We start from the raw sequence: 56,111 nt of genomic DNA on the forward strand, positions 1-56,111 counted from the left end.
GGGCGAATTCCTCCCCATACATAAATGACAGGGGTTTCCATTCGCCCCCCTTACCAACCCCTAATTTTCGATGAAAATGATTAGCGCCAGTCGTCGGAGTGATATTCCCGCATTCTACTCCAAGTGGTTCCTCAACCGGATTCACGCTGGGTTCTGTCACTGGCTTAACCCCTTCAGCAGCAAGGTGTACCGCGTCTCGCTGTTACCAGAGGACTGTTTGGCGATCGCTTTTTGGACTCGCAACCCGAAACCCCTACTCCCACACCTGGATTTCCTACACCAGCAGGGTTATTGCTTTTACTTTCACTTCACGATTATCGGTTATCCAAAAATCATAGAAAGCCACAATCCGCCCCTGGAGGTATCCATCCAAACGTTCCAAGAATTGTCCCGGCGTCTTTCTCCCGATCGCGTGCAGTGGCGCTACGACCCCATTGTACTTAGCGACGCGACCCCGCCCTCTTATCACTTAGAACGATTCGACCTCCTCACTCGCCAGCTAGAAGGCTATACCCGACGCTGCTATTTTTCATTTGTTGACTTTTACGGCAAAACAGAACGCAACCTCGGTAAAGTTGCCCAAACGCATGGCGTAAAGTTTCAGCGCCCTTCCCTAGACGAAAAACGCTCACTGGTTGAGCAACTACGCGAGATTGCCAAACCCCGAGGAATCAAGTTATATTCCTGCTGCGAAGATGCGTTAATTGTGGAAGGTTTGGAAAAAGCGCATTGTATCGATATCGATATTATTAGAATGCTCAGATCCGATTCCGACCTGCGCCTCAAATCTGCCCCCACGCGCCAAGACTGTGGCTGTGTAGAATCAGTGGATATTGCTGCCTATGACACCTGTATTTTTGGCTGTAGCTATTGCTATGCCACCAATAAGCGTGACACGGCTTTAAAGCGATATCGCAGCCACGATCCGGAAGATACCGTACTGTGGAGACCCCCCAAACTACGCGGTGTCGATCTGACGACAAAAGAGCCAAAACCGAAGCAGCAGAAGAAAGTGAGGTCTGTTTCTCCTGTAGGAATTCAAAAAAGCCTGTTTGATTAAACATGCCCCGCGATCTCCCTTTGCTTCTGTGCCACTTTTTGCCCGCCCTACAGCGCGATCGCCCTTTAAATCTCTGTTGCCAAACAAGGGGTTTATCTCAGAGAGCGGGCAAAGTCTTTGGCTTTATTACCACAAATCTCTTCATTTGTCTACTCCCAATAGATTGGGTTTGAAAATCGCTGAAATTGCGGCAGCTCACCCGAAAAGCAGAATCACCTCTCCCCTGCCTCTCAGAATTTCCAACTCGGGCAAGATGACGATTATTCCCTTACCGTGAAAAAATTTACCTAGTCTCTCCCCGTTTGCGTGCAATTTAGGGGAGGGTAACATGTGATTTTATTGTAGAGGTAAGAGATGAATAGAAGTCAAAGAAAATTTACCCGGCCAAAAAACATTTTAGCAGCAAGTGGAGTTGTCCTGCTATCTTTTTTGTTTCCCCTTTCGGCAAGGGCTGCCAGTTTTAGCGAGATGTATGTATTCGGCGACAGCCTCTCCGATACGGGTAATTTATTTGAACAGACTGAGGGGCAAATTCCACCCAGTCCGCCTTACTTTAACGGACGTTTTTCTAATGGCCCGGTTTGGGTAGAATATCTAGCAGAGGATCTGAATTTAAGCGTTAATCCGCAAACAAATTTTGCCTATGGTGGTGCGACAACAGGAGAAACGAACGTTACTGTATCTCAGGCACCGGGATTGCTAGCCCAGATCGATAGCTTTACGAATCCCCCTGCATCCCTCGATCCCAACGCTCTTTATATTGTATGGGCCGGACCCAATGATTATCTGAATGCGGGCGTTACCGACCCCAGTCAATCCGTGGCTAATTTATCCACCGCGATCGCTTCTCTTGCCAATGATAAAGCCAAAAATTTCTTAGTCCCTAACCTGCCGGATTTGGGCAGTCTACCGCGCACGAAAAATACAGAAGTTTCCGATTCCCTGAATGACTTGACTCGGCTTCATAATGCAGGTTTAGCGGGGACGCTTAACAGTTTGGAGAATACTCTCCCTACGGATGTCAAGCTGACAAGTTTTGACGTGAATGCAATCTTCGATCGCCTTTTGAACGATCCGGCAAGTTTAGGGTTCACAAACGTCACCGAACCTTGCTTGAACTCACAGACGGGGGTTGCGTGCGATAATCCGAGTGAGTATGCATTTTGGGATGACATCCATCCCACCACAGCCTCGCACGAGAACCTGGGAGAATTCGCCTTTATGGCCCTGGAGAAGGAAGAACCCGCATCGGTTCCGGAACCTTTTTCTGGTATGGCAATATTAGGCTTCGGCGTCTTCGGTGCGGGTGCGATGCGCGATCGCAAACGCAAGCAAGTTCGCGCAATCCCACAAGAGGTTTCCGCGAAGGAGTAGGGTTTAGAGGAACCGAAAAATCAACTGTTTTCATGTCGGATCCCTACTTTTTCGCAGGGGCACCGTCAGCCGGAAATTGTCAAAGGGGTTTGAGATTAGCCGAGGTTTCCTGCAGGGGGAAGAAATGACCCAGCGGGCCTTGTCCGCCGCCTATACTTAAGGCGGCGTGCAGTGCCGAAGTGACGTAAGCTTTCGCACGGTTCGCTGCAGACCAACGATCGCACCCCAAGGACAAATTCGCAGCGATCGCCGCCGACAAGGTGCATCCGGTACCGTGAGTATTCTTTGTATCGACTCGCGCGGTTTTCAAGGTTTCCAGGCGATCGCCGTCGAACCACACATCCACACCGCACAATTCCCCGGCCATCCCCCCGCCTTTCACCAACACTGCTGGCACCCCCAACTGATGGATCCGTTGCGCCGCCGAGCGCATATCATCCAAAGTGTGAATTGTCAAGCCGCTGAGAATTTGAGCCTCATAGCGGTTGGGGGTGGCGATCGCCGCCAATGGCAGCAGGGATTCGCGCAACATCGCGATCGCCCCATCGTCGATTAACTGCGCCCCCGCCCGGGACACCATCACCGGATCCACCACCAGATTCGGCAACTGTAGCGCCTCCACCTGTTGCGCCACCGTCTGAATAATCTCCCGGTTCAGGAGCATGCCCGTCTTCACCGCTTGCACGCCAATATCCTTGACAACAGAATCAATTTGTGCTATGACCGCTGTCGGTGGCAGAGCATCCACCCGCGCCACCCCCAAGGTATTTTGCGACGTCACACAAGTGAGGGCGCTGGTGCCGTGGACACAGTGAAAAGCAAAGGTTTTCAAATCCGCCTGGATCCCCGCGCCGCCACCGCTATCCGAACCAGCGATCGTCAGCGCCACGGGAGGAGTTGAGAAAGCATTGACAGTCATTTGCGGATTGCTCCTACAGGATGCCGCTGTTGGCCAGCAGCAAGTTGTCAAACAAAAAAACAGACGTCAGGGTTGGGATTAGCGGGGAGAAAGCGATCGTGAAAAAACAACGGGCGATCGCCGCATCGCCCGTATTGCCCAAATATCCATCCTGCCCCAAAACCCAAGCCAAAACACCAGCCACCCCATTCGCGATCGGCCCAAAGGGGCGAACAGCCACTCCCCTAACGCGGAGGACGCCGCCGTTGGAGAAAATCGGGAATATCCAAACCCGGACCTTTCGGACGAGGTTCCGGAGTCGGAGTCGGCGGTGGAGTTGCGGCAGGTCTGCTTGGCGTCGGACGTTGAGGTTGGGGAACCGGCGTAACTCTAGCCGCCGGAGAGACACTTTGCGGTTCGGTAGAAAATCCAGTCGCAATCACCGTAATGCGGATTTCGCCTTGCAATCGTTCGTCAATCACCGCCCCGAAAATAATATTCGCGTTCGGATCCACCACTTCATAAACCGTTTCCGCCGCCGCATTCACCTCATGCAACGTCAGATCCGTACCGCCGGTAATATTAAACACGACCCCTTTCGCCCCTTCAATAGAAGATTCCAGTAACGGCGAAGAAATCGCCGCCAAAGCCGCTTCCCGGGCGCGAGACTTACCCGACCCCACACCAATCCCCATCAGAGCGGATCCGGCATCCGCCATCACCGCCCGCACGTCAGCGAAATCCACATTCACCAGACCCGGAATCGTAATGATATCCGAGATGCCCTGAACCCCCTGACGGAGGATATCATCCGCCACGCGGAACGCCTCTTGCACCGGCGTTTGTTCCGAAATCACCGACAGCAGCTTATCGTTCGGGATCGTGATTAAAGTATCCACGCGACTTTGCAGCGCCGCGATCCCTTCATCAGCTTGAGTCGTGCGACGACGACCCTCAAAAGTAAACGGACGAGTGATGACCCCGACGGTTAGCGCGCCCACCTCCTTAGCCGCTTCGGCCACAATGGGAGCGGCTCCCGTACCCGTACCACCGCCCATACCGGCGGTAATAAACACCAAGTCAGATTGTTCTAAAGCTTGAGTAATCTCATCGCGAGATTCCTCCGCCGCCTTCTGACCGATCGCCGGATTGCCGCCCGCGCCCAAACCGCGTGTCAATTTTTGACCGATTTGCAGGCGTTTGGTCGCAGAAGACTGCGCTAACGCTTGGGCATCGGTATTGACGCCCCAGAATTCGACGCCCGAGACTTCGCTCGCAATCATGCGGTTGACGGCATTGCACCCACCGCCGCCGACGCCAATCACTTTAATTTTGGCTACACTACTCGGCACAATATCGTTACTCCTGGATTCTTCCCCGGGGAGCCGGTTATCGCGATTCTGACCCAATATTAACCCTGTGTTGTTAAACGGATTGGAGTTGTCCACTGCCAAGGGAAATCCTGATTGTTCTTCAGAATGAGGGCTTTCATTTCCAACCCCTAGTTTACTATTAAGTGTCATTGGTATTGGGAATATTGAAATACAACTTCTAAATTTAAGGCAGTTCAAGGTCAACTATAGGCTAAGTTGTCCGAGAACACCAACCATACCAGTAAGAAATGCTGACAATTTGTCAAGGGGGGTCTGACCTTCCCGCCTGCCCCTGCCGGATCCAGGTGGCTCCAGCACCCTTGGCATGGGGCTGCATCCGCGCGGGCGTCGCGGATGCGCCAAGGGACAATTATCGGCGTTGCAAAGAAGGAGAATCCGGATCGCTCAGGTCAATGTAGGCAATCTGCCCCGGATCGATCCGATCCGGCAGTTGCCGCATTTGCGCCAACACATTGAGTTGAGTGGCAAAGCGAGAGCCGTAAGGACCGAGATGCACCGGTCCGATTTCGGTTTTCAAAATTAAATTGCTCGGATCTTGCCAATCGATCTCGTGAATTTTCAGCGGCGTCTGACGAATCGCGCGATAAACCTCAGCCCAGTAAGGGCGGTACTCCGCTGGATTGCCGATCGCCTTGAGCGACGGCAGTTGCAGACTGGTTTCGATCGCCGTATAGCTCTCTAGGGGCATCCACACCCCATTTTCATCGAGCAACCCCACCCTCGACTCGGTAGAGAGCGATTCGGATGCCGAATTGCCGTAGGTGGCGATCGCCACCGGATAGCGCTCTTGCACCTCCACCCTCAGTTGAGGCGGAAATAACTGACGCGACACCCGAGCCATCGCGATCGGGCCGGATGACTCCAACGCCTCAGCTAACGCTTGCGGGCGGACTTCTAACAGAAATTGCGGATAAGATAACGGCACCAGGGACCGAATCGCCTGCGCCGAGAGCAATTGATTACCGACGATCGCCACCTGAGTCGGTTGGCGAATCACCCATCCCGGTAATGTGGTTGCCCAAATCAATCCTCCCGTCAGCGCGCTCACCGCCAACAATTGCCAACTGCGCTGAAACGCTTTTATCCGGGCGTTGCGCCGCAACTGACGACGGCGACGCGCTAATTCAGACTGAGAGACTGATTGGATGGTACCCATCTTTACCTCTCATTTATGCTAATTACAGCTCATCATACGGTGTTTAAACATTAATCCTGGTTTATCGTCATCTCCCTAACCAATGGGTTGGGAGTCGATCTCTATCTCCACCAACCAAACGCGATCGCACTGATCTAGGATGAACATTTTTGCTCAAAAATCACACAGGGCGATCGCCCCATCTTTCTTTCAAAACGCTAAAGCTCTATTTTACCGTTACCTGACGCCCCAAACCTCCACGGGAGCAATGCCCTTGCAACTCGCTTTGCAGACGCTTCGGCTTCGCCACCCCAGCTTGTTGGCGATCGATGCGCCATCCACTGGAAAATCCTTCTGGTATCATCCGGGCATCCGGGCGCGATCCCTGCTTAATGTATTTATGCCTGAGTTTGTCGAGAAACCTATCACCATCAGCAGGTTTCGAGATCTCAGAGCCACCTATACTTGACAAGGAAAACGCCATTTGGGAGTTTAGACGCCGATGAAATTAGATTTACCGCGATTTTTTAAAGCCTGTAACCCAAGCAAAACCCTCGACATGAGCAATCAGGAGGATCGGCAATACTATATCGATTTTTCCTCGGTCCGAGGAGGCAACATCATTCGCGAATTGGGACGCACCATCTCTTTGCTGTCTGGAGATGAGCCGACTTGCCAACTCTTTACCGGACATATCGGTTGCGGAAAGTCCACCGAGCTGTTCCGCCTCAAAAAAGAGTTAGAAGAACAAGGATTTCACGTGGTCTATTTCGAATCTTCCCATGATTTGGATATGGCTGATGTGGATATCACTGAAATCTTGCTCAGCATTGCTCGTCAGGTCTCCGAAAGCTTGGAAGAGTCTCAAATCACTCTGCAACCCAAACATGGCTTTAAGGATTTACTCCAAGGTGCCGCTGAGATGTTGCAAACTCCTATCGAACTGACCGGCGAAGCCTCGATTCCCGGTGTTGGCACGTTTAATGCCAGTTCCGAGGGAGAATTCGGCTTTTCCCTTCCCGGCGGGATTGGCTCGATTACCGCGAAAGCCAAACATAGCCCCAAACTGCGCCATCAACTGCGACAATATCTCGAACCCCGAACAAATAATATTTTAGAAGCAATTAATACTGAGTTACTCGAACCGGCCAATGAGTTGCTTAAGCAGCAAGGAAAAACCGGTCTGGTGGTTATTGTGGATAATCTCGACCGGGTTGACAGTTCTCGCAAACCCTCGGGTCGCACTCAACCAGAATATTTATTTGTCGATCGCGGCGAACAACTGCGGAAACTCAGTTGCCATATGGTTTACACTATTCCTCTGGCTCTGATTTTCTCGAACGATCTCGGCAGATTGAGTTCTCGCTTTGGCGTTAAACCAAAAGTGTTGCCAATGGTTCCAGTTCACTCTCGCGATGGCAATATGTTTGACAAGGGCATGAATCTGCTCAGACAAATGGTCCTCGCCCGCGCTTTTCCTTATGTGGCACCCACTGAACGTCTCAGTCTAATCGATTTCGTCTTCGATACCCCAGAAACTTTGGATCGTCTTTGTTGTGTCAGTGGCGGCCACGTGCGGAATTTACTCGGTTTGCTTTATAGCTGTTTGCAACAACAAGACCCGCCTTTCTCTCGTCAGTGTCTCGAAAATGTGATTAAGGAATACCGCGATGACCTGATTGCTGCTATTACTGATGATGAGTGGGAATTATTGTTCCAAGCGTTGCAACAGGGCAGTGTCCGGGGAGATGAAGATTATCAAATTTTGCTGCGAAGCATGTTTTTATTTGAATACCGCGATCGCGATGGCCGCTGGTATTGGATTAATCCGGCTTTGGCAGAAGCCGCTAAGTTTAAAACTTGGCAAACCCGTCAGGGTTGAGGGTTGAATATTAACCCCTCTTTTCGGCTTTGGCGTCTGAAAAAATCCTCAGAATACTTCTTCAATCCGCGCTTTGGCAAAACCGTTATTTTGCCCTCTCTCTCATATGGCGCGTCTTCTCTCCCCATCCCCATCCTCCCCCCCCAATTCTTTCCCCCGAAAAGTCTTTAACTGTGGGGATATTTTTGCTACCTCGTTCGGGCAGTTATTATCCCCTCGTGGCACGCTTTTTAACGCCACGAGGGGCTTGCCAATTCGACAATCCAGGCGTTACTAGCATCAGCAGCTGCTATTTCCGGTTGTTTTTACAACAAACAAACCCTTTATATCCACTTATTGAAACGTTTTTGGCAAATTTTATCACCTTTTTTCCCCTCCATTCATACAGTCTGGTAAATTTATTCACTCCATTGAAATATACACTAACAAAATCGGCGAAATAAGGAAATTTGTACCAGACAAAATCTCCCGGAACCCGCTTAGAAATTCGCCCCTGGTAAAATTTTCACCTTCCTAACGACGATCGCCGCCAGCCTCCACCAGATATCCGCTTGAAAACTTAGCTTAACAATCCGAGGGTTTTCCCTTGTAAGTTCCCCCTTGGGGAATCATAATGAACTCAGTAAACAAACGGGAAAAATTCGCGGATTTCCGATGATGTGGCGGAATTTGCTCCCGGTTGAGGGGGATAAGCCTATCCCCGGATAGAAGACAAAGCGGTTAAAGTGTAGTAAAAACAAAGCCCCGGGAGGGTTAATCCCCAGGGGGATTTTCAAATCATTGAGGTAGAACAACAACGAACTGATTCCCCACAGGGGCAGGGAATGACACCGCACAGTTAGCAAAAATATGCAAGTATCCCCCGCGATCGCCCCATAAAACTGGCACAGACTTACATCCCCCTGCTGCCCCTAAAGCCACCCCAGACGACGATCTGCCTCTCCCAAACTGGCGGCGGCGGTTCGCCCCCTATTCAGGGTTAAAATTTCCCCTCTTGATTGTCACGCTTCCCGCCCTAAATCCGCCCTTTCAATCTCCCCAGAATGCAAAGAGAGAAAGGCATTTTTAACGAAACGCGGTTTTTCCCAAATTGCGGCAACAATTTCTCCAAAATCGCGTCTGATTGTCCCGAATAAATGTCGAATAGCCATCCCTGAATAACCTGATTTTTGGGTCAAAATTTTATCTGACGAAAAAGTAATATTGCACAATTGTGACGGCTGAACAACTGGCTCTTTTATTCATCCAATGGCGAACTTTCTCGGTACCATCAAACCATAATCTCAACCAAGTATCCTGCGATCCAACTCGATCCGATGTTGACCAATGAAGTGTTGACGACCTGGAATTCATATTCCAATCAATCCGTGAAAAGCCGTAAATTGTATTGCAGAAAAGCCGAGGATAATTTTTTGTAAAATTAACGCTTCTATTATAATATGGATGACAAAAGGAAACTGAAAAAATGCAATGGAGAGACAAAATTCGCACCATAGCCAAGACGAGCAATATGAAAAGCAGGGTTCGGATTGAACCGTTGAACATTAGTAAGGGAGGCTGTTTGCCAACCAAGCTCGCTCGTGGAATGGCGCAACTGGGCCATCTTCAATCAGAGCCTATCTGGCTGTGTCAATAAGGATGAAACGACCGAAGCCAGGATAAAACTGCTCCAGAGGTTTGACGATTGGATCTAAAACGCGCTCGAGAATCCACCTCCATTTGAACTCGGGAGAGAAATTCAAGACAAGCGACGATCGCAGTCAAATCGGGAGCCAAGATCCGCCAGCACAGTAGTTAGCTGTCAAGCGGAATTTTACAATCTGCAACACTTTAGGTGTCCCACAGCACGGTTCGGGGATCGCAAAGCTTGGAACTCAGATGCTAAGAATGGCACGAAAGTGATGGCAACAGTAAAATACCATAACGAACAAGGGTGCTGGTTTGGTAATAATTTGGCTTTTGTGCAAAGCAGAACAACAGAAGAGATGACAGACCCGCACCGACCTAATGAGATAGCCATTTATAACGATCGCTCCTTGCAAACCACAATCAGAGCGATCGCCTTGTCCCAAGGGCACTTTTCTCTGATTTTGGTGCGGTGCAACTATACCGCTTTGCAAGCCCAAATGGTCGCTCGCCTCAAACAACTGTGTCGAGAGGATCCCAAATTGCGCCAGAATTCTCTGGTGTCTGTGGTTCTACCGCCCACCGCCACCAGCCTTTACACCCCCATTCGCGAAGCCCTCTCGGATAAAGCGCCCTCAGCCGTAATAATATTTGGCTTAGACTCGGCGATCGCCATCCCCCAGCTACTCGCTTCGAGCAATCAAGTCCGCGATGAGTTTCGCAAAAACTTTCCCTTCCCCCTCGTCTTGTGGGTCACCGAAGAAGTCTTAGCCTCCCTGATTCGCTTTGCACCGGACTTCAAAAGCTGGGCGGCGACCTCGATTAAATTTGAAATGCCCACGCAGCGCTTGCTCGAACTACTCGAGCGAGAAGCCCGGGACCTGTTAGAACGACTGTTATTGACCCTGAGCGCAGAAAGTGGATACCAGTGGTGTCACCCCTCCCCCACCGCCGCGCGCAAAGAAATCGAATCGGCACTCAAAGATTTGCACAGTCGTGGCGTCATCCTGGATCCCGACTTAGAAGCCAGCGTGCAGTTCGTCTTAGGGCGAGATGATTTTTGCCGCGATCGCCTCGATAGCGCCTTCACCCACTATCAACACAGCCTGAGAATTTGGCAGCCGAGAGCCGAACGCGAACTGGCTGAGCTCTCCCCCCAACCCCCGGAAGAGACGCAAAATCTGGCGTCTTACCCCTCGCGCTGGGGCATCTTACTATTTCACCTCGCCCTACTCCATTGTCGCAATGCACAATTACATCAAGCCCAAAGCCAACAACATTGGCAACAAGCGCGAAATTGCCTGCAACAGTGCATCGACATTTTTGTGCCGCAGCAACAGCCCTCTCCGGTGGCGAATTTTCTCCCCCTGCTGTGCGAAGTGCTGACCCATTTAGAACAGTGGGACGAACTGCAACAACAGGCGGAAAAAGGCTTGCACCTGCATCAACACCAGCCGGTGCAGTTAGCCCGCGACTATGGATTTTTGGCGCAAGTGGCACAGGCTCGCCATCAGTGGAATCCGAGCCAGGAATTCGCTCAATCCGCCATTGAAACCTTAGCGGCGGCACCTATCCCCCAGCGACAGGATCGGGGGTTGTATCTTTATTTGCTGGCGCGCGCAATGGTGAAAGATGCCGCTTCTCGGGATACCTCGATCCGTCGATCGCCCAAACGCCCGGGGGCGCGATCGCAACTCCTTCCCTCCCAAGACGTCATTTCTATCCTTCATCTGGCTCGGGTGGAGGCGGATCCGGCGCGGGATCCGCAACTTTACCTCTCCATTCTCAAGCTGCTGCGATCGCTTTACTTCGACGCACAAAACTATCTCGAAGCCTTTCACATTAAACTCGAACTGCGGGCGATCGAAACTCTCTACGGGTTCCGCGCTTTCATTGGCGCGGGTTTGCTGCAACCGCAAACTGCTTCCCCCAACGACCCCAAACCGTCTTTTCCCCCACCTCAATTTGCCTGGGACGATGCTCCCGCACCCCCACAAGTTCTCGCCGCCGCCGGTCGTCAGCAAGATGTGGAACGCTTGCTAGAACGGATGAATCGTGCGGATAAAAAGCTGACCATTCTTTATGGAGATTCCGGGGTCGGAAAGTCCTCTTTGGTTCATGCAGGTCTGGTTCCGGCCCTGCAAAGACGTTCCCTGGGCGATCGCATCGCTTTGCCGATTATCGTTCGCTCTTACACCGATTGGATGGGAACCCTCTCCCGCGACCTCCAGGAAGCGGTGCGCCTCTCTTTTCCCGCTTTGGCAGAGTCCCCCCCCCATGACGATAGCCCCTCCGAGTCTGAATCTACCGCCTCGGCGGCGATCGCTCAATTGCGTGGCCACATCGACCGCAATCTGATCGTGGTCCTCATTTTCGACCAATTTGAAGAATTCTTTTTTGTCAACAAATCCCCACAAAAAAGACGGGAATTTTATGACTTTTTGAAAACCTGCCTCGACATTCCCTTTGTCAAGGTTATCCTCTCGTTACGAACGGACTTTTTATATTATCTCCTCGAATGCGAACGATTTTGCGAACTCGATGCCATTAATAACGACATCCTCAGCAAAGAAATTCGCTATCATCTGGCCGACTTTTCGCAAGACCAAGCCCGGGAAGTCATTAACACCTTGACCGAACGCTCTCAATTTTACTTAGAAAGCGAATTAATTGATGCATTGGTCAAGGATTTAGCTAGCGAAATGGGACAGGTCAGACCGATTGAACTACAGCTCGTCGGTGCCCAATTACAAGATGAAGAAGAACCCATTACCACCCTGGAACGCTATCAGCAACTCGGCGCAAACCCAAAAGAAATCTTAATCGGACGTTCCCTAGTACAAGTGGTTCGCGATTGCGGTCCGCAACAGGAAAAAAATGCGTGGGAACTCCTGTACGGTCTGACGGATGAAAAAAACACCCGCCCGCTGAAAACCAAAGAAGAATTAGCCACCGCCGCCAACATGCAAGGTGATAAACTAGACTCCATCTTGCAAATCCTCGAAGGAGCTGGTCTGGTCTTTACCCATCGGGAAGAATCCGGCGATCGCTATCAACTCGTCCACGATTATCTCGTTTACCCGGTTCGTCAAAAATACGAAACAGACTTTGGGCCAGAAGCTCGTTTGCTCAAAGCGGAAGAAGCCAAAAAAATGACTCAAGTAGAACTGGAAAAAAGCAATCAAATCCTCAAGAACCAACGGGGATGGCTGGCTTTTGCGGTATTCCTACTCGCTATAGCTGGAACCTTTGCCCTGGTCAAAAAAGAACAGGCCAATATCAGCGTGGAAAACGCTCAAATTACTGCCATTAGTGCCTCCAGCGAAGCCCTGTTTGTTTCCAATCGAGAATTTGATGCCCTGATGGAAAGTTTGCGCGCGTGGCGAGAACTCAAACAGGCCCAAAACCCGGATGCGGAAACTAAAATTCGCGTCATCGCTGCTCTCCAACAAGCCGTGTATGGCGTGAAAGAACGCAATCGCCTGGAAGGTCATGGCGCAGAAGTGTGGAGCGTCAATTTCTCCCCAGATGGCGAATTAATCGTTTCCGGGGGCAACGACAATAAGGTGCAACTCTGGAATCGCAACGGCAAAAAACGCGCTACGTTTGTAGACCCTTCTTTGCCTGAGGAAGATGGCATCAGTCACGCCCAAGAAGTCACCAGTGTTAGCTTTTCTCCCAACAGTCAGCTCATTGCTTCCGCCAGTCGCGATCGCACGGTTAAACTCTGGCACCGAGATGGTACCCTTCTCCACACCCTCACCGGCCATCAAAATAGCGTCTATAGCGTCAGTTTCTCCCCGGATGGCAAATTGGTGGCTTCCGCCAGTCACGACAAAACTATCAAACTCTGGCGTACCTCGGACGGCAGTTTGGTCAATACGTTGGTCGGTCACGGGGAGTCGGTTAACTGGGTTACGTTTAGTCCGGATGGGGCGTTCATCGCTTCGGCTTCCGATGACAAAACGGTGAAACTCTGGCGACGAGATGGCACCCTGGCGAGAACTTTCCCGCCACACGAGGATTGGGTGACGGTGGTCGTTTTTAGTCCCGATGGCACTCATCTGGTCTCTGCTGGCGTAGATCGCACCATCCGCGTCACTCCCCTGAATGGCACTGGGGTCAAAAGTTGGAAAGCTCACGAGGATATGGTGTTTAGTCTCAGTTTCAGTCCGGATGGGGAGTTTTTTGCCTCTGCTTCTGATGACAATACGATTAAACTCTGGAAACTCGATGGTACCCTGGTCAAAACCCTCCAGGGTCACAGCGGTCGCGTCACTACTGTGAATTTTAGTCCCGATGGCACCACGTTGGCTTCTGCTAGTTTTGATAAAACGGTCCGCCTCTGGAGACTCAAGGATAAGGATCGGTTTTTGAAGATGTTGGCCGGCCAGGCGGGACACCAGTCTCGCGTCACTAGCGTGAGTTTTTCCCCGGATGGAGAATCGATCGCTTCGGGAAGTTGGGACAATACGGTGAAACTCTGGCATCCAGATGGAACTGGCGATGCGGAGGAGGTGATGACGTTAAGCGGGCCTGAGGGTCATACCGGTCGCGTGTTTCGGGTGAGTTTCTCTCCGGTGGACCCGTTGATTGCTTCCGCATCTCAAGATTGTACGGTGAAAATTTGGAGCAGTCGCGATGGACGACTGTTGAAAACGTTGGTGGATCCTAGTTTGGGGGATGCGGTGGCTTCGGAGGACTGCGGTTCGCTTCAAAGTCACAGCGATCGCATCTATGCGGTGAGTTTTTCTCCGGACGGTCAGTACATTGCTTCGGGTTCTCGCGATCGCACGGTGAAAATTTGGCGCTTGGATGGCACTTTAGTCAAAACTCTCGAAGGTCACGGCGATCGCGTCAATAGTGTGGCGTTCTCTCCCCGTGGAAATTTGCTCGCTTCCGCATCGGACGATCGCACGGTTAAACTCTGGAGTCTTGATGGTCGCTTGCTGCAAACTTTGGCCGGATCTAACCCCCATCAATCCTACGTCACTAGCGTGACTTTCTCTCCTGACGGTCAGTTGGTGGCTTCGGCAAGTTGGGACAATACGGTGAAAATCTGGAACCTGGACGGGACTTTGGCTAAAACCCTTTTGCAAGGCTATAGCGATAGTGTGGAAAGCGTGACGTTTTCTCCCGATGGTCGTCTCCTCGCTTCGGCAAGTTGGGATAATACGGTAAAACTTTGGAGTCTCAAAGACGGAACCCTACTCAAAACCCTCCAAGGTCATACCTCTGGGGTCCTCGATGTCACCTTTAGTCCCGATGGTAAAACTATTGCTTCGGCGGGGGATGACCATGCGGTGATTCTCTGGAATCTGGATCTGGAGGATTTAACCCGCCGCGCTTGTACTTGGTTGCACGATTATCTGCAATACTCGAATAATATCAGCAGTCGCGATCGCACCCTTTGCGAGGAAACTCTCAAGGAACAACGGTTTCAAAACAATTCTTCCCCAAATCCCCTGGAAGAACTGTTTTGACCCGGGTGGCGATCGCCCCCTCCCGGCGTTTGGGGAACCCTCAATTCCCCTCTGCCTCGACTCGCTTTTTCATCTAAACTATCCATTCTCTTCTCTGACTGATGTCCGATTTACCCCCTCTCAATACCGATACCCTCTGGGATATTATTCACGATAAAATTGACGATGCCACTACCAATCATTTGGTCTGGCATTATTTGGGCTATCGCTATGATGACTCTACTCAAACCTGGGACGCCACTCAGGTAGACCCTGCTTGGCGCGAGGCTTATCCAGAACCTCCGGATTTTATCGCCAGCCGACCGGCAACCGTTAAATTAACTCGCTCTATTCCTAAAGAAAATAAGCAGTTGCTCAAAGAACAGTTGGGCTTTACCGGCTATAAAGTGGGCGAATTGGTTCCCCGTCTCACCCGTCGCGCAACAATGGTGAATTGGTTGTTAAGTTATTTAAAAGACAATTCCCAGTAACCCGCTGATAACCGTTTATCGCCCGGTTTGACCTCCTTTATATCCCGTTTTCCCAGGCGTCAGCCTGGGAAACCATATCAGCCAAAACCATACCAATCTTGCCTCAATTTTAACTCGATTATTCTCCTATTTGGAAACAAAAATAATCCAACTAAATAAAACTTAGGGAGATGGCATAGCCCTGTGTTAATTGTAGGGTGCGTTACCCCCCCAAAGCTAATAAATGGGCAAACTGTACGATAGTCTTGGGGGGTAACGCACCCACGCAATATAGCTGATTAAAATCCGAATAAGGGTAACAATTTAATATGCAATTTAGGTGAAAAATTGTAGGAGAGAGGGCAGTGGAATGGTGCGGGAAAACTTGAGTATTTGTACTTAGGTGAGTTTGGCGATCGCGCGTCTAGGGATGAGCTAGCCAGTCTTGCGGGTCTCGCCGCATCCCTAATTTGCAGGGGGAGGAAATTTGAGGGAATTGCGATTGACGGGGTTGGCGCTGGATGCGTAATATTAAGGGAAGGTAAAAACTGTAAACAATTATTAAGTTTCTGAGGGAACGGCGTTCAACCCCGTTAAGCAACACCACTCCCGAGAGCAAACCCGAAACTGTTATAGAGCCTGAAATGCAAAAGCTATTCTCCAAAAGACTGCTAATATCGGTCGCCGCCTTGCTTCTGAGTGTAGTCACTTGGGCGATCGCGCCAAATCCTGCCGGTGCTTACGAGAACCCGGATTTACTCCCCGAGGTGCAAACCCCCATCATCGACCTGGCGAACTCCCTAACCAACGTTCAAAAAGAAAACCTCATCCAAGAACTCGAGGACTTTGAAGCCGAAACCGGCTGGAAACTGCGGGTCTTAACCCAATACGATCGCACCCCGGGTCGTGCGGTGAAAGACTACTGGGGTCTCAACGATCGCAGCGTGTTGATGATTGCCGACCCTCGGGGAGGCAACCTGCTGGGGTTCAATGTCGGCGACGAACTCTATCCCCTCCTCCCGCGCACCTTCTGGATCGAACTGCAAACCCGCTACGGCAATCAATTCTTCGTCCGCGATAACGGTGAAGACCAATCCATCCTGCAATCCTTGCACACCATCGAATCCTGTCTGCGTGAGGGGGGATGCCGCGTGGTGCCCGGATTGCCCCGGGAACAGTGGATCCTCACCCTGATCACCGCCACACTCGGTGGCATCGTCTTCGGATTTGCGGGTCAACCGCGCAAAGAAAGACAAGCCTTTTCCTGGCAATGGGCACTGATGTTCTCGCCACTGTGGGGAATTTTGTTTCTCGCCTTCGGCATCGGTCCGGTGGTCTCTCGTACCTCGGATTGGTTGCCACTGCTTCGCAATATCCTCGGGTTCCTCATTGGTGCCTTAGCGGCTTATCTGACCCCGATGTTGGGTCGCTCTTCGGCGTCGGAAACCTAACCCCAGGGGGAATGTGCAGATGAGAGGTGCGGGTTAAGCTGGAAGCGCCTCACCCCCCTTCACTCTCTGCTGGTTTCTACTCCGAAGCGGTTTTCCCATCCTGGTTGACGGTGACGGAATACGCTCAAGTTGAGGGTGGGACCTTCCGGTTTGACGGCGAAAACCAAGGTGGGATCGCCATGACCGGTCAGGGTTTTTTGTAGATCGCCGCTGTCAATATCCCACAGTTTGATCGTTTTTTCCATGCTGCCACTGGCCAGGGTTTTGCCATCTTCACTCATGGCCACGGCGCGCACTACCCCGGAATGGGCGGCGATCGCCCGCACTAAATTCCCCTGCCGCAAATCCCAAATTTTTACCATCCCATCTTGGGACCCACTGACGAGCATTTCCCCGTTAGGACTAATGGCCAGGGAAATCACGGCATCGCTATTCATCGGGAAACTACGAATCAATTGGCCGGTCTGTATGTCCCACAATTTGAGCTGTTTGTCAATTCCCCCACTGACCAAAAATTCTCGTTTCGGCCCGATGGCGATCGGTCGAATGGTGCCGGCATGGGCGGCAATGCTCTGGATCCGTTCGCCGCGATCGAGATTCCAAATGTTGATGCTGCCGTCATATCCGCCACTGACGAGCAATTCTCCATCTTCGCTGATGGCGATCGCGCTAACCCCACTGGTATGTCCGGGAAGGGTACGAACAAACTCTCCACTTCCCTTGTGCCATTCATTTAATGTCCGTTCCGTACTGCCACTGGCGAGGGGTTGCCCCCCACTACCAGCAGATTGCGGATAAAATGACCAGGAATGTCCGCCTAACGCTTGAGTTAATTCCCCATCCCTCAATTTCCACAGCTTGATGGTGCCGTCATAACTTCCGCTGGCGACGGTCTGTCCATCGGCACTAATCCCGACGGGATAAACGTAGCTGGAGGCTCCTTTGAGGATATGCAACCATTGCGAAGCACCCACTTGCGTTTTTTGCGATTGCACGTAGGCGGCGAGTCCACCGGCATAAAGCAATCGATCGAGGGTCACGCAAATGCGACGCTCTTCCCCGGCGATCGCCTCGGTGGGCAAAAAACCAGCTAAAATCACCGGGTACTCTTCTCTCGTCTCGACGATCGCTTCTGGGATCCAAATCAATGCCACCGCTGCATGATTTTCCATCTTTTCTCGCTCGAGAATCCACTCGAGCCGATCGCACCCACCTCCGATCGCGGCAACCTGCACCTTGATTTGGGGATTCTCTTCCAAGGCTAAACTGTCGTTAACTTGGCAGGTTAGTGCCGGTCGCGGATCCACCTGCAAGGTTAACCCTTCTACGCAATGGGCGATCGCTTCCACCCCTAACTGATGGCGCAAGCGATCGCGAAAAATTTCTCCTACTGGCACGGATTGCTCGCAATGCAGCACTTTCTTCCGACAAGTGGCGCGAATCTTTTTCAACCACCCATCGGAAACGGTGACCACTTCACTATGAAGCCCTTGGGTTTCGCAATGCAGCAGGTTGCTTCGATCCTGTTTTAGCCGTTTTACAAAATCCGCTTGTTGGAATTTCAGCGGGGTCGTCCAGTCCATCAGTCGCTTTTCTCGCTCTCCCCAAAATTTTACAGTGTTGCTTTGATTCCCATCCATCCGACTCCAGATCCAGGCGTCGGCGATCGCCGGATTGGTATTGCGTTAACCTTACACCCCGAATGAAAAATGGGCGATTTTTCGCTTCGCCCATCCCTCGCGCTGAGTTTCCTACCCCTGTTAATCCAGATGGTCTTGGTCCATTTCTTCCAGCGCTATGGGTTCGTCTCAGCCGCGATCTCAGCATGTCCACCATCGTCTGAATTTCGAGGGGCGGTGGCGGGGTCAGGCGCGACACGACCAAGGTCACTGCAAAGTTAATTACCATGCCCACGGTACCAATGCCTTCCGCAGAAATACCGAAAAACCACGGATCGAGTCCATAAAATTTTACGCTCAAAATGTAGCCAAAGGTAAAGATACAGAATAAATGAAATTAAAACAAATAGGGTGGTCCAAGCTTCTACGGACATAATCTAATCTCTCCGGTGGATGTCGTATTTGCGATCGAGTTTGTCCATTGCGATGGCATAAATGAAAATTAGCACCACAAACACATAAATTGACCCCTGCTGCGCTATCCAAAATCCCAAGGGGACTTGTCCAATCTGAAAGTTGTTCAGGGGTTCGACTAGCAAAATGCCGCAAATTAGGGACACGAATGCCCACACGAGTAACAGATTCCGAATTAAGGCTTTGTTGGCACGCCAATAGGCGCGTCTTTGCTCTCGATCCATAGTCGGGTCTCAATTCCACGGAATAAATGTCGTGTCATCAGCATACATGGCGGCTGTCTTTGGCGCTAGGGGGTCGGGATCGCTTTGACTTCCATCTGTCGGGCACCCACCGTCACTCCCGCAGGCAAGCGGGTGAGTGCGATCCCAGGTTGGCCAGTTTATCTTTTGTGCTTGCTTTTCTCCGCACTCCCTACCGGGGATCGTGGCGATCGCCCCGGTTTTTTACTCTGAAAATAGGCGCTCTTTCCTTTCTTCTCCCTGTTTGCTTTTCCTTTCATAAGTTTTAGTTGTATCCCCCATCGCCCTTTTTTATTGGAACCCATACAGGGCTAGCAAACATGGGATTTTTGCTTGGCAACAGTTTTGCGGTTACCATTAATACAATTGAGGTTCCGGAAACGGCACAAGGACCCCTCTGTGACCCACTCTAGAAATTGGCACCGGGTAATTTTACGGAAACAATCTCCGTATTATTACGGTAGTTAGCTGCACGCCGTGAGGACTCACCCAGCAGGCGATCGCAGTTTAAGGGCGATCTCAGTCACAGCTAGCCTACTCCCCTAGCGGCTATAACCCTTATAAGACAATAGTTGTGGGTCATGTTAAGAAATGTAAACAAAATTTTATGAAAAAATGTTGCAATCGCTTGATTTACCTGCTAAGGTGTGTATGGGGTAAGTCCGCTCTATGCTCTTATCTAGGAGATGTACCCACTATGCTCTACATCGATTCGGTTGGCTTGGTAACAGATTGATTCGAGGTGTGACCACCAGCTATGTTCTCCAATCCTTCTGTTTCAAGGCATTTTAAGGATGCCTGAGAAATTGCTGGGTTGATGTTTTTGAACGCCGGGAGAAACTTCGCGTCGGAAACTCAATCGCCTCTCCATCGTCTGGATACCCAAACCTATCGTTTGGCAAAAAATTCACGGACAACCCGTTTCGGGTATGTATAGAAGAAAGAGGTTCATTGGCAAAAATTGGTCAATTGTCATTGGTCATTGGTCATTGGTCAATAGTCAATAGTCATTGGTCATTGGTCAATAGTCATTGGTCATTGGTACTCCTTCAAAGGACAAAGAACAAATGACAAAGGACAAATGACAAACGACAAATAACCAACGACAAAATTACCGAGTTTGGTCTGATTCGGACAAGTTTAATTTCACTGCACTTGTCTCATCTGTGCAACAAGACGTCCCGATCTTGCGGGCGGCGTGCTGAGAATTTAGGGTGTGAGAAAACTATCGCCTCAGTACCGAATCGTTGTGGGATGAGAGCTGATTTATGGAGGTTTTGAGGATGATAATTCAAGGAAAAATTGCTCTGATTACTGGCGCTTCTCGTGGCATTGGGCGCGCGATCGCTTTGGAATTTGCGGAACAAGGTGTAAGTCGGTTGATTTTAGTGGCCCGGGATCGCAAAAAATTGGCCGAAGTGGCAGGGGAAATCGAAGCACGGGGCGTGCAAGTGGCAACCCTGGCGCTGGATCTCACCAAGTCGGCGGATGTGAATATCGCGATCGCCCAAGCATGGCGGTCCTATGGTCCGATTGACTTGCTGATTAATTGCGCTGGGGTGGCACACCAAACCCCGTTTTTACAGTCGAGTTCCCCCAAAGTACAAGAAGAACTCTCCCTGAATATCATGGGAATGTACGAAATCACCCGCGCGATCGCCAAACGCATGGCAAGCCAAAAGTCGGGGGCGATCGTCAATGTATCGAGTTTGATGGGAAAAGTGGCTGCTCCCACAATGTCTACCTACTCGGCAACTAAGTTCGCGATTTTAGGCTTCACCCAAGCGTTGCGCGGGGAATTGGCAGCACATAACATTAAAGTGATGGCGTTGCTACCCACCCTGACGGATACGGATATGGTGAGAAATCTCGACTTGTTTCGCTGGGTGGTACCGATGACGCCACAGGAGGTGGCAAAGGCGCTGGTGGCAGGTTTGGAGAAAGACTCGCCGGAAATTTTGGTGGGGTGGCAAAGTCATTTGGCAGTGTGGTGCAATCGCATCGCCCCCGGATTGCTGAATAAAATCCTGTTGATGGCAGCACCTTTGTCAAAACGGAGGGCAAACCGCGATCGCCACTTGAGGGAAGCAACCGCAACCTCTCGCTAAAATGAATAGCCAAGAGGAGTCTGTTGAGGCTCCTCTTCGCAGTGGTGTGTTACCCGAAAGGAGGAGACAATGGAGACTCAGCAGCACCCAATATTGCAGCAAATCGCCGATCGCGCGATGGAATTGGTACATGCGGAAACTGTGGTGGTGGCGATCGCCGAATCTGACGGCGAAATCGTCCACTATGCCGCCGCCTTGGGCAAATATGCTGAGGCAATCCGGGGGAAACGCGGGGCGTCGGCAACTTCCGGGTTGTGCGGTACGGCGTTTGCCGGCAACAATCCGGTATTAGTCTGTCAGACACAGGGGGATCCGCGAGTGCGACAGGATTGGGCACAATCGTTGGGAATTACCACTGCTTTGGCAGTGCCTTTGTATGACGCGGGAGAACTGGTGGGGGCGCTGATGGCGCTCAATCGTCGCGATCGCCAGGCGTTTGACGCGGCGGCGGAGCAAGTTTGGGCAGATTACGCCCCGGAAGCGGCATCGCGGGTTCGGGATTATTTGGCAGCGATCGCCTAGGGCAATTACCAATGCGATTCGCCTTAAAATATCCCGATGTTCCGCCTGCATATCTACAGTTTTATCTGTGGTTTTCTCAAACTTGGCATCCGCCAAATTATAACTTAGCTAATTTGGCAAAATTGACTATTCCCTAATTCCCTGCTTAAATGAATGTAGCGAACTAACTCCCATTCCCAACTTGCGATTTAAAAGAGCACTCATGGCAACTGCTAGTTACACGCAACTCAATTTATTCGACCCTCCAGATCTCCCCTACACTCCTCCACCGGAGACAATCCCCCAGAACCCCACCACAACAGTTATCGAACTGTTTGCTGGGGCAGGCGGTTTAGCACTGGGATTGGAAAAAGCCGGATTAAAAGCAAAAACATTAATTGAAATTGACAAAGATGCCGTAGCCACCCTACAACACAACCGCTCGCACTGGAATGTCATTCATTCAGATATCTCTCGAGTGTCATTTGCAGGCATGAGTGCAGATGTGGTAACAGGTGGATTTCCCTGCCAAGCGTTTAGCTATGCTGGCAAAGGGTTAGGTCTCGAAGATACCCGGGGCACTCTTTTTTATGAGTTTGCTCGTTGCGTTCGACAAGTGCAACCCAAACTTTTTCTGGCTGAAAATGTCCGAGGTTTAATTAGCCATCAAAACGGCAAAACTTTAGAAGCCATTCTCTCGGTTTTAGCATCTCTCGGATACCAGGTTCAGTATCGCTTACTCAATGCCGTAAACTACGATGTCCCCCAAAAGCGAGAAAGAGTCATCATTATTGGAACTCGCCATAACATTCGCTTTCAATATCCCGAACCTTCCCCAAAAATTCTGACCCTCACAGATGCTTTGAAAGATGTTCCTCCTTCTGACGGGGTGAAATACAGCCCGAAAAAAGCGGCTGTCTTAGCGTTGGTTCCGCCTGGAGGGTGCTGGCGAGATTTGCCGGAAGAAATCCAAAAAAGCTATATGATGAAAAACTACTATTTAAGTGGGGGTAAAACGGGCATAGCTCGCCGAATTTCTTGGGATGAGCCAAGTTTGACCCTGACAACTTCCCCTTCCCAAAAACAAACCGAACGCTGTCATCCGGAAGAAACCCGACCTTTCACCGTTAGGGAGTATGCCAGAATTCAATCTTTTCCCGATGATTGGGAGTTTATCGGTGGCATAAATTCCCAGTACAAACAAATTGGCAATGCGGTTCCGGTGAATTTTGCCTATCACCTCGGTCGAGGAATTTTACATGCTTTATAGACGGAAACGATTACAGAATAATAAGCGATGAAAATCGCGCCGATACCCGGCAATCCTGCGCTGACGCCGAGTAATAATGCTTTTTACAGGTATTCCTTAAACCTCGATATTATATCTGGTAAAACATCAAAAGCCGATACAACTTTCAAGCAAATATGCTTTGCTGCCTTGCTGTGTTTCTCCCGAGTTTATTGTTTGTTTACTGGAGAATAATCGGGCGTTAAATTGCCAGTTGGGACAAGCGATCGCCCCCCGATGGTCATGCCGGATCCACCTGGGGATCGGAATGAAGGGGCGACAAGAGTTACTAATTGGCAATTTATTATGTTAAAGCTCGAATCCTGCCCACAGATAAAGGCGGAAATTTTATCCCCAGAGGGAGAATTTGGCTAGAAATTGGGCGATCGCGCCTCAAAACCGTCCCATCGCTTCACCTCACAACCCAGAGTGCCCTTTTCCACCTTCCCGTGAATCTTGCACGAGTGGGCGAAAAATTTCGGCAAAACATGCCCCAAATCCCGCATAATAAAAGCAAACCAGTACATTGCAAGTCACGGAAAAATGGAACCCTTCCCTCTGATAGGTAGTAACGCAACGGTGGTGATGGTGATGAATGGAACTCCCATTACCATCAACGTCAATGGCACGGATGCACCGATTACTGCGGGAAACTTTGTGGATTTGGTGGAACGCGGCGTTTATGATGGCGTGTCCTTTCACCGGATCGTGCGCGAACCGGAACCGTTTGTGGTGCAAGGGGGCGATCCGCAAAGCAAAGATCCGAATGTGCCGCAAAACCAATTGGGAACCGGCGGTTTTATCGACCCCGCTACCAACCAACCCCGCAACATTCCCTTAGAAATCAAACCGCAAGGTTTCGCGGCACCCGTTTACGGGGAAACCTTCCAGGATGCAGGCATCGCACTTGCCCCAGAGTTACCGCACAGGCGCGGCGCGGTGGCGATGGCGCGCAGTTTGTCACCCAATTCGGCATCTTCGCAGTTTTATTTTGCGCTGGATGATTTGCCGCAGTTAGATGGCAGTTATGCGGTGTTCGGATACATCACTTCGGGGTTGGAGGCGATCGATACCATCGAACGAGGCGATCGCATTGCTGCTGCAGAAGTCACCGACGGCGCACTCTCCACTCGAACCTCGGGTATCATTGGCAATCTAAACGCCCTCAATGACTTTCTCAATTTTATCAACTATTCCACGCTTCCCCTGGGATTTACTGACTTTTCACCAGGGGATGATGCGATCGCCCTCACCCCAGAAATGACGCAACAAACCCCCAGTGGCGTGCGGGCATTTTCTGGCAACGATCGCATTACCGGTTCTCCTGCCAATGATATCGCAAACGGCAACCAAGGTAACGATACCCTCTCCGGCGAAGCAGGTCTCGATTTTCTCCGAGGGGGCAGAGATAACGATGTTATTTTCGGTGGCAGCGATGGCGATATTCTCAATGGAAATCGCGGCAACGATAACCTAGATGGCGGCGATGGCGATGATTTTGTACGCGGCGGACAAGAAAACGATACCTTAACCGGCGGTAACGGCAACGATTATTTAGTGGGAGATTTTGGTTTCGACTCCCTTACCGGAAATGCCGGGGCGGATACGTTTTTACTCCGCGTGGATACTGCTGTGGGTCAAGGATTAAATGGCGATCGCATTGTGGATTTGACTGTCGCGCAAGGCGATCGCATCGGCATTGTCGGTGCCGTCAATCTCCCGGATTTGCAATTCAATCCCTCCGGCAACGATACCCTGATTCAACTGCCTAATGGCAACACCCTCGGCATCGTGCAAAATATGGATTCCCTCACGGTTCAAAATGCAGTGTTTATCGCGCCGAATGCGGATTTAGCAATGGCGATCGGATAACGAGCTACTCCAAACAGGGGATAAAGTTCCAACCTATTTATTCTGTTAGGGAGCAGAGTCTGGGAAGGAGCAATCCCCCCTCCGGATTGCCACCGCTTTTACACACTGTGTGACGACTGCCCGTTGGGGTAATTGAAATCGAGCCTCAGCCTCCACAACCTAGGCGAATTATTATTTGTATAAAAACGACAATATATAAAAATGCCGTCGAGAAGGAGGTTGGGGTGGGTCTCTCCCGCTATGGGGGCTATTTTACTTTTTTCAGCAATTAATCTCCCCCTCGCCGTTTTGTGCCTTGTTCCCCAGTTGCCTGACTCTTCTTGACCAAAAAGCCTTGCCAGACGGGCAGCAATCGAGTAGAATCGAACGGTATAGCCTCTTTTGCCTGAGAGCGTTGCAGGCTTTATAAAATGTAACAATCTAAGAAAGCGCGATTTCCCCATGAAACGAATCTTATTTTTATGTTTGGTCATTTTTACCTTGTATGGATGTGGAGCCATTCTCCATTCCCCTAATGAGAAACCCCCTAAAGCGGCGGTAGAACAACAATCGCCTACACAAACCACCCAAGCGAGTCTCGCCGGGGTCAGCCCCCCCCAGGTGTCGGAAGACCCCCCCACTCATTTAGCGTATCTCTCGGGAAAGTCCACCAGTAAAAAAATTAAAGAACGACTGATTTTGCTGGCTATTAAATATAAAGTCAAAGAACCGAAAATCGAGAAGATTCTAGAAGAATATCTCGCCACTCACCGTCCTTTAAAAACGAATTCCAATTACGAAGAAACTTTGGTTTCCTTGAGTAATAAATACAGCGTTTCTCTGGAAAAAGTGGCCGGTGTGGTGATGGATTACAAAGATTGGCTGGCTTGTGGGGGGGCTTAATCCAGAGAAAACCGCTGCTGAATCGAGTTGCTTTTAAAAAATTACCCTTCTGGAAAGTCTCCAAACGATGGGGGTAATTCTAGGGGAATTTGTCCTAACAATCCTTTGCGAAAATCGGTTAGCAATTGGCGGGCGGTGCGTTCCACATCTCCTTGAAAGCGAGATTCAGCCAAAGCGTGCAGATAATCTTCGGCGCTCATCGTCGTCGGATCCAGTTCGTAGCGAGAGCGTAACGGTTGCGAAGGCACCCATCCTTCCCCCACCACCTCGATTTCGCCGAGGATTTCCACCATTCCCGCCGCCACGCGCTGATTGTCGTAAGCCGCTTCGCCAATATCGTCACAGATTGCCAATTTGAGGGCGGCATATTGGTCTTTTAACTTACCCGGAATCACGCCAGGGGAATCGAGGAGTTCGAGGGATTTAGAGATGCGAACCCAGCGGAGTTGACGAGTGACGCCGGGGCGGCGGGCGCTTTCCACCACGCGACGCCCCAGCAAGCGATTGATCAGAGCGGATTTGCCCACATTGGGGAAACCGATAACCACAGCGCGGACCGGGCGAGGGCGCATGCCGCGATCGCGACGCCGTTGATTGACCTCAACCCCCGCCGACTGAGCGGCTTTTGCCACCTCCTTCACCCCAGTGCCATCTTGGGCATTGGTGAAAAAAGGGACTTCACCGCGATCGCGCAACCAAGCATCCCAGCGATCGGCCAAAGCGGGAAAAATGGAATCCAAGCGATTGATAACCAGCACGCGCGGTTTGCTGCCCACCCACTGCGGAACCTGGGGGTGATGAGTTGCCCGGGGAATGCGCGCATCGCGCACTTCCAGAACCACATCAACCAGCTTAAGCTGTTCCTTCAATTGCCGTTGCGCTTTAGAAATATGGCCGGGATACCACTGGATAGGGGGAGTCGTCATGGAAAATCAAGGGGGGGTAGAGTAGCGGTAGGGTGGGCAAGTCATTGGCCACCCTACCCGTGAAGGTGATGGGTAAGTTCCGAGAAAACTAGGGGACGATTAACACCGGACAAGGAGCCAGGTTAATCACCCGGTTGGTGACGCTATCGGCGAGACCTTCCTCAGTCAAACCGATCCCACGACAGCCCATAATCACCAAATCGGCGTCCATTTCATCCGCCACATCGCAGATAACAAACGCCGGTTTGCCCTCGCGTTCGATGGTGTCCGCCTCAATGCCCTGTTGAGAGAACATGGCGCGAGCATTTTTGAGCAATTCCGCGATCGCCTCCGGACTCATCACGCGATCGGGCGGCGGCGGTTCTTCTCCTTCCACCGCCACTTCCCGAACCGACAGCAAGACCAAGCGCGCGTTAAAATTTTTCACCATCTTGACCACCGTATCCGCCGCTTCGCGGGATTCGCGGGTGCCATCGAGAGGAAATAAAACAGTTTTAAACATAACAGCCGTGTTTCAGACACACTCAACGATAAAATGTTTACGTCTAACTTTCCGGATGGATGCAGGTCCATCGGATGCAGACGCGCTCTAGAAGCGCGAGTTGACTTTGGAACACTGCGTCAAGCGCAGAAATTAAATCCAACGGTGACACGCCGATTTTCTAGAAATTAGACCAAAAAACGCCAACAATAGGAGGTATCTTCGTGCCCAAGAAAACTGTAGCAAATTTGTCAGCCTCAGAGGTATCCGGCAAGCGGGTACTCGTCCGCGCTGACTTTAACGTACCCTTAGATGACGCGGGCAACATCACCGATGATACCCGGATCCGCGCCGCCTTGCCGACCATTCAGGACCTAAAAGACAAGGGGGCGAAAGTCATCCTGTCGAGTCACATGGGACGTCCCAAAGGAGAAGTGAAAGACAAGCTGCGCCTGACCCCAGTTGCCAAGCGCCTCGGCGAACTCCTCGGACAAGAAGTGGTCAAATGCGATGACTGCATTGGCGAAGAAGTCCAGAAAACCATCGGAACTCTGGAAAACGGCCAAGTGGCGTTGTTAGAAAACGTCCGCTTCTACGCCGAGGAAGAGAAAAACGACCCGGAATTTGCTAAAAAGCTGGCATCCTTGGCGGATATGTACGTGAATGATGCTTTCGGGACTGCCCACCGCGCCCATGCCTCCACTGAGGGCGTCACCCACCACCTGAGTCCTTCCGTGGGGGGCTATTTGATGGAGAAAGAACTGCAATATCTCAAAGGGGCGATTGAAAATCCCCAGCGTCCTCTGGCGGCGATTATCGGCGGTTCCAAGGTGTCGAGCAAAATCGGCGTCATCGAAACCCTGCTGGAGAAATGCGACAAACTGCTGTTAGGTGGGGGGATGATTTTTACCTTCCTGAAAGCGCAAGGGTTGAGCGTGGGTAAGTCTTTGGTGGAAGAGGACAAGCTGGAGTTGGCGCGGTCCTTGGAGAAGAAGGCAAAAGAACGCGGTGTCAGTTTGTTGCTGCCTCAAGATGTGGTGGTGGCGGATAAGTTTGATGCCAATGCGGAGTCCAAAACCGTGTCGGTGAATAGCATTGCCGATGATTGGATGGGGTTGGATATCGGTCCGGATTCGGTGAAGATGTTCCAAGAGGCTTTAGCAGATTGCAAGGCTGTGATTTGGAATGGGCCGATGGGCGTGTTTGAATTCGAGAAATTCGCCAAAGGCACTGAGGCGATCGCCCATACCCTCGCCGAACTCACCCCCAAAGGCACCACCACTATCATCGGCGGCGGCGACTCCGTGGCGGCGGTGGAAAAAGTGGGCTTGGGTGACAAAATGAGCCACATTTCTACCGGGGGCGGTGCCAGTCTCGAATTGCTCGAAGGCAAGGAACTGCCCGGTGTGGTGGCTTTGGATGATGCTTAATTAAATTCCTCGCCTCTGCGCCACTCCCCCCAGTTGATGGGGGGTCAGGAGGCATCGGGAGACAGCTCGATTCTGATTCCCGGTGCCCTCTGAGAGAAAATCTCCCATTCTTCACAGCTCTACCTGCACAGGGATGCAGAGCATCGAACCCTTTCGGTAGGGTATGAAATAACTTAAGCCGTTGGAAAGGGTTCGACTGATTCTTTGACTGAATCCACTCCTAAGCGATGCTGTCCAATAAATAACTACAGAGGGTGAACCAGTATTTATCCTCTGTTTTTCATGGGTAAAATCGGTTGGATGAGGGAAAACTCTGGTTTAGCCATTTGGCAGGTTTTGGTAATAAAAGATACAATTTTTTGAGATGATTTGAGCTGTTTAACCGTGCTGAGCCAATGTTTGATTTTTCTCTCGCCAAAGCGCAACATCAAATCTGGAATTTGAAGCTGCGGCTGTTTTTGAAAGGGCAACAGACCCTCACCGAAGCAGAGGTGATGTGTCACCACGATTGCAAGTTGGGTCGCTGGATTGATTCCCAAGGATTGGCGAAATATGGGGCGATCGCAGAAATGAAAGAATTGGTCCGCATCCATGCCGAACTTCACGATACCGTGAGACAAGTGGTGCTGCTGAAGCGGTCAGGCAACATTGCTGCCGCAACCGAAGCATTTCTCAAGGTGGACCCCCTGCATCAGCAAATTATCAATTTACTCAATGCGATCGAGCATCAAGTGGAACCCTCTTCGGGGTAATGAAGGAGCCAGTCTATTCCGATCCCTCCCCGGGGCGATCGGCATCCGCTACGGGTTCGCTCCGCCCACCGCAGTGTCTCACTAGTTTATACTTTTAAGTGGGTTGCGTGACCCCCGCCACTCAATTCCGGGCGCTTTCTCACAATAAAGACCGGGGCACCAACCCCATTAGAAAATATCACTTTACTGTGAGAAAGTGCTTCGGCTGAAGCCTGAGAACGAGTTAACCAGTGACGAATTGACGAAAACGGGCGATTGAAATTGCAGGCTTTTTGTTGGCGTAATATCGCTCAGCCGGAATAAATATACCCGTGCTGAAATTCCTCGACTGAAAAATATAGTGAGGCGATTGACTCACAAAAAGATAATAATCGAATTAAATTAGAAGCACTCTTATGGTTTTGAAAAAAATAATCGTTTCTACCGCTTGTACCGTAGCGATCGCCGCTGGTGGAGTAATGCCGATCGCCAAAGCACAGCACATGGGGAACCCTAGAGATTGCCCCACCATTGCCCAGAGTAGCGCGATACCCAGCAATGCCAACGCAATAGAGGCCACCCATCGCATCTAGCGCCCGGTGCGCGACCAGGGGATCCAAGAACTAGAAAATAGCTTACCCGACAACATCAATCCCGATCGCATTCGCGTCAGCAATTCGTGCGATCGCCGAATGCCCGCAGATATCCCGGGGTCTCGCACCGCCACCATCCTAGAACCACTCTAGGGTTGAGCGCCCCGTTCGGTTCGCGGGGGTGCGCGGGAAATGCCGCCAAACTCCCCAAACAAACAAACCATTGGCCAGCCAAAAATCTGCTACACTTCTGTAAAGAGAAAAAAGGCGATCGCCTCGGGTGCAGATACAGTTTTCCCCAAAAACCACAGCAGATTTTACCAAAATCAACCGAAGACCCTGTTAAAATCACCTTAACCGTCGTGCAAACCTTCCATGACTGACACCGTTCTAGACGTTCGCAACCTGAAAGTCCAATTCAAAACCGACGAAAAGCTGATTCGCGCCGTGGAGGACATCTCCTTTAAGGTGCCACGCGGCCAAACCCTGGGCATCGTCGGCGAATCCGGGTCTGGCAAATCCGTCACCTCCCTGGCGGTGATGGGACTAGTCCCCACCCCCGGGTTTGTTGCGGGAGGGGAAATCTGGTTTCGGGACGCCCCCGCCACAGAACCAGTCAATCTCTTGAAACTCCCGCCGCAAGCGAAGCAGCACTATCGCGGCGGACGGGTATCGATGATTTTCCAGGAACCGATGAGTTCCCTCAACCCAGTTTATAATATCGGCTTTCAGCTCACCGAAGCGATTTTACTGCACCAAAACGTCTCGGAAAAGCAAGCACGACGACAGGCGGTGGCGAGTTTGCAAGAGGTGAAACTCCTCCCGAGTGACGAAGAATTGCGCGAAACGGTGGATCTGCCCCCTAGCGCCACAGAACGGGAAATCATGGCGCAGATCAATCAGCAAAAACTGGCCATCCTGAAGCGCTATCCCCACGAATTGTCTGGGGGTCAGATTCAGCGGGTGATGATTGCGATGGCGATTTCTTGCAACCCCACCCTATTGATTGCGGACGAACCCACCACGGCCCTGGATGTGACGGTGCAGGCGACGATTTTGCAGTTGTTGCGCGAGTTGCGCGATCGCCGGGGCATGTCGATGATGTTCATCACCCACGACTTGGGCGTCATCGCCGAAATCGCCGATACGGTGGTGGTCATGTACCAAGGTCAAATCGTGGAAACCGGTTCGGTGTGGCAAATCTTTTCCAATCCGCAGCATCCCTACACCAAAGGATTGTTGGCCTGTCGCCCGCAACCGGAACGCCGCTTGGTCTATCTTCCCACGGTGTCTGATTTTATGGAAGTGGTGCCCACCGCTGAGGGGAAACCGGAAATTCGCGCCAAATCTCCCGGCGCGGCGGAAGTGTCGGAGGATGCGAGAGCGGAAGACACCGAGGGCGAAACGCCGACCCCGGAACCATCGGCGGAGATGGTGGCGGAAGTCTCGCCGGAGCAAATCGAGCAACGGCTAACCCGCCTGCAGCAGCAGGAACCTTTGCTGGAGGTGCAAAATCTGGAAGTGGCGTTCCCCATACGCGGGGTGTTCGGTCAAACGAAACGCTATGTGATGGCGGTGAATGGGGTGTCGTTTGCGGTGTATCGGGGGGAAACCCTGGGTTTGGTGGGAGAGTCGGGATGCGGGAAAACGACTCTGGCGCGCACGTTACTGCGATTGGTGGAACCGAGTAACGGTCAGATTTGGTTTGATGGCCAAGATATTGCCCGGATGGATGAGGGGGACTTGCGCTCGATCCGCCGACAGATGCAAATTGTTTTCCAAAATCCGTTTAGTTCTCTCAATCCGCGCATGAATATCGGCGCGTTGGTGATGGAACCGCTGAACATTCACCAGGTGGGGGGTTCGCGATCGCAACGTCGGGAACGAGCGGCTTATTTGTTGGAACGGGTGGGATTAAACGCTCAGTTGATGAATCGCTATCCCCACGAGTTTTCTGGCGGTCAGCGACAACGGGTCTGTATTGCCCGCGCTTTGGCCCTGAATCCGAAGTTTATTATTTGTGATGAGTCGGTGTCGGCGTTGGATGTGTCGGTGCAGGCGCAGGTGTTGAATTTGCTCAAGGAAGTGCAGGAGGAGTTTAGTCTCACTTATATTTTTATTTCTCACGATTTGAGCGTGGTGAAGTTTATGAGCGATCGCATTATGGTGATGAACCAAGGCAAAATCGAAGAACTGGATGCGGCGGAACGCATCTACCGCGACCCGCAAAAGGATTATACGCGATCGCTCATCGCTTCCATTCCCACCGGCAGTCTCGATCGCATCCGCGAACAACAAGCGGCGCGGGAGAATGAAGCATTGAGAATTAACAATTGAGAATTAATATTCTGCAATGCCTCGTTCCCCCCAGGCGGGAACGCCTCCCCCCCCGGTTGTTTTCCCCCTCAATTCCTAGCGGTTCCGCGCATGGCGGCGAGGGTCGCCACCCAGGCAAACTGCGGTAGCACCAGCATCCTGCGCCAGCGCCAGGGTTCTTGATAGAGTCGGTAGGCCCACTCCATCTGCATTTTTTGTAGCCACAATGGGGCGCGGGCTTTTTCTCCCGCCCAAATGTCAAAGCTTCCGCCCACGCCCACCCAAAGGGCATCGGGACACAGGTGCCGATGTTTGGCAATCCAGAATTCCTGGCGCGGAACCCCTAACCCGACGAAAATGATGCGCGGTTGCTGTTGCTGCAGGGTGCGCTGCAGTTCGGTTTCTTCTTCTGGGGAGATGTAACCATGCGCGACCCCGGCGATCGCCAACTGGGGAAATTGCTGTTGCCATTTTCGCGCGGCGGTTTGGGCGACGCCTGGTTTTCCGCCAAAGAAAAACACCGGATAGGATTGGTCAGTGCTTCCCACCCCCCGCAGCAATGATTCTGCCAGTTCGATACCCGGCGATCGGCGAATTTTGTGACCGTGCAGGAAAAAATAAAAAACGACCCCCGCCCCATCGGGAATCACTAAATCCGCTTGATGAATGATTTGGTTTAAGGCTTCGTTTTCCCGCGCCTGCATTGCCATTTCGGCATTGAGCGTCACCACATGGGTGCCTTGTTGCTGTCTGAGGCGCTGGTGCAACCACTGCAAATAATTCTCGAAGATATGAACCGGAAGTCCGAATAGGACCAGTTTTTCTGCTATTTGCGACATAACCCTCTCTTTGACCAGAAAATGCCCTCCCCTATTATCCAGAATCTTTGGCGTCGCGCAAGGAAGGGGGAGAATTTTTTTTGGTCTTTTGGATTTTGGTGGTTCTGGGATGGGAGGGATGGTGGGGGTGGGTGCCGATCGCCCATCCCGGAACCCCGGAAGCGAAGGTTCGTGCTATATTAAGTATATATCGGACGTGCAAAATCTGCCAGCACGGAGGTAAAGTATAAACCCATGCAGGCAGGGATTCATTTTTGCGAAGCAAATTGCGATCGCGCGACGTTAGGGCGATCGGTTGGGGAGAGGACCGGGCGAACTTCTGGGGTCGCGACTGAGATAGTTCGATGGGTCATTGTCCCGGTTGGGTGAGGAAACCGAGCGCCCGTCCCGAGTAGTCAGTAAGCTGGGGAAATGCGATCGCGTCAAAACAGTGCGAGGGCGTACTTGCGCCACTGGGCCGATGCTATGCGCTGCGCTTGACCGTGCCATCCGCATATAACTCCATCGGCACCAATTCGATTTTTCCGTTGACCTTCACCTTAGAATAGACAATTCTGACGAAGGGGGACTTGTTTTGATTGGCTTGGTAAGACATAATCGTCACCTCTTGAATTCGAACGGTGTTGTAGCAACACTCTCTAACCCGCCTGCGTTTCTTGACGGATTTAGTTCTTCAGCATATTTTAATACTAATACGATTTGTCGGAGTTTAATTAAAGATTTGGAAAAAATCCAGGGAATTTTTATAAAGTTTTGTCAAGGGATGACGGCAGCGATCGCGCTGTAGGCTCATAACCTTGGCTTGTGCTTACTCCCTAGCGCCAAAATGCGCGACTTTCGTCCGCGATCGCCCACCCACTGCCTTCCCCAAATGCCGCTTAAATTGTTATCATTTGATGACTAAGGCAATTCGGGAAGCCTGGGCTTTCCCACCCATTCCATGCTAACAAGCATCGCCGAAGCTTTTGCCCGCCTTTCTCGATTGCATCCCCCATTCTATTGAATCTCGTTAACCATTCAACACTCCTATGTCCTTAACAGCTTCCGAACGTCAACCTCGTTTAGACTTTTACTACCAGCAAATCCACGCGATTATCCTAGCGCGCCAAAATCCCATTACTGGATTACTACCCGCCAGTACCGCCATCAACGCCCACGGAGACTACACCGACGCCTGGGTACGAGACAACGTTTATAGCATTCTCGCCGTTTGGGGACTGGCGATCGCCTACCGCAAAATCGACGACGTGCAAGGGCGCACCTACGAACTAGAGCACAGTACCGTCAAGCTGATGCGCGGACTGCTTTACAGCATGATGCGTCAATCGGAAAAAGTCGAAAAATTCAAGCAAACCCAATCCCTCCTCGACAGCTTGCACGCCAAATTCGACACCCGAACCGGCGATACGGTAGTGGGCGATGAAGAGTGGGGTCATCTGCAGCTTGACGCCACCTCCCTGTACTTATTAATGTTGGCGCAGATGACCGTTTCCGGGTTAAAAATCATCTACACCATCGATGAAGTCAACTTCATCCAAAATTTGGTGTACTATATCGGACGGGCATACCGCACCCCAGACTATGGCATCTGGGAACGGGGGAATAAAATTAATAAAGGAAACCCGGAACTGAATGCCTCTTCTGTGGGAATGGCATTAGCGGCGTTAGAAGCAATTAACGGAGTGAATCTGTTTGGAATGCAGGGGTCTCAGTCCTCGGTGATTCACGTGATGGCGGACGAAATTGCCCGCGCCCGCACGACCCTGGAATCTTTATTGCCCCGGGAATCGAGTTCGAAAGAAGTGGATGCGGCGTTATTGAGCGTCTTGACCTTTCCGGCGTTTGCGGTAGAAGACAAACAGTTAGCCGAACGAACCCGTCGCAAAATCGTCGAAAAGTTACAAGGAAAATATGGGTGCAAGCGATTTTTGCGCGACGGACATCAAACGGTTTTGGAAGATACCGATCGCCTGCATTACGAACCCTGGGAACTGAAGCAGTTCGAACATATCGAATGTGAATGGCCTTTATTTTTCACGTATTTTCTGCTCGATGGTCTGTTTCGCGGCGATCGCCCTCAAATTCAGGAGTATAAAGAGCGTCTCGAATCCTTGGTGGTGGAATGGAATGGGTTTAAATTGCTGCCGGAGGTGTATTACGTACCGGAAGAGCGGATCGAAGCAGAACGGGAAAATCCGCTCTCTCAGCCCCGCCAGCCCAACGAAAATTTACCTTTAGTGTGGGCGCAGAGCTTGTATTTCCTCGGCTTGATGTTAGATGAAGGCTTGCTCGATCGCGGCGAACTCGACCCCCTCGGACGTCATCGCCATCCCATCGGAGGGCGCAAACCGGTGGTGCAAATCGCCCTGCTGGCGGAAGATGAAGCCTTGCAAACCGAACTGAGCGATCGCGGCATTGCCACCCAAACCCCAGCCGAAGTCGAACCTATCCAAGTGCGACAAGCGCGACAACTATCCAATGTTTACCAACAAATCGGGCGCAACGACAAACTCGGTCTCACCGGACGCCCGATTCGCCGCTTGCGAAGTTTAATTACCTCAAATATATTTCGCATTCGCGGCGAAACCATCGTGTTTCTGCCCTCTTTCCTCGACCAACAAGAATTTTACCTCACACTAGACTATCATTTCTTGGTCTCGCAAATTAAAAGCGAATTGGCCTACATTCATCGCCATTGGTGGCGCTATCCCCAAATTGGCGGTCACGGTGTGGGACGACCCACCATGACCCTGCTGCTGACCCATGCCATGTTAGAAACCGACGGGAGTGGCGGCGGATTTTTGCCCGCATTACTCGAACTGATGAACGAATTGCGCGATGGCAATTGTGAGGGAACCCCGGTTAAACTCGGACGGCTCAATCAACTGATGTTCACCGGTAGCATGGAACGGATCGATTTCCTCCATGATTTTGAGTTTAAAGAATCGGCGGTGAAAAATGCCGAACCGGTGTGTTATTTCTTAGCCTATCATCCGGAGAAAAATAAACCCTTAAGCAATTTGGAAGAATTTTGCTTAGAGTGCGAAACCGATTTGAAATTACTGCTCTCCAACCTGCGTCAGTCGGAAAACCTCTACGAACAAATCGAGTTGCTGCATACCCTCTGTCGGTTGGAAGGGTTGGACTTTGAAACGGGACTCGGCGGTCCGAATCGCCGGGTGACGGTGGCAGATTTGCTCAATGAAGTCTATTTTAAAGCCGGTACCGGCAAAGGTCTGGAAAGTTGTAGCACTTCGGCGGAAACCACCGCGATCGCCACTGAACCGACCTCGGATAATTCTAGCAAAAAAGAAATCCACTGGGCAGTAGTTCGTCGGGCGGCGGGGTTGCTCAATAAAGTGGATATCGGACTATCTGATGCAGTGACGGATATTCTGGTCCGTCAAAAGCAAATTACCGTGGGTAAGGCATATAGCGAGGCGGCGGTAATCCATCGCCCCATGTCTCATACCGAGATTATGGAAAAAATTCGCCAATTCTGCGGCGAGGATATCCGCGATCGCGTTTTGACTCAGGAAATTTTAATCTATGTCGGCTTGTTAATCAAGTCCGAACCCGAGTTATTTGATGGATTGCTCAGCTTGCGCGTCAGTTATTTGGCCCTGCTGCTGACTAGCGAGTTAGCCCAGGAATTGCATTTAACTCAGGATGAAGCTTACGAACGATTGATGGAGTTAAGTCCGTTTGAAGTAAAAAATCGCTTGCACAAAGTGATTGAAGGCTATGCGGGCATGAATCAACTGCTGCGCCAGCAAGAATCTATCCAGGTGACGAAATCGGAACAAGATATCGACTGGGTGGTGTCTGCTTCCCTCGCAGAACCTCAAGAGAAGGGGGAAAATTGGCATCGTCGCCGACAGTTGGATGGTGCAGCTTGTCGGGTTCCCAAGGAGTTCTATCCTCGCGTATGGGAAGTGATGCGCCATTGCAAGGGATTGGTGATTGGGGATAAGTTGGAACGGCGCAACCGCTTGGATAGCGAGTTGATTCTCTCGGAAATGACGCCGGGTGAGAAGAATTTCGCCCTGCGGGTGGAACATTTGCTCAATAAGATTCAAGCGCCGGAATATCGCCAGGTGAATATCGAAACCCTGATGGAGTTGGCGGCAATTTGCGATCGCAACCCGGATTTACAAATCGAGCAATATATCGTCCTCGATGTGCTAATCGGTCATGCGGTCCGCCTCGCCTGGTTGGATAGTCACCCGAACCGTCGCGATCGCTATGATGAAGATAAGGCTGTCGCTTGGCGATCGTTCTACGATTCTTCTCCTTATGTCTGCGCCACGTTTGTGGTTAAAGCTTTCCGCTATTTGATGAAGTTCGACAAGGCGATCGCTACGGTGTAATCCGCTTCGCGATCGACCCTCCGCAACCTTTCGCCCGCCCACGCGGGCTTTTTTTATTCCACTTTTGAAATTATATCATCGGGTTTGATATGATGAAAAGGAACTATTCGTTCTATCTTCACAGCTTCTGTTAAAGGCCAGTGGAGAGGATAGCGGACAAGCACCAAAGACTCAATGCAACTTGGCGGCAAAATAGGGACGTGAAACCCTAGGAATTTTTGAAAAACTGCTGGCGTGACACCCCATCCGAGGGTTATGTGCGGACGAAACCCAGCGTGTTTATGGGAATCAGGAACTTCATCGGCGATCGCGTATCCACTGACTCTATCTTCAAAATACTCCTGCAGCGATCGAAGTGTCTGATATCCCTGATTCTCAGGGACTACCTCAAGCCATGCGAGATCGGGTTGAAGGTAGATTGGCTGATTCAGCGATATCGTTGCTGGCAATTTGGCAACAGACGGATTTATTTCCCGGAAGGCTTTGGCTACCCTTTCTGGTGTGGCGAGAAATCTTCCTCTGATGGTGATATGAACCGGAAAGCAAAATGCCATGTAATTTTGGGTTATCCGCGCCAGGCGATATTGCTCGTGGCGCACCCATCGGCTACTTGTAAAATCTAAAAGCGCAAATATTGCATATCGATTGATTTCATCCATCTTAAAAAATTAGATATTCAAAAAATCTTTCACTCCAACTTCCCCGCCTTGCCAAGATAAATCGCAACAGCTCAGCAATTAACCCATCTGAGTTCGCTTTCAAAAATGCAAACTCAGGAAGTTTATATCTTTCCCTATAGGTGTTCGCATCATCTTGATTGGCTGGATCGACGTTGAGATTGTCTCGAAACTCTTGTTTGTTAAGATTGTAGAGGAAAACATCATAAGCTCCTGCAATCCGGTGGAAGTTCCATTCTCGATTTTGTTCGTAAACCCATGCTATCCTTTCTAAAGGAGTCATTTTTAACCGTTGCTTTAGCCAGTCAACTTTATCTTGACGCTCTTTACTTGCTTCTCCCAGGAGCATCAACAGTCCGCTGTACATGATTAGCCGACTGTGGCGAAGCTTGATATTCCGCAGCGGCCATTTTTCGACTTCTTTATCAAAACTCCACTGGTAATTGACAGCCAGGGAACGGAAATATCGGATTAAGTCATTGAGGAGAAAAGTCCATTCTTTTTTAGAGTCTACTTGCACGTATTGCTTTGCATACCTATCTACAATGATATTCAGGAGTTTACTGTAGTTTTCATTGCGATAAATTGGCTGAGTCTCTAACATCAAAAGAAGGCGCTTGCCAAACACATCATAGCTTTCATTCGCATCTCCTACCGAGTCGAGGAGTTGTTGTTGGTTCGTGGGTTTGGCAAAAACTCCCGTGGGTTTTGGCTTATTAATCTTGAGGCGTTCGAGAACACGCCAGACTGAATTGTAGGCTTTTTCCGCATCCGGCAAACTCAAGTCAGTTTCGTTTGACAATACGATAATTAAGTCCGCATCAGAAACCTCCCGAGAGGCTTCCATTCTTCCTAGGGATCCTGCTGCTGCGATGGTTTCAACCCTCGGATGTATTTCCGCTTGTGCGATTGCTTCTCTGATGTCAGCTATCAGACTTTTTGACGCCTCCCAATTGTACTCGATGGTCATATATCGTGAGATGTCCACGGAGGACAAGCACCACTGACGATCGTAGGGATATTCTTCAGGAATCGTACTCATAACTTTACCTTGTTTTACTGCTTTATCGAACTCAAATGACTGCGTGAAGAAATCCGGGAATTTTTATCGCCCTCCATCTCAATTTTATCACTTCTGCATTCGGAAAAGAAAAGGCTAAAACTTGACTAGCATACTCTTCCTGCTCTAAAATTCCCACCATAATTCGCATCGGTCCCATGTGTCCACTTATCAGAACTTTCGTTGCTTTGTTTTTTCCTATCCACTCTGCTAAATCTAACAAAAAACACAGAATTCTTCGGGAGACTTCAGCGTAACTTTCTCCCTTATCCGGTGCATAATTTAGGTCTCCGGCTTCATATTCCGGTATCCATTTGAACGGTTGACCTTCTAGAATTCCTAAACTTCTTTCATCAAGCCTTTTATCCTCGATCCATAATTTTTTCACCTGAACTTGACCGCTTTCAATTGCTAGCTCGATAGTTTTTTGGCTACGTTCTAAGTTAGAGGAAATTGCAATATCGTATTCTGCATCCAATTTTTTGCCTAACTCGATTGCCTGTTTTTCTCCGTTAGCAGTCAGCTTCACATCCTGAGACCCCGTTATCAGATTCTTAGCATTGGTTTCGGTTTCTGCATGACGGATTAAGTGTAACTCTACTTCATCGGGCAAGATGAACGGGGTTTGAAGGCGATCGCGGATTTCTTTCCAGCTCGAAATATTACTATTCCAAGGAGTCGATAAGAGAGGAGTTTTTGGTTGTGTTAGCATCAATTCGGATCGGAATGTCATTTACAATAACTGGTTAACAGTTGTCTTATCCGATTGTCCGGGTTTTCGTGCATTTTGTCAACAGGAGCTTCCCATAATTTTTATCGCCAGCACTACGTCAAGCCTACCCCCGTTTTACCGACTATGGATGAGACTCCCCTGGGATCTAGCTGTAAGGTTGCACCGCCTTTCCCCCATATCCTGTTATCTCCCGTTTTTGGATCCCCTGGTAGACCTGAAAATAGAGAGAAATTATAGGGGCTGACTGATGATTTGTCAACCGTTTCCTGAGAGTCTTTAACGTCGTTCGGAGATGTACCCATAGCCGTAGCATGACCCTCAGTGGATCGCGAACGAGATTGTATAGTCAGTGTCAATCATTCCTTTAAGGACAAATCATACTCCGTTCATACATTTGGTATGAACCCAATCAGCACTTCCAAGCCATTTTCATTCCTCATTCGCCCTTTCCCCCTCAGCGCTAAAATACTCAATGCGAAGTAGCTATTCCCTCCCTTCATTCTTCCATCTACGCCTTTAGAATTAACCCCATTCAAAAATTGGCTACAGTTCTCCCCAAAAAGGGTACAGGTGTAGCCAATTTGATTTTTTTTGTAGCCCATTTAACCGTTTTTCTTGACAATTGATAGGGTTTGCCAGGATAATGAGAAGTATCGCCAGATATTCCCTGAAAAACCCGCTATCGATATTGACAAGTAACGCATATGCATTGGCTAGCCCCCTCGAAAACGCGATCGCACCCCCGGAAGGCGATCGCCCTGTTGCTTTTAACCCCACCCTTTCTGATTCCCTTTCACCCCGCCACCGCCCAAATTGTCCCGGATACAACTTTGCCCGAGAATTCCGTTGTCTTACCCAATGGCAATACCGTCACCATCGAAGGCGGAACCGAAAGAGGCGTGAATCTCTTTCACAGCTTTGAAGAATTCTCCGTCCCCACCGCCAGGGAAGCATTTTTTAACAATTCCCCCACCATTCAAACTATCTTCTCCCGCATCACGGGAGGCAATATTTCTACTATTGATGGATTAATTCGCGCCAATGCCAATGCTAGTTTATTCTTGCTCAATCCCAATGGTATTGTCTTCGGTCCCAATGCCCGATTAAATATTGGCGGGTCGTTTGTCGCCAGTACCGCTAACAGCGTGCAATTTCCCGATCGCACCACCTTTAGCGCCAGCAACCCCAATTCCCCGCCCTTATTAACCATCAACGTTCCCGTGGGATTGCAATTTAATTCTAATTCCGGTACAATTCAAGTCCAAGGTATCGGCAATCGCGAGATTTTACCCACCAATTCTCCAGGTTTAGGTGTCACTCCTGGCAATACCTTTGCTCTCGTCGGGGGAGAAGTTTCCCTCAGCGGCGCAATTATAATCGTTCCTTCCGGGAGAATCGAAATTGGCAGCGCGAAAAATGGGGTTGTCACTGCAATTCCCACCTCTGGAGGCATGGTTTTGGACTACGATCGCGCCACAGAATTGGGCAACATTCAACTGCGCGATCGCACTTCATTATTCAATCCGACAATTGCGGATAATCCCCTCGCCGGCATTCAAGTCACGGGGAACGCGATCGCCCTAGACAACGCCCAAATTGCCGCCGTAACTCCCGGTATTTTTGATAGCGGCAATATCGCCATCTTTGCCAGCGAATCCCTCACCTTATCCGGCACTTCTCCCATTTTCCCTTTTAGTTCCTGGATTGTCAACCAAGTGGCAGAAAACGCCACGGGCAACAGTGGCGAAATTCAGGTCAATTCCCCCGCCATTACCCTCACCAACGGATCGCGCATTCAAACCCTCAGTTTCGGGGCGGGTAATGCGGGCAATCTAACGGTAAATGCAGACAAAATAGCCCTTCAGGGGTTTGCCATTCCCCCCACGGGCATCCCAGAGGTGAGTCAAATCGATCCGGAAACCTTCTTAAACCGCAATCTCAACTCTCGCATCGGAAGCGAAATTTTTGCCCGGGGTTCCGGGGGAGAAATTACCGTAAATGCCAGAGAAATAAACTTTACCGATGGCGGACAAATTACGAGTCTTGTCGCTTCCACTTCTACGGGGAATGGGGGCAATCTCGCCATTACTGCCCATTCAATTACCGCAGATAATGCGGTAGTTTACAATCCCTTGCTGACCAGTGGTGCTTGGAGTTACTTACTCGGCGCAGGAAACGGCGGTCATATCGAGCTTTCTACCGCCAACTTATCCCTCAGCAATGGCGCGCAGATTGGCAGTTGGAATCAAGGATCGGGACGCGGGGGAGAACTCGCAGTCAATGCTTCGGAGTCGATTGTCGCCCAAAAGGTGAATCCCCGTAGCCCCGTGTTTGCCACTGGGATATTTGTCTCGACGATCGCCACCGGGGAAGCAGGGAACCTGAATGTCTCCACCCCTCGTTTAACTCTCACAGAAGGGGCGGGTTTGAGTTCGATCGTGTTTGCACAACTCCTGGGACAGCCTTTACCTAATTCTGGCAGGGGAGAGGGGGGTGATGTGAGGGTAAATGCCGATACCATTGTCCTGAGTGGCGCAACCCCGTTAAATCCGGAAAACGTCACCCAAATGGGAAGTTTTACGTTCGGATCGGGAGATGCAGGCAATGTGTGGATTTCTACGCGACGGTTGCAGGTGGAAGAAGGGGCTACCCTATTTTCGGCGGTGATTCCCTCTCTGTCGGGGATTGGAGAACCGATTGCGGGGTCGGGAACCGGGAATGGCGGTAATCTGAACATTCAAGCGGTGGAGGAAATCGCCGTGGTGGGGACAAATCCATTTTTGGGGTCGGCGAGTTTGCTGGGATTGCAAACCTTTGGATCGGGGAATGTGGGAGAAATTCAAGTGAGCGGCGATCGCATCCGCGTGGAAGGTGGCGGGGGTATCGGTGCGTTTACCAGCGGGACGGGAAACGCGGGTCGCATTACCGTGAATGCGTCGGAGATTCTCGTGAGTGGGGTTTCTAATAACAGTAAGTTTGTTTCAACTATCGGTGCGAATGCCTTCCGCGCGCCGCAGTCGTTCCAGGAAGCGTTCTTTAGTCCCCCAGTTCCGGAAGGCAATACGGGCGCGGTGACGATTAATACCGATCGCCTCACGGTTCGCGATGGTGGCTTGCTCGATCTGGCACATGCCGGTACGGGCAATGCGGGAACTTTACAGGTGAATGCCTCGGAAATCCGGTTGGATCGTCAGGGTGGGATTCAGGCTACTACCGCTTCTGGACGGGGCGGTAATGTGAACCTAAATGTGGCGCAGACTCTCGAGTTACGTCACCATAGTGCCATTACGGTGGAAGCTCAAGGCGATATCGGCGATGGCGGGAACTTGGCGATCGCAGCCAATACCATTGTGGCACTCGACGGTAGCGTGATTAGCGCCAATGCGGTGGGCGGGAATGGCGGCAATATTAATATTGTCACCCAAGGTTTATTTCTCTCTCCCGATAGTCAGATTAGCGCGAGTTCTCAGTTTGGTCTCGATGGGGCGGTCGACATCCAAGAACCGGATGTAGACCCGGCGTCGGGACTGGTTGAGTTGGAAGATACTCCCGCAGATCCGAGCGATCGCATCATCACCGGCTGTCCCGCACAAGAAGGCAATCGCTTTGCACTCACCGGGCGCGGCGGCTTGCCGGAAAATCCCACGGAACCCTTTATCGGCGCGGCAGTTTGGCGCGATTTGCGTCCGACGGGGATTCCCGCACAATCCCAAACCCGCCAACCGCAATTGCCGCGATCGCCAGTTTCCCCCACTCCCCCACCACTGGTGGAAGCTACCGGATGGGCGATCGACTCTCGCGGTCGTCTGGTGCTAACCGCGACTCGCCTATCCCATTATTCTCTGTTTTCTCACAGTTGTTCCTAAATGAGTTTAAAATAGCCGCTTTTCATATCATAAAATTGACATCTTGTCAACCTTGCTGCCCATCTCGCTCAAAAAATTGATGCGTTACCCCCAGCTTTTTCTGGGGGGCTTCCCCTCCTTTTTCCCTGCCTTGTCACGAGGTTATCGGCATTTGGGCGAGGCACACTGCAATTTAGTCATAAATAACCCATTTTTTCACAGTATAAAATTTTTGGGTTTCGGTGTCAAGCCCCGAAAGTATTGATTTTTCGTTTCTTATTGCAAGCGTTTGCAATTAATTTTTACAATTTTTTACAATGTTTTCGGCTATCGTTCAAAAATATTAATCATTTGAATATTTTTATCGGCAAATTACTTATCAATCGGTTCAACCTAATATGATAATGCAGCAATATTATCAATGCAGATTGCCAACTGCACGAAACAATAGCGACTCCGGATCGATTAACCTCTTTTGCAATACAACGCACCCTGACCCATTGAGATCCAGTCCGGAGGACTCCCTGGACAAACAATGCCGGCAATTTCCCGGTCATCCACCGGACAGGAGAGCAAGACTCCCTCGGGGCGCGACCCCCGCGAGTGATTGCCGAACAGATGGAAGCGCCCGGGGAAGCGGTGCGATCGCCATTCCAGGCGAGTGCGGGTTTCCCCATCGAACCCGATTCCCCTATCCCAGCCCTAGCACATCCGCCTCCACCTGCGTCACTTCCGTTCTAACATCCACCTCCGTAGCATTGAGGACAAACGCCAACACTCGGCCCGTATCTTCCTCTTGAATTAACACGCCCTCCAACACTCCATCCTCATTCGGGTCTAATTCGGCAGTTGACAGTTCAGAAAGCACCAGGACGTCATCGGCGGTAAAACTTTGCAAAATATCCAATTCTGGCTCTAAATCCAGAGAAAACGCTTCATAAACCAAATCGTTTTCCGTCAAGCCATCGGTCAGGCCGATAAAATCATCATTAAAATCCAAGATAATATCCACCTCCGATACATTCGTAGACGCACTATCGGTTCGAAGAACAAACAGATCGCGACCCGCCCCACCGACTAAGAAATCGCGACCCACATCGCCGATTAACGTATCGTCATCATCGCCACCCACGAGCAGGTCGCGATCTTGACCGCCGCGCACGATATCCGTCCCGTTACCCCCCACCACCAGATCGTTTCCTCGGTTGCCATTGAGGATATCGTTGCCATCTTCGCCGTACACTTGGTCATTATCTTGACCGCCGCGCAGGGTATCGGCACCATTTCGCCCGAATAAAATATCCGCGCCGAGGTTGCCATTCATGCTTTCTTGCGAAACCGAGCCAGTCACCGTGTCATCCCCCGCCAAAGCGCGCAAACCGCCGGGGCGTTCTGCTAGTTGCCCGGGAGCCAAGGTAAAATCATCCGGACGTTCCGGATCGTCATCGAGATCGAGAAAATCCGCCGCCGTCAGGCCATCCCCCGGGGTGGGTGTGGGCGTTGGGGCGGGTGGTGTGGGCGTTGGGGTTGGCGGTGCGGGAGTCGGTGCGGGAGTTGGAGCAGGGGGACAATTGCATCCGCCGAGTTCGTCGAGTAATACGCCGGTAGGCATGGTTATATTTCCAATGGTAATTTACCGTTCTATTTTATTCTCCACTGCAAGAGCCGCCAAGGGAGAGACTGGCGCAGAAACGGGTCTACTCTGGGTCTTGAGAGCATAGAGAGTGGAGATGCTGTCAATCAAGCTGGCACGATCGCCGCGACCTAGAGGGAGTGCAACGCCAGAATTGTGCTGGAGCGCGCTGCGCAATCAAGGGCGATCGCTTCCCCATTGCCCGCGTCTCGGACTAGAGTTTTAAGCCCATTTCTTTTAAACTTTGGCGCAATGCGGGGGCGGCGGGAGATTGACGTTGTTCGTAAAGGGCGATCGCGCGGCGAAAATGGTCTAAACTTTCTAGGACGTTACCGCCTTTGAGCAAGGCAACGCCCAGATTTTGGTAAGCTTCGGCATAGTCGGGATTGAATTGAATCGCTTTGCGATAGGAGGCGATCGCATCCGGGAGACGTCTTTTCTCCTTGAGGGCGATTCCCAAGTTAAAATGAGCCGCCGGGAGGGTGGGATCGATTTGCAAGATGGTTTCATAAGCGGCGATCGCCCCGCGCAAGTCGCCGGTTTGCAGGAGTAAATTGCCTAAGTTATTGTACGCGCCCAGTTTGAGAGCCGGTAAAATCGGCTGCGCGATCGCTTTTTCGTAGTGAGTTTTTGCTTTTCCGATTGCCGCTTGACGAGTACAGGCGATCCCGAGATGATAGTGCAGTTCATACTGGATCGTCGGCTCTTGGGAAGTGTTAGAGGTCAATCCCAATTGGAGTAATTCCATTCCGCGTCTGATTTCTCCGCTTTGCACGTATAAGGCTCCGAGTTTGCTGCAAGTGTAAGCATCGCCGGGATAGGCTTGCAGGTAAGATTCCATTGCTTCGCGCGCGCGAGCAAACTTATTTCGCTCAGCGATCGCTCCGGGTTGGTAGCCTTCGTGCAAAATCCCCACTTGGTTCAAGGATCCCACGTGCCATCGATCGGATTGCTGCTGCAATAAGCGTTCCACACTTTCATCTACCATTGCGTGATAGGGGCGCTCGAATTGGATATCCGGATGATTGCGAAACAAACGAGAAACCAGCGAGTAAGGGGATTGAGTTGCGCCCACTTCTTTGCGAATTAAGTGAATTAAAATATAAGGAATGGGGGTGGATTTTGCGCCTCCTCGAATTGCGCTTTTAATCTGGGGGATGATTTCCGGGATGAGGGTTTCATCCGCATCCAAAACCAGAATCCAGTCACCGGTGGCGTACTTAAGTGATTCGTTGCGCGCTGCAGCAAAGTCATTGCACCAGGGAAAGTGATGCACCTGCGCCCCAAATTCCCGGGCAATCTCCACAGTGCGATCGCTCGATCCGGTATCCACCACGATCGTCTCATCCACCAAAGTTTTCACGCTCTCGAGACATTTGGGAAGGGTGCGTTCCTCATTGTAGGCGATCGCGCACAGGCTCAGTTTCATCATTCTCCAGCACAGAATAGGACATCCTTATTATTGTAGAGCCAAAGATTCCCGAACCCTATCTGCAATGCCGACAGTTTCAGGCGGGTTTTCCATCCCCATCGGCACTCCTAGGGCCATCGGCTTTCATTCATCCTTACAGGAACAAAAACCTCTGACGCGATCGCCCCAGAACTGATAAACTCTACCTATAACCACCCTCGAGAAAATTCCCATGTCCGATCGTACATTTGGCGACTTACCCTCCCTCGAAACCCCCCGACTCCTGCTGCGAAAAATGACCCTAGCGGATGCAGTGGATATCTTTGAATATGCCAGCAATCCAAAAGTGGCACAATACGTCACTTGGCCCGTGCATCAGTCTCTCGACGATACCCATCAATTTTTAACCTCAGTTCTAGAGCGATACGCCCAGCAAAAAACCGCCCCCTGGGCGATCGTGCATAAAAACCTCCGCCAAGCAATCGGCACCTGTGGCTTTGTTAACTGGCATTCCGCACACAATCGCGCCGAAATTGGCTATGCGCTTTCGGCAAAATATTGGGGATGCGGATATATGACAGAAGCCGTCTGCACCGCGATCGATTTTGGTTTTCGCGAAAAAGGCTTACATCGGATCGAAGGTCGATGCAAGCTGCAAAATATCGCTTCGGCAAGGGTTTTGGAAAAAGCAGGCATGACCTTTGAAGGCATTTTGCGGCAACAAATGTTAAAGGATGAGGTTTATTATGATATGAAAATTTTCTCGATTCTTCGTCAAGAATGGGAAAATAAGTAGGAGGTAATATTGGTTATTGTTCATGGTTCATTGGTCATGGTTCATGCGAGAATTAAAACGTTAGGGTAGGCAATGCCCACCCTAGATTTACAGTTTATAGGTACGTTTTCATTCGCTTACATGTCCGGTGGTAAAATGACGCGATCGATGACATGAATTATGCCATTGCTTGCTTCGATATCCGCTTGCACCACCGAGGCATTATTCACCATAATGCCATCGGATTCTACTTTAACATCAATCGCGCGACCTTCCACACTGGCCACTTCCCCGGAACTCAAGTCGCCGGATTTCACCGTGCCCGGAACCACGTGATAGGTTAAAATTTCGATGAGCTGGTCTTGGTTTTCCGGTTTTAATAATTCTTCTAAGGTGCCTTCCGGTAAAGCCGCAAATGCTTCATCCGTAGGGGCAAAAACCGTGAAGGGACCTTCGCCGGCAAGGGTTTCTACTAAACCCGCCGCTTTTAAAGCCGCCGTTAGGGTTTGAAAGGAATCATTATTGATGGCGATATCCACAATGGTATTTTCCTCCATCGCCATATCGCCACCGCCAGCACTTTCCCCGGCGGGGGTAGCGATCGCGCCATTGGAATTCGACCCCTCGGCGCGATCGCAAGATTTTGACAGCGCCGGTCCGCTCAACAAAACTGTGGCTCCTGCAATCGCGATCGCCATCCCGAAGTGCTTGCTCAGATCCGTCCAGAATTTCGCGTTCATCGGTATTTTTCCTCTTGTGTGATGAGTGAAGCTTTGATTGTTAAGTAATATTACATGTTTTTAGAAAATTGGCAACCCCTCAAAAAAAATTTTTAACCCGTTACCAGCAGATAAGGGCGATCGGTGGGTTAATTCTTATTTTTTAAGGGGATGAATTGGCAAAGTGTACCCCTCTGTGTGGCAAACTTTTGCTGGCTTTTAACAGAGATTAAATACAATTCAAACTCTTGCATAGCAAGAAATACAGGAAATACTTGTTTTAGCAAAAAATACCGTTTGATTCATACAAGGCGGGGGGATGGAAATAAAAGAATATTGTTTGAGGAGGGATGAATTTATTTTTTTCTGTTGATGAAACCGCCTTAATCCGAGTCATAGCATCCCCCTTTCTGGAGGCTTGCCCGCCGCAAAATCCCTAGAATACACTCAGCGATCGTTCAATTTCCTCGCCAATCACTCAAGTGACAACTCAAAGATATCGCTTAAGTGACACAGCAAAAGACTTTCTGCGTCTGGAGAAGGGATACAGCCGAGGGGACTAAAATCAGCACCGATTCGGTAAAGCACTTGCCCACCGAGGCGGTCCGCCACCCAACATCACAGTATTTTTACTTAGAGTGCCATAGATTATAATCAATACATACCCTTAGTTTTTTTGATGGGTTAGCCAGGGGATCGGCTTCCCTAAGCATAGGGTGATATTGTAAGATCGGCAAAAGTCGTTTTGCAACGAAAACTACAAACCATCCTACCTAGCAGACAATCGCCGTGTTAGAAGCATTTGTAATCGGAACAATATTGTGCGGATTTTTAGGCATAATCTTTAAAAAAAATCTGTTAATGAAGATTGTCTCTATGGATGTCATGAGTACCGGGGTCATTGCCTATTATGTGCTGGTGGCATCGCGATCGGGTTTATTTACACCAATTATCCTAGATGAAAGACAGGAAAGATATGCCGATCCAGTTCCGCAAGCAGTAATTTTAACAGCAATCGTAATTGGATTTTCAATTCAAGCATTAATGCTAGTTGGTGTGATGAAACTAGCCAGGGACAATCCGACATTAGAAACTAGCGAAATAGAAAAGAAAAATACCCCATGAACAGTCTGACAATCGGATGGATTGCTCTGCCTTTTTTAGCGGGATTCACCATTTTTTTAATCCCGAAACTCGATCGCTACCTGGCAATGCTGACAGCCATTGCCTCGGCGGGATATGCGTTGGAGCTATTTTTAATCGAGTCGCCGATCTCCCTGGAAGTTTTGGATAATTTTGGCGTAAACTTATTCGCCGATCGCTTAAGCAGCTACTTTATTTTAACCAACGCACTGGTGACGCTGGCGGTGACGCTTTACTGTTGGCAAAGCGGCAAAAAAGCATTTTTTTATGCCCAGATGATTATTCTGCACGGCAGCCTCAATGCTACATTTATCTGCACTGATTTTATCAGCTTGTATGTGGCACTAGAGGTCAGCGGAATTGCCGCCGCCCTATTAATTAGCTATCCCCTAAGCGATCGCTCGATTTGGGTAGCCTTGCGCTATCTGTTTGTCAGCAACATTGCAATGTTGTTTTATCTCATCGGCGCAGTGTTGGTTTATCAAACCCATCATTCCTTTAACTTTGAGGGATTGCGCGGTTCCCCACCCGAAGCACTGGCGCTCATTTTTCTGGGAGTATTGACAAAAGGCGGCATTTTTGTATCGGGATTGTGGCTACCCTTAACCCACTCCGAATCAGCATCTCCAGTGTCCGCAATGTTGTCCGGAGCGGTGGTCAAAGCTGGCGTTTTTCCCTTAGTTCGGTGCGCCTTACTTTTAGAAGAGCTTAATCCCATCGTTCGGCTTTTCGGCATGGGAACGGCGGCGTTAGGCGTTTCCTATGCCGTATTTGAAAAAGATACCAAGCGCCTGTTAGCATTTAGCACCGTTTCTCAGTTAGGCTGGATACTCTCTGCCCCGCAAGTCGCCGGTTTTTATGCCCTAACGCATGGATTGGCCAAAGCCACCCTGTTTTTAACTGCCGGTGCCTTGCCCAGTCGGAACTTTAAAGAACTAGAAGAGCAGCCGATGAATACGGCCCTGTGGATTCCCCTCGTCATGGGAGGGTTATCAATTTCCGGCTTTCCCTTATTGGCTGGTTTTGAAGCCAAGGTATTGACCCTCAAAAATCTATTGCATTGGCAAGCATTGCCCATGAATTTTTTGGCCGTAGGAACCGCCATCACCTTGTCTAAACTGATATTTCTGCCCCATGAAAGCGGCGAACAATCAAAACCGATTCCCTTGGGGTTTTGGCTAGGGGTGATTCCATTACTCGGAGCGCTAATTGTCGCCAACTGCATATATTACCCGGCATACAATCTCGCGAATATCCTCAAAGCGATCGCCGTTATCGGCATTGGCGGGGCAGCTTATGCGTTTATTTTCCATCACTTTTCCGTTAAATTGCCGCGAATATTCGAGGAATTTGACCATTTAATCGGCGTGATGACGCTGATTTTGCTCCTGTTGTTCTGGGTGGCATTTCAATGATTGGATATCTAAATCTGATATTGCGACTGGTAATTTGGTTCTTGCTCACCGCCGATCTGAGCCTACCGAATATCCTGATTGGGGTGGCGATCGCCTTTTTGTTGCCCCACAACCATAAAATCAAGGGGGAGTTAAAGGATTGGCTGCGGGCATTGGGAGAAATTATCGTAGCCATTCCTATCGCTTATAAAGAAGCATTTGAAATTATCGTGCGCCCCCATAACGAAGAAGTCGTCACCCTGCAACGAGTGCCCCCTCGGCGGTCCGCTGGACTGATATTTTTAGATATCTTCCTGATTACCTTTACGCCGAAAACCATTGTTTTAAAATATCACAAAGAAGGCTGGTACGAAGTCCATCGGGTACGCCGGAGGGAACCGCAATGAATTTACCCAAAAATATCATCCTGATAGCTATGATTTTGGCCCTGCTCATCCCCATATACGAGGCATGGAAAGATGATGAGGTCTGGCAGAAAATGTTGGCATTTGCCAGTATTGCCACCAAAACATCGATGATGATTCTTGTGGTATCCGTTTTCCGCGACGATTGGACCCTCGGAGCCGGTGGGGTAATTATACTCAGCGTGGGAAATGCCGGATTAATGCTGTTAGCCCATATTCTTAAACGACTGAATGAAATATGATAGAACTGTTGAGTTATGCTTGTATCGGGTTGGGAATTTTCTTTTGGTTTTGGGGAACTTACCCCTTGCTGGGCGAGCGATCGGTGTTATTCAAACTCCATAGTCTTTCCGTCGGCGATACCCTCGGCTCGATGGCGATCGCGATCGGACTGCTTCTGCGAATTCCCAATGAATGGCCTTTGCTGATATTGGCCATCATTTCCCTAGCAATTTGGAATACAATCTTGGGATATGTGTTGGCATATTGTTCCCGTGGAGAGCGCAAAAATGATTGAAATTTATATTTATGTCATCGTTGCCCTGCTGCCGTTAGCGGGTTGTATGTTGGTCTTACAATCTAATCCCTTCCATGCCCTAATCGTGCGGGGCATATTAGGGGCAGTGGCGGCATTAGTGTACGCCCTCTTGGGCGCGGCAGATGTGGCCCTGACGGAAGCTTTGATGGGCACCTTGCTCTCGATTACACTCTATGCAGTGGCGGTTCGTTCGTCAATGGTTATGCGTCTGGGCGTTATCCGAGAAGCAAAAAATAAAGGCGAGACCCCATCCCACAAACCGATCGACCAGTTGCGAGCTATTGTTGCCAAACGGTATCTGCGGCTCGAGTTAGTGCGCTATAGCGATGAAATAGCCCTCAATCAAGCCCTGGAAAACAAAGAAATTCATGCCCTGTGTATCAAACCAGAAAAAACAGAACAGCAGTTTCGGGAAGACAAGGCAACCAGCCAACCCCTGCAACCCTATCACATTGTCATCAGAATTCCGCGTCTCTACGATATGGTGCAAAATGAATTGCCATCAGGCATGAGATTAACTTATGCAAACTCCTTAGCCAGTCCCACAGCTTTAACGGAGCAACCTCAATGAAATTGATTTACCTTGTGGCAGCGATCGCCCTGTCTCTCAAAATGCTGGCAACCACTAATTTTCTGTTTGGCGAAGCATCCACCTTGGCGATCGCCGAAACCGTGGTTCGCGATACCGGCGTTCCCAATGCCGTATCTGGTATCATTTTTAGAAATCGCTTGTACGATACGATTTTTGAAGTGGTGGTCTTTACCATCGCCGTCTCGGGGGTGAAGTTTTTGCTGGGGAATGAAAAGCCTTCGAGTAAGATTTATCAAGTTACCGATCCACCCTCGATTGTGTTGGCCCGTCTGGGTGCCACGATTGCTGCATTGGTAGGCGTCGAATTGGCAATTCGCGGGCATCTCAGTCCCGGCGGTGGGTTTGCGGCAGGCGTCGCCGGCGGTACCGCGATCGGTCTGGTAGCCATTACCTCCTCCACAGAGCAAATGCAGGCTATCTACAAACGATGGCACGCCGCAACTTGGGAAAAAGTTTCCGTGCTGATTTTTATCGGACTGGCAGTGTTGACCCCGATCGGCATAGAATTATCTCACGGCGAGTTTGGCGGCTTGGTGAGTGGTGGTTTTATTCCTTGGTTGAATATGCTGGTGGCTATCAAAGTGGCATTGGGTTCCTGGGCGGTGGTTTTGCTGTTCATCCGCTATCGCGGTTTATTGTGAGGTAAAGTGCTATACAAGGGGTGGGCGATCGCATCTCGTTCGCTCATTTTTTTTGGGTTGAAAATTAGCTGACGCCCGATAACCACCAGTTTGACTGACCAGCAGAAACCAGCCACATCCTCGTGACAATCTAAATCGCAGGCGATGGATGGAAAACGGAGCCTCGTTGCAGTGGTTCCTTGGGTTGGGAATGAGGGTCAAATTGGTTTATACTGGAACTAAAAAGCATCTAATCCAGAGGGAGCGATCGCACCCCAAACCCGCCCCTCCCTCTCCCCGCCCCCACAGTAGCTAACCCATCGGCGGAATCCTCAACCCTTTCAACCCTTGTCCTTTCTCCTCCTCACTCAATCCCTTTCCCTGCACCAACACGCCAAACCCGCCCAATCCGCGAGGGTCGATCGCCTCGTGCAAAACCTCCCGTCGTTGCAGCGCCGTAGCAATATCCATTCCCTCACGGGTAGAGAGGGCCGCAATCCGATCGCCCCATCCCAGGGCCATCAAAAACATTGCCTGCTGGGTAAACCCCAACCTTTCCAACCCGCAGGACTCGCCCCAGCGTTCCAACGCCGTAAAATCGACGTGAGCGGTGATATCCTGTTGTCCTACCCACACATAGGGATTATTGTGATGGCGATGTTGGCGGTAACATTGTAGAGTGCCTTGATATCTTTGCGGGGAATAATAGCGATGTGCCGGATAGCCATAATCGATGGTTAACACATAGCCGCGCTGCAGCTTGTTCGCCACCTCACTCATCCAATCCAGGGCCGCCAGATTCACCTCAGTGCGATATCCCTCCGGATAAGCCGGCGAAGTGATATCAATTCCCACCAACTCAAAATACTCCTGGAGTCGGGGAGTAGACAGCTCTCCCGTCACCTCCCCAAACAAATCATTTCCCTCAGCAGGCGATGAGTCATCAGGGGGTGCGATCGCGTAAATCTCGCGCAACTCTCCGTCGGCGATCGCGATTTGATGCACCGGAAACGCATCCACTAACTCATTTGAAAATACACAACCGACGAGCGCATCTGCGCCTATCTCCTCCCAACTACACCAGCGCAAATTCGCGCCACCCCTTGACAGCGGCGCAAATCTCTGCTGTTGTAACTCTCGCATCGCCCGAGACTTCTCGACAATCACATATTCCAACGCCGCAAAACAATCCCGGTGGTAGCGGTGCAGGTATTTAATCGCATCACCCGCCACCAATCCTTGACCCGCCCCCATTTCCACCACCTGAAACGGCACTGGACGACCCAGAATTTCCCACATTTCCGAGAACTGCACCGCCAACATCTCCCCGAAATCCGCACCTAAGTGAGGCGACGTGATAAAATCCCCCTCTCCCCCAATCTTGCCCACATGAGCGGCATAATAGCCGGACTCGGGGTGATAAAGCACCAAATCCATATACTCCGCAAAGGTAATGCGACCCTCGGGACTTTCGGCGATGCGATCTCGAATGCGATCGCATAAAACCGGATTAAATTCCATCGCTCATTTCCACACTTAACACAGATGCAAACCACTTCTTTCCCGGAACCCATTCCCAGGGTTTTCCTGGGAATGAGAAACATGCGGCTAAAGCGTCGATTCAACCTCTCGGTTACAAACCGGATTGATTCACAAACCGTAGAGACGCGATAAATCGCGTCTCTACAGCCGGCAAAAATGAAAATCACCAACCCGGTTTCCGGTTTGGGTTCTCTCAAACCACACCGACGCCCTAGCGGTCAACCGAACCCATAATCACATCGATACTGCCGAGAATTGCCACAATATCTGCCACCTTATTTCCGCGCAGCAGATGCGGTAAAACCTGCAAATTAGTAAAATCAGCAGCCCGAATTTTCCACCGCCAAGGGAACACATTATCCTTCCCAATCAGATAGATTCCCAATTCACCTTTTCCACTTTCCACGCGGACATAATGTTCGCCTTCAGGAATTTTAAAAGTAGGCGGAATCTTCTTGGCGATGAACTGATAGTCGAAATCATTCCATTGCGACTTGGGGCCTTCCATCATGCGTTTCGCTTCCAAATTTTCGTAAGGGCCGCCCGGAAGACCTTTAAGTGCCTGACGAAGGATTTTCAGAGACTCGCGCATTTCGAGAATTCGCACCATATAGCGAGCCAAACAATCCCCTTCAGTAGCCCACTGGACTTCCCAGTCGAAGTCATCGTAGCACTCGTAGTGGTCAACCTTTCGCAAATCCCACTTCACCCCAGAGGCGCGCAGCATCGGACCGGAGAGACCCCAGTTAATCGCCTCCTCGCGAGAGATGGTACCGAGATTGGTAATCCGGCGGCGGAAAATCGGGTTATTGGTAATCAAGCGCTCGTACTCGTCGATTTTGGGAGCGAAATAATCGCAAAAATCGAAGCACTTATCCACCCAACCGTAGGGCAAATCAGCAACCACCCCGCCAATGCGGAAATAGTTATTATTGATCAAGCGCTGACCGCTGGCGGCTTCCCAGAGGTCGTAAATCATTTCCCGCTCGCGGAAAATGTAGAAGAACGGCGTTTGAGCGCCCACATCTGCCAAGAAAGGACCAAGCCAGAGCAAGTGGTTGGCGATCCGGTTGAGTTCGAGCATAATCACCCGGATGTAGCTAGCGCGGCGGGGGACTTCGATGCCGGCGAGTTGTTCGGGTGCGTTAACCGTAATCGCTTCGTTAAACATCCCCTCCGCGTAATCCCAACGGCTGACATAGGGGACGAACATGATGTTGGTGCGGTTTTCGGCAATTTTTTCCATGCCTCGGTGTAGGTAGCCTAACACTGGCTCGCAATCCACCACATCCTCACCGTCGAGGGTGACGATTAACCGCAGAACCCCGTGCATGGAGGGGTGATGCGGACCCATGTTGATAATCATGGGTTCGGTTCTGGTTTCGATTCGGCTTGCTGGTGACATAGATGAGGGTTCTCCCGTTGAGATCGATTTGAGGTGCCGTACCGGCGCGAGGTTAGAGTTAGGAAAGGTCGATCGCCTTGTCAGTGGTTCCAGAAGGACTGTGACGTACTCCCGACGCCGACCGCTTAGGCGGTACGGCGCGGGCTTCTGCGCCCAGACCTTTGAGATCTGGGTT

46 protein-coding genes are annotated in these 56,111 nt (G+C 50.6%); 26 read left to right on the plus strand and 20 right to left on the minus strand.

Translation table 11 applies throughout. The features are described from left to right. The first annotated feature begins 70 nt into the window (after positions 1–70). On the plus strand, positions 71–1,060 hold the full coding sequence (locus AC0QH1_RS12405) for a DUF1848 domain-containing protein (protein ID WP_324631444.1): 990 nt from the start codon (positions 71–73) through the stop codon (positions 1,058–1,060). Between the two features lie 354 nt (positions 1,061–1,414). Next, complete coding sequence (locus AC0QH1_RS12410; RefSeq protein WP_324631446.1) at positions 1,415–2,434, plus strand: SGNH/GDSL hydrolase family protein; 1,020 nt, start codon at positions 1,415–1,417, stop codon at positions 2,432–2,434. 79 nt (positions 2,435–2,513) lie between these two features. Here the strand turns inward: AC0QH1_RS12410 and thiD are convergent, their stop codons facing one another. From thiD to AC0QH1_RS12435, 5 genes are all read right to left on the minus strand, one after another. Continuing rightward, positions 2,514–3,353, minus strand: coding sequence for a bifunctional hydroxymethylpyrimidine kinase/phosphomethylpyrimidine kinase (gene thiD, locus AC0QH1_RS12415; protein ID WP_324631447.1), 840 nt, complete (start codon positions 3,351–3,353; stop codon positions 2,514–2,516). Positions 3,354–3,366: 13 nt separating this feature from the next. After that, positions 3,367–3,573, minus strand: coding sequence for a hypothetical protein (locus AC0QH1_RS12420; RefSeq protein WP_324631448.1), 207 nt, complete (start codon positions 3,571–3,573; stop codon positions 3,367–3,369). 4 nt (positions 3,574–3,577) lie between these two features. Further along, positions 3,578–4,855 (minus strand): cell division protein FtsZ, encoded by a 1,278-nt coding sequence (gene ftsZ / locus AC0QH1_RS12425; RefSeq protein ID WP_324631449.1) that lies wholly within the window; start codon positions 4,853–4,855, stop codon positions 3,578–3,580. Between the two features lie 220 nt (positions 4,856–5,075). Continuing rightward, a complete protein-coding gene (locus tag AC0QH1_RS12430) occupies positions 5,076–5,882 on the minus strand; it encodes a cell division protein FtsQ/DivIB (protein ID WP_324631450.1) in 807 nt (268 codons plus the stop codon). A gap of 205 nt (positions 5,883–6,087) precedes the next feature. Next, entirely contained in the window at positions 6,088–6,225 is a 138-nt protein-coding gene (locus tag AC0QH1_RS12435) for a hypothetical protein (protein WP_324631451.1), read from the minus strand. Positions 6,226–6,363: 138 nt separating this feature from the next. On the opposite strand from AC0QH1_RS12435, the gene AC0QH1_RS12440 reads away from it, so the two are divergent. Continuing rightward, complete coding sequence (locus AC0QH1_RS12440) at positions 6,364–7,743, plus strand: P-loop NTPase fold protein (protein WP_324631452.1); 1,380 nt, start codon at positions 6,364–6,366, stop codon at positions 7,741–7,743. Positions 7,744–8,744: 1,001 nt separating this feature from the next. Here AC0QH1_RS12440 and AC0QH1_RS12445 read toward each other — a convergent pair. Next, positions 8,745–8,954 carry a hypothetical protein gene (locus AC0QH1_RS12445; RefSeq protein ID WP_324631453.1) on the minus strand — a complete coding sequence of 70 codons (210 nt, stop codon included), beginning with the start codon at positions 8,952–8,954 and terminating at the stop codon, positions 8,745–8,747. A 690-nt stretch (positions 8,955–9,644) separates the two neighbouring features. On the opposite strand from AC0QH1_RS12445, the gene AC0QH1_RS12450 reads away from it, so the two are divergent. The 3 genes from AC0QH1_RS12450 to AC0QH1_RS12460 all read left to right on the plus strand — a co-directional run bounded on the left by AC0QH1_RS12450 (position 9,645) and on the right by AC0QH1_RS12460 (position 16,752). Next, complete coding sequence (locus AC0QH1_RS12450; RefSeq protein WP_324631455.1) at positions 9,645–14,852, plus strand: WD40 domain-containing protein; 5,208 nt, start codon at positions 9,645–9,647, stop codon at positions 14,850–14,852. Between the two features lie 101 nt (positions 14,853–14,953). Then, complete coding sequence (locus tag AC0QH1_RS12455; protein ID WP_324631456.1) at positions 14,954–15,322, plus strand: DUF1823 family protein; 369 nt, start codon at positions 14,954–14,956, stop codon at positions 15,320–15,322. A gap of 623 nt (positions 15,323–15,945) precedes the next feature. Continuing rightward, a complete protein-coding gene (locus AC0QH1_RS12460; RefSeq protein WP_324631457.1) occupies positions 15,946–16,752 on the plus strand; it encodes a TPM domain-containing protein in 807 nt (268 codons plus the stop codon). 59 nt (positions 16,753–16,811) lie between these two features. Here AC0QH1_RS12460 and AC0QH1_RS12465 read toward each other — a convergent pair whose 3' ends face one another. Further along, positions 16,812–18,392 (minus strand): WD40 repeat domain-containing protein, encoded by a 1,581-nt coding sequence (locus tag AC0QH1_RS12465; protein WP_324631458.1) that lies wholly within the window; start codon positions 18,390–18,392, stop codon positions 16,812–16,814. A gap of 416 nt (positions 18,393–18,808) precedes the next feature. Beyond that, entirely contained in the window at positions 18,809–19,069 is a 261-nt protein-coding gene (locus AC0QH1_RS12470) for a DUF4212 domain-containing protein (RefSeq protein ID WP_324631459.1), read from the minus strand. A 1,301-nt stretch (positions 19,070–20,370) separates the two neighbouring features. Between AC0QH1_RS12470 and AC0QH1_RS12475 the strand changes: the two genes are divergently transcribed. The 5 genes from AC0QH1_RS12475 (at position 20,371) to AC0QH1_RS12495 (ending at position 25,738) form a co-directional block, all read left to right on the plus strand. Next, positions 20,371–21,195: an SDR family NAD(P)-dependent oxidoreductase gene (locus AC0QH1_RS12475; protein WP_324631460.1), complete on the plus strand. Its 825-nt coding sequence runs from the start codon at positions 20,371–20,373 to the stop codon at positions 21,193–21,195. A gap of 69 nt (positions 21,196–21,264) precedes the next feature. Next, on the plus strand, positions 21,265–21,717 hold the full coding sequence (locus AC0QH1_RS12480) for a GAF domain-containing protein (RefSeq protein WP_324631461.1): 453 nt from the start codon (positions 21,265–21,267) through the stop codon (positions 21,715–21,717). A gap of 202 nt (positions 21,718–21,919) precedes the next feature. Next, the gene (locus tag AC0QH1_RS12485; protein WP_324631462.1) at positions 21,920–22,966 is read left to right on the plus strand and encodes a DNA cytosine methyltransferase; all 1,047 of its coding nucleotides are present in this window, start codon (positions 21,920–21,922) and stop codon (positions 22,964–22,966) included. Positions 22,967–23,527: 561 nt separating this feature from the next. After that, a complete protein-coding gene (locus AC0QH1_RS12490) occupies positions 23,528–24,856 on the plus strand; it encodes a peptidylprolyl isomerase (protein ID WP_324631463.1) in 1,329 nt (442 codons plus the stop codon). Between the two features lie 441 nt (positions 24,857–25,297). Further along, a complete protein-coding gene (locus tag AC0QH1_RS12495) occupies positions 25,298–25,738 on the plus strand; it encodes a hypothetical protein (RefSeq protein ID WP_324631464.1) in 441 nt (146 codons plus the stop codon). Positions 25,739–25,779: 41 nt separating this feature from the next. Here AC0QH1_RS12495 and ylqF read toward each other — a convergent pair whose 3' ends face one another. Further along, positions 25,780–26,664: a ribosome biogenesis GTPase YlqF gene (ylqF, locus tag AC0QH1_RS12500; protein ID WP_324631465.1), complete on the minus strand. Its 885-nt coding sequence runs from the start codon at positions 26,662–26,664 to the stop codon at positions 25,780–25,782. Between the two features lie 88 nt (positions 26,665–26,752). Beyond that, on the minus strand, positions 26,753–27,166 hold the full coding sequence (locus AC0QH1_RS12505; RefSeq protein WP_324631466.1) for a universal stress protein: 414 nt from the start codon (positions 27,164–27,166) through the stop codon (positions 26,753–26,755). Positions 27,167–27,369: 203 nt separating this feature from the next. On the opposite strand from AC0QH1_RS12505, the gene AC0QH1_RS12510 reads away from it, so the two are divergent. The 5 genes from AC0QH1_RS12510 (at position 27,370) to AC0QH1_RS12530 (ending at position 32,236) form a co-directional block, all read left to right on the plus strand. After that, positions 27,370–28,575 carry a phosphoglycerate kinase gene (locus AC0QH1_RS12510; RefSeq protein ID WP_324631467.1) on the plus strand — a complete coding sequence of 402 codons (1,206 nt, stop codon included), beginning with the start codon at positions 27,370–27,372 and terminating at the stop codon, positions 28,573–28,575. A gap of 395 nt (positions 28,576–28,970) precedes the next feature. Further along, positions 28,971–29,327 (plus strand): CZB domain-containing protein, encoded by a 357-nt coding sequence (locus tag AC0QH1_RS12515; RefSeq protein WP_324631468.1) that lies wholly within the window; start codon positions 28,971–28,973, stop codon positions 29,325–29,327. A 395-nt stretch (positions 29,328–29,722) separates the two neighbouring features. After that, on the plus strand, positions 29,723–29,899 hold the full coding sequence (locus AC0QH1_RS12520) for a hypothetical protein (RefSeq protein ID WP_324631469.1): 177 nt from the start codon (positions 29,723–29,725) through the stop codon (positions 29,897–29,899). Positions 29,900–29,905: 6 nt separating this feature from the next. Then, a complete protein-coding gene (locus AC0QH1_RS12525; protein ID WP_324631470.1) occupies positions 29,906–30,052 on the plus strand; it encodes a hypothetical protein in 147 nt (48 codons plus the stop codon). 222 nt (positions 30,053–30,274) lie between these two features. Next, positions 30,275–32,236, plus strand: a complete 1,962-nt coding sequence (locus AC0QH1_RS12530; RefSeq protein ID WP_324631471.1) for an ABC transporter ATP-binding protein — start codon at positions 30,275–30,277, stop codon at positions 32,234–32,236. Between the two features lie 68 nt (positions 32,237–32,304). Here the strand turns inward: AC0QH1_RS12530 and AC0QH1_RS12535 are convergent, their stop codons facing one another. Both AC0QH1_RS12535 and AC0QH1_RS12540 read right to left on the minus strand, forming a co-directional pair. Next, positions 32,305–33,054 carry a WecB/TagA/CpsF family glycosyltransferase gene (locus AC0QH1_RS12535; protein WP_324631472.1) on the minus strand — a complete coding sequence of 250 codons (750 nt, stop codon included), beginning with the start codon at positions 33,052–33,054 and terminating at the stop codon, positions 32,305–32,307. A gap of 463 nt (positions 33,055–33,517) precedes the next feature. Beyond that, on the minus strand, positions 33,518–33,649 hold the full coding sequence (locus AC0QH1_RS12540) for a hypothetical protein (protein ID WP_324631473.1): 132 nt from the start codon (positions 33,647–33,649) through the stop codon (positions 33,518–33,520). Positions 33,650–34,082: 433 nt separating this feature from the next. On the opposite strand from AC0QH1_RS12540, the gene AC0QH1_RS12545 reads away from it, so the two are divergent. After that, positions 34,083–37,424, plus strand: a complete 3,342-nt coding sequence (locus AC0QH1_RS12545) for a phosphorylase b kinase regulatory subunit alpha/beta (RefSeq protein WP_324631474.1) — start codon at positions 34,083–34,085, stop codon at positions 37,422–37,424. 53 nt (positions 37,425–37,477) lie between these two features. On the opposite strand, the gene AC0QH1_RS12550 is transcribed toward AC0QH1_RS12545, so the two are convergent. From AC0QH1_RS12550 to AC0QH1_RS12560, 3 genes are read right to left on the minus strand one after another with little or no spacing between them, the layout of a single operon-like run. Beyond that, positions 37,478–38,083 carry a 2'-5' RNA ligase family protein gene (locus AC0QH1_RS12550; RefSeq protein ID WP_324631475.1) on the minus strand — a complete coding sequence of 202 codons (606 nt, stop codon included), beginning with the start codon at positions 38,081–38,083 and terminating at the stop codon, positions 37,478–37,480. A 1-nt stretch (position 38,084) separates the two neighbouring features. After that, entirely contained in the window at positions 38,085–39,143 is a 1,059-nt protein-coding gene (locus AC0QH1_RS12555; protein WP_324631476.1) for a hypothetical protein, read from the minus strand. 31 nt (positions 39,144–39,174) lie between these two features. Continuing rightward, the gene (locus AC0QH1_RS12560) at positions 39,175–39,873 is read right to left on the minus strand and encodes a histidine phosphatase family protein (RefSeq protein WP_324631477.1); all 699 of its coding nucleotides are present in this window, start codon (positions 39,871–39,873) and stop codon (positions 39,175–39,177) included. Positions 39,874–40,598: 725 nt separating this feature from the next. Here AC0QH1_RS12560 and AC0QH1_RS12565 point away from each other — a divergent pair. After that, positions 40,599–43,760, plus strand: a complete 3,162-nt coding sequence (locus tag AC0QH1_RS12565) for a two-partner secretion domain-containing protein (RefSeq protein ID WP_324631478.1) — start codon at positions 40,599–40,601, stop codon at positions 43,758–43,760. 670 nt (positions 43,761–44,430) lie between these two features. On the opposite strand, the gene AC0QH1_RS12570 is transcribed toward AC0QH1_RS12565, so the two are convergent. Together AC0QH1_RS12570 and AC0QH1_RS12575 are read right to left on the minus strand one after the other, a co-directional pair. After that, positions 44,431–45,351 carry a calcium-binding protein gene (locus AC0QH1_RS12570; protein WP_324631479.1) on the minus strand — a complete coding sequence of 307 codons (921 nt, stop codon included), beginning with the start codon at positions 45,349–45,351 and terminating at the stop codon, positions 44,431–44,433. 235 nt (positions 45,352–45,586) lie between these two features. Then, complete coding sequence (locus tag AC0QH1_RS12575) at positions 45,587–46,801, minus strand: glycosyltransferase (RefSeq protein ID WP_324631492.1); 1,215 nt, start codon at positions 46,799–46,801, stop codon at positions 45,587–45,589. 214 nt (positions 46,802–47,015) lie between these two features. On the opposite strand from AC0QH1_RS12575, the gene AC0QH1_RS12580 reads away from it, so the two are divergent. Further along, positions 47,016–47,579: a GNAT family N-acetyltransferase gene (locus tag AC0QH1_RS12580; RefSeq protein ID WP_324631481.1), complete on the plus strand. Its 564-nt coding sequence runs from the start codon at positions 47,016–47,018 to the stop codon at positions 47,577–47,579. 116 nt (positions 47,580–47,695) lie between these two features. Here the strand turns inward: AC0QH1_RS12580 and AC0QH1_RS12585 are convergent, their stop codons facing one another. Beyond that, on the minus strand, positions 47,696–48,298 hold the full coding sequence (locus tag AC0QH1_RS12585; RefSeq protein ID WP_324631482.1) for a fasciclin domain-containing protein: 603 nt from the start codon (positions 48,296–48,298) through the stop codon (positions 47,696–47,698). Between the two features lie 768 nt (positions 48,299–49,066). On the opposite strand from AC0QH1_RS12585, the gene AC0QH1_RS12590 reads away from it, so the two are divergent. From AC0QH1_RS12590 to AC0QH1_RS12620, 7 genes are read left to right on the plus strand one after another with little or no spacing between them, the layout of a single operon-like run. Then, positions 49,067–49,402 (plus strand): cation:proton antiporter subunit C, encoded by a 336-nt coding sequence (locus AC0QH1_RS12590; protein WP_324631483.1) that lies wholly within the window; start codon positions 49,067–49,069, stop codon positions 49,400–49,402. Then, positions 49,399–50,835: a cation:proton antiporter gene (locus AC0QH1_RS12595; RefSeq protein ID WP_324631484.1), complete on the plus strand. Its 1,437-nt coding sequence runs from the start codon at positions 49,399–49,401 to the stop codon at positions 50,833–50,835. Before AC0QH1_RS12590 ends, AC0QH1_RS12595 begins: the two co-directional genes overlap by 4 nt. After that, complete coding sequence (locus AC0QH1_RS12600; RefSeq protein ID WP_324631485.1) at positions 50,832–51,221, plus strand: cation:proton antiporter; 390 nt, start codon at positions 50,832–50,834, stop codon at positions 51,219–51,221. The genes AC0QH1_RS12595 and AC0QH1_RS12600 overlap by 4 nt, the downstream gene beginning before the upstream one ends. Continuing rightward, positions 51,218–51,481: a hypothetical protein gene (locus tag AC0QH1_RS12605; RefSeq protein ID WP_324631486.1), complete on the plus strand. Its 264-nt coding sequence runs from the start codon at positions 51,218–51,220 to the stop codon at positions 51,479–51,481. Before AC0QH1_RS12600 ends, AC0QH1_RS12605 begins: the two co-directional genes overlap by 4 nt. Continuing rightward, positions 51,478–51,756 carry a monovalent cation/H(+) antiporter subunit G gene (locus tag AC0QH1_RS12610; RefSeq protein WP_324631487.1) on the plus strand — a complete coding sequence of 93 codons (279 nt, stop codon included), beginning with the start codon at positions 51,478–51,480 and terminating at the stop codon, positions 51,754–51,756. The genes AC0QH1_RS12605 and AC0QH1_RS12610 overlap by 4 nt, the downstream gene beginning before the upstream one ends. Next, positions 51,749–52,348: a DUF4040 domain-containing protein gene (locus AC0QH1_RS12615; RefSeq protein ID WP_324631488.1), complete on the plus strand. Its 600-nt coding sequence runs from the start codon at positions 51,749–51,751 to the stop codon at positions 52,346–52,348. Before AC0QH1_RS12610 ends, AC0QH1_RS12615 begins: the two co-directional genes overlap by 8 nt. Continuing rightward, positions 52,345–53,010, plus strand: coding sequence for a Na(+)/H(+) antiporter subunit B (locus tag AC0QH1_RS12620; protein ID WP_324631489.1), 666 nt, complete (start codon positions 52,345–52,347; stop codon positions 53,008–53,010). Before AC0QH1_RS12615 ends, AC0QH1_RS12620 begins: the two co-directional genes overlap by 4 nt. A gap of 291 nt (positions 53,011–53,301) precedes the next feature. On the opposite strand, the gene AC0QH1_RS12625 is transcribed toward AC0QH1_RS12620, so the two are convergent. Beyond that, positions 53,302–54,510 (minus strand): class I SAM-dependent methyltransferase, encoded by a 1,209-nt coding sequence (locus AC0QH1_RS12625; RefSeq protein ID WP_324631490.1) that lies wholly within the window; start codon positions 54,508–54,510, stop codon positions 53,302–53,304. A gap of 232 nt (positions 54,511–54,742) precedes the next feature. Next, complete coding sequence (locus tag AC0QH1_RS12630) at positions 54,743–55,936, minus strand: NAD(P)H-quinone oxidoreductase subunit H (RefSeq protein WP_324631491.1); 1,194 nt, start codon at positions 55,934–55,936, stop codon at positions 54,743–54,745. Between the last annotated feature and the right edge of the window lie 175 nt (positions 55,937–56,111).

This window comes from Phormidium sp. CCY1219, from assembly GCF_055795085.1.

Bases quoted from the DNA above. Each gene is read 5' to 3' on its own strand.
- AC0QH1_RS12405 (WP_324631444.1), top strand. From the start codon at position 71: ATGAAAATGATTAGCGCCAGTCGTCGGAGTGATATTCCCGCATTCTAC.
- AC0QH1_RS12410 (WP_324631446.1), top strand. From the start codon at position 1,415: ATGAATAGAAGTCAAAGAAAATTTACCCGGCCAAAAAACATTTTAGCA.
- thiD (WP_324631447.1), bottom strand. From the start codon at position 3,353: ATGACTGTCAATGCTTTCTCAACTCCTCCCGTGGCGCTGACGATCGCT.
- ftsZ (WP_324631449.1), bottom strand. From the start codon at position 4,855: ATGACACTTAATAGTAAACTAGGGGTTGGAAATGAAAGCCCTCATTCT.
- AC0QH1_RS12430 (WP_324631450.1), bottom strand. From the start codon at position 5,882: ATGGGTACCATCCAATCAGTCTCTCAGTCTGAATTAGCGCGTCGCCGT.
- AC0QH1_RS12435 (WP_324631451.1), bottom strand. From the start codon at position 6,225: ATGATACCAGAAGGATTTTCCAGTGGATGGCGCATCGATCGCCAACAA.
- AC0QH1_RS12440 (WP_324631452.1), top strand. From the start codon at position 6,364: ATGAAATTAGATTTACCGCGATTTTTTAAAGCCTGTAACCCAAGCAAA.
- AC0QH1_RS12450 (WP_324631455.1), top strand. From the start codon at position 9,645: ATGGCAACAGTAAAATACCATAACGAACAAGGGTGCTGGTTTGGTAAT.
- AC0QH1_RS12455 (WP_324631456.1), top strand. From the start codon at position 14,954: ATGTCCGATTTACCCCCTCTCAATACCGATACCCTCTGGGATATTATT.
- AC0QH1_RS12460 (WP_324631457.1), top strand. From the start codon at position 15,946: ATGCAAAAGCTATTCTCCAAAAGACTGCTAATATCGGTCGCCGCCTTG.
- AC0QH1_RS12465 (WP_324631458.1), bottom strand. From the start codon at position 18,392: ATGGATGGGAATCAAAGCAACACTGTAAAATTTTGGGGAGAGCGAGAA.
- AC0QH1_RS12470 (WP_324631459.1), bottom strand. From the start codon at position 19,069: ATGGATCGAGAGCAAAGACGCGCCTATTGGCGTGCCAACAAAGCCTTA.
- AC0QH1_RS12475 (WP_324631460.1), top strand. From the start codon at position 20,371: ATGATAATTCAAGGAAAAATTGCTCTGATTACTGGCGCTTCTCGTGGC.
- AC0QH1_RS12480 (WP_324631461.1), top strand. From the start codon at position 21,265: ATGGAGACTCAGCAGCACCCAATATTGCAGCAAATCGCCGATCGCGCG.
- AC0QH1_RS12485 (WP_324631462.1), top strand. From the start codon at position 21,920: ATGGCAACTGCTAGTTACACGCAACTCAATTTATTCGACCCTCCAGAT.
- AC0QH1_RS12490 (WP_324631463.1), top strand. From the start codon at position 23,528: ATGGAACCCTTCCCTCTGATAGGTAGTAACGCAACGGTGGTGATGGTG.
- AC0QH1_RS12495 (WP_324631464.1), top strand. From the start codon at position 25,298: ATGAAACGAATCTTATTTTTATGTTTGGTCATTTTTACCTTGTATGGA.
- ylqF (WP_324631465.1), bottom strand. From the start codon at position 26,664: ATGACGACTCCCCCTATCCAGTGGTATCCCGGCCATATTTCTAAAGCG.
- AC0QH1_RS12505 (WP_324631466.1), bottom strand. From the start codon at position 27,166: ATGTTTAAAACTGTTTTATTTCCTCTCGATGGCACCCGCGAATCCCGC.
- AC0QH1_RS12515 (WP_324631468.1), top strand. From the start codon at position 28,971: ATGTTTGATTTTTCTCTCGCCAAAGCGCAACATCAAATCTGGAATTTG.
- AC0QH1_RS12520 (WP_324631469.1), top strand. From the start codon at position 29,723: ATGGTTTTGAAAAAAATAATCGTTTCTACCGCTTGTACCGTAGCGATC.
- AC0QH1_RS12530 (WP_324631471.1), top strand. From the start codon at position 30,275: ATGACTGACACCGTTCTAGACGTTCGCAACCTGAAAGTCCAATTCAAA.
- AC0QH1_RS12535 (WP_324631472.1), bottom strand. From the start codon at position 33,054: ATGTCGCAAATAGCAGAAAAACTGGTCCTATTCGGACTTCCGGTTCAT.
- AC0QH1_RS12540 (WP_324631473.1), bottom strand. From the start codon at position 33,649: ATGTCTTACCAAGCCAATCAAAACAAGTCCCCCTTCGTCAGAATTGTC.
- AC0QH1_RS12545 (WP_324631474.1), top strand. From the start codon at position 34,083: ATGTCCTTAACAGCTTCCGAACGTCAACCTCGTTTAGACTTTTACTAC.
- AC0QH1_RS12550 (WP_324631475.1), bottom strand. From the start codon at position 38,083: ATGGATGAAATCAATCGATATGCAATATTTGCGCTTTTAGATTTTACA.
- AC0QH1_RS12555 (WP_324631476.1), bottom strand. From the start codon at position 39,143: ATGAGTACGATTCCTGAAGAATATCCCTACGATCGTCAGTGGTGCTTG.
- AC0QH1_RS12560 (WP_324631477.1), bottom strand. From the start codon at position 39,873: ATGCTAACACAACCAAAAACTCCTCTCTTATCGACTCCTTGGAATAGT.
- AC0QH1_RS12565 (WP_324631478.1), top strand. From the start codon at position 40,599: ATGCATTGGCTAGCCCCCTCGAAAACGCGATCGCACCCCCGGAAGGCG.
- AC0QH1_RS12570 (WP_324631479.1), bottom strand. From the start codon at position 45,351: ATGCCTACCGGCGTATTACTCGACGAACTCGGCGGATGCAATTGTCCC.
- AC0QH1_RS12575 (WP_324631492.1), bottom strand. From the start codon at position 46,801: ATGAAACTGAGCCTGTGCGCGATCGCCTACAATGAGGAACGCACCCTT.
- AC0QH1_RS12580 (WP_324631481.1), top strand. From the start codon at position 47,016: ATGTCCGATCGTACATTTGGCGACTTACCCTCCCTCGAAACCCCCCGA.
- AC0QH1_RS12585 (WP_324631482.1), bottom strand. From the start codon at position 48,298: ATGAACGCGAAATTCTGGACGGATCTGAGCAAGCACTTCGGGATGGCG.
- AC0QH1_RS12595 (WP_324631484.1), top strand. From the start codon at position 49,399: ATGAACAGTCTGACAATCGGATGGATTGCTCTGCCTTTTTTAGCGGGA.
- AC0QH1_RS12600 (WP_324631485.1), top strand. From the start codon at position 50,832: ATGATTGGATATCTAAATCTGATATTGCGACTGGTAATTTGGTTCTTG.
- AC0QH1_RS12605 (WP_324631486.1), top strand. From the start codon at position 51,218: ATGAATTTACCCAAAAATATCATCCTGATAGCTATGATTTTGGCCCTG.
- AC0QH1_RS12610 (WP_324631487.1), top strand. From the start codon at position 51,478: ATGATAGAACTGTTGAGTTATGCTTGTATCGGGTTGGGAATTTTCTTT.
- AC0QH1_RS12615 (WP_324631488.1), top strand. From the start codon at position 51,749: ATGATTGAAATTTATATTTATGTCATCGTTGCCCTGCTGCCGTTAGCG.
- AC0QH1_RS12620 (WP_324631489.1), top strand. From the start codon at position 52,345: ATGAAATTGATTTACCTTGTGGCAGCGATCGCCCTGTCTCTCAAAATG.
- AC0QH1_RS12625 (WP_324631490.1), bottom strand. From the start codon at position 54,510: ATGGAATTTAATCCGGTTTTATGCGATCGCATTCGAGATCGCATCGCC.
- AC0QH1_RS12630 (WP_324631491.1), bottom strand. From the start codon at position 55,936: ATGTCACCAGCAAGCCGAATCGAAACCAGAACCGAACCCATGATTATC.